Genomic DNA, 52,820 nt, shown 5'->3' with positions numbered 1-52,820 from the left:
CTGCTCCAATATAACCAATAACCTCAGTAACTGGTACAGTTTCACCAGCCTGACGCGTAATCTTCAAAAGAACACCAGAATCTTCTGCTTCAAGTTCCATGTTCGTCTTATCTGACATGATTTCAAGAAGAATATCTCCCTCATTAACCACATCACCCTCTTGTTTCTTCCACTCGATGATTTCGCCTTCCTGCATATCAACACCAAGCTTAGGCATAATAATCTCAAAAGCCATAATTTATGATACTAAGAACGCTAAAATGCGACAGAATTTTAGGAGTTTTACGTTAGTGTGCTTGCACACCAGTAAAACTATCTAAATTCCGAAGCATTTCGTTCGAGTTCAAATTGACTCAAACGCTTTAACGCCCTCTCCTTTCTACTTTAAATTATAATTTCCGATACTCCCACAGTTAAAACAAGAAACACATTTTACTAGCGAGAAATATCACTTAACCGTCGCTAGAAAGTTAGTTTCCTTTATTGGCCATCTTGATAATAGCAGCCTTAATCTTTTCAACATCTGGAAGAACCGCTTGTTCCAAGACACGCGCATAAGGTACAGGCACATCTTCACTTGCCAAACGTACAATTGGATGGTCAAGGTAATCAAACGCCTCACTTTCTGTAACCATAGCAGCAATCTCACCGATGAATCCACCAGTCTTATAAGCATCATTGACCAACATAAGTTTACCAGTCTTCTTAACTGACTCGAAAATCAATTCCTTATCAAGTGGGATAAGCGTACGTGGGTCAACAACCTCAACATTGATACCTTGTTCAGCCACTTCTTCAGCAGCCTTAAGAACACGTTCCAACATACGACCATATGTGACAATAGTAAGGTCAGTTCCTTCACGCTTAATTTCACCTTTTCCAAGTGGAATGTAGAAATCAGGATCTTGTGTTACTTCCTCTTTTTTACCGTAAAGTGCTTTTGGTTCCATGAAAATAACAATGTTATTATCTTGAATAGCAGATTTCAAAAGACCTTTAGCATCGTTAGCATTACCTGGAGCAACCACTTTAATCCCTGGAATGTGAGTCAACCATGACTCAAGAGATTGTGAGTGCTGTGCCGCAGAACCAATCCCTGAACCAGAGGCTACACGAAAGGTTACAGGAGTCTTCAAACCACCACCAAACATGTAGTTGTTTTTTGCACCATTATTAACGATAGCATCAAGGGCAATCGTGATGAAGTCCATGAAAGTCAAGTCAACGATTGGACGAAGACCTGTAATGGCAGACCCAACAGCTGCACCAGCGATAGCCGCCTCTGAAATTGGTGTATCTTTAACACGTTTTTCACCAAACTCTGCCAACATACCAACTGATGTACCGAAGTCACCACCATAGATACCAACATCTTCACCCATAAGGAAGATATTTTCGTCTTTACGCATTTCCTCGCTCATAGCAAGGTTTACTGCCTCACGCAAGGCCATCAATTTTGTTTCACTCATACTTGTATTCCTTAACCTTTCTCTTTAGTCTACCCATACATCTTCAAAGGCAACTGAAAGTTCTGGATCTGGGCTATTTTGGGCGAACTCATAAGCTGCATCAACCTCTGCCTTAACTTGGCTTTGGATAGCATCTAACTCTTCAGCGCTTGCGATATTTTCAGCAACAAGATAGTCACGGTATTTAATAATAGGGTCGTTATTGTTCTTCCACTCGTCAACTTCTTCCTTAGTACGGTAAACACCCGCATCGGCAGTTGAGTGACCGAACCAACGGTAAGATTCTACCTCAACGATAGCAGGACCGTTACCACCACGGACATGCTCAACAGCCTTGCCCATTGTTTCATAGACTGCCAAAACATCGTTACCATCTTCACAGTAGAAACCAGGAATACCATAAGCTTCCGCACGTGTATAAAGGTGAGGTGTGTTTGTAGCTTTATGGATATCCATTGAGATACCATAACGGTTATTGATGATAAAGAAGATAACAGGTAATTTCCACGTAGCTGCCATATTGACTGACTCATGGAATGAACCTTCATTAGTTGCACCATCTCCTGAGAAGGCCACAACAATGTTTCCTGTTTCTTTGTACTGTTGAGTGAGGGCTGCACCTACGGCAAGAGCGTAACCACCACCAACAATACCGTTAGTTCCATAGTTACCTTTTTCAAAGTCAGCCAAGTGCATAGAACCACCACGGCCCTTAGAAACACCAGTAGCCTTACCGGCAAGTTCTGCCATCATTTTATTCAAATCCATGTCTTGGGCGATAGATTGTCCATGGCCACGGTGATTTGAAAAGAAGATATCGTCATAGCTCAAGTGTTGAACAGCACCAACGTTAGCTGCTTCCTCACCTACTGAAAAGTGAGTCATTCCTTGAACAAAGCCACGACGAACCAATTTATTAATACGTGAATCAAATTCACGAATACGTTCCATTTTAGTGAACATCTCAAGATGTGTCTCTTTAGAAAGTTTTACCATATCGATCTCCTCTATCGAAATTTTTCTATACATCTAGGATAGGTTAAAAAAACTTAATGAGCAAGAAATATGCTTGAAAAATGAAAAGCCTTACAACCTTATCACTTATAGGCAATTCGTATGCTCTTTTTTTAAGCGATATGGTATAATTGTATAGATTTTACCCGAATAGGAGAATATTTGATATTGAGTGACGTCATCGTTCACGGACTTACGGCATGTATAGCTTTTATTTTACAAATTGTTATCTTCAAGATGACCACCCAGAGGTCTCTTAGATACTGGATTCTTATTTTAGCAGGAATAGCAATTTTCGCCACTAGTTATTTTGGTATTTCCTTTCCAAAATCCGGTTTTATTGGACTTGTACTTCTTCTAGCTAACAAATCCTTCAAAAATCTGAGACATACCATTTTGGAGACTTTCTTTATACCTTTCACCTTTGCCTTAATGGTGAGACTGGTCATTTTCCTGATTATTCCAATCTTTTTCCCTTCTGTCCTAGATTATTATTTTGCTGGTCCATTTATACTTTTGCTTGCCTTTTTGCTATGGTTTGCTCAAAGTGCCCTTCTTCAAGTGGACTACTCTCGAATGATGCAAATTGATAAAGCGAGACCTTGGTACAAATCAACCTCTGTTGCTCTTTGTGCTCTAGCCATTATTTACTTTGCTTCCGAACTCCTTTCGACAAGCATTCACTTTACCGTTGCTTTTCTTATTATTACAGCTCTGATTCTATCTGGACAGGTTAATCTCTATAGAAAGGACCTCAGTGCGCAAACACAAGAAGCTCAAGAGGAACATTCTCAGCTTCTTCAAAAATCAAGCCAGAACATCAATACTTGGTACCAGAAAAAAACTAGCCAAGAGCTCTTTATCAAAGATGAAGCTGAAAATCTCTATGATATCATTCGTTTCCAACAAAACGAAGAGGCTCAGGAGTTAATTGATTACTTGCTGACTCCGAATCCACTAGACAAGAAGATTGATCATTTTTATCGAGATAAACTGGAAAATATTAAACTGCCTGATTTACAAGTACTCTTTGAAGCAAAATTTTTAAAGGCAAAAGAACTGAATGTTTGGGTTAGCATGGAGGTTCCAGAACCCATTACCATCTATCCTATTTATCCTCTAGACTGGGTATATGTCTTATCAACGATCTTGGATCACGTCATTGACCAAGCACAAGATAGTGAACAGAAATACCTTAGCTATGCTTATTTTAAAGACGAGGATAGTCAACACTTTGTCGTTGAAAGTTCAAGCACTAAAGAAGATTCAGCTATTACATCTGATTTCGCTGATCCTGAACTAAAACGTGTCAATAGTATCCTAGCTACTTATCCAAACGTTAACGTTGTTTCAAATACGCGTGCTGGGATCTATCGCTTACAAATTGAGATTGACATGACAAAAGGAGGTTACAATGATTACTAATATTATCAATCCTCTCTTACAAGCTGTTAGTTTCATTTCTATTTGGTACCTCTACCAGACCATGTCTAAAGTTAAGCCACTACGAGGACACATCTTACTTTTATTTCTATCCTATGTAGCTGCTGCATCTTACTTTAACTTAGTCAAAATCGTTATAGATCCACTTTTCTTCCTTGTTGCTGATTTGGCCCTTGTCAAAGAGCGTTCTTTCTATCATCGATTACTTTACGCTTTTTATCCAACTATCCTTTTTGATATGGCTACCCGACTACTTTCACTCGTCATTCTCCCTCACGTCTTCCATATCAAAGGTGATGTTACCCTCAATACTAACTTACATATCCTCACCTACATCTTAGCTCCGTTAATTATTTACCTAACGCTTAAGATCTTCGCAGTAGATCTCAATCAGATGAGTAGTCTTGACGAAGCTTGGGCTAGACGAAACTGGTTGCGAAGTACTGCCTTCCTAGCTATCTACTATGTCTTCTTTACTGTTATCCATGGTCTTAACAGTATCCTTCCAACAGCTAATGACCCTAAAAATTTATTTGAAATGGTTTTTAAGGTTAGTTCTAATAGTTCTGTGATTTTAGTTCTCTATATTGCCCTACTTCTATGGGATTTTTACAATTGGAACCAGGCTATTCACCAACAATCTATCGATAGACTTAACAAAGAACGTCATAAATTGTTGGGTACTATGACTAACTACAGCAAGTCCTTTATCCAGATTATCACCCAAAAGCAGAAATCCTTTGACCTATTCAAAAAAAATCTCAAGGATGTTTCACTGGCTTTGGAAGATGGAGATACTGCCAAAGCTACTAGTCTACTTGAGATTTATAAAACGGATAATGCTAGCATTGGTAATCCAGAGACGCAAGAAAACTTGGATAAGCTCAGCAATCCTATATTAGCTAGTTTTCTTTCAAATCGTATTTTGGAAATGAGAGCAGCACATGTCGACATTTCCATAAATATTAGTCCTCAGTTTGGTGAAGTTCCTTTATCTGATTTAGATTTGTATCAACTTCTCCAAGCTTCAGATAGAGCCATATTTAAACTCCTTCGTCCTGACATCAAGGTCAATAGTAGTTACCTGCAACTGGATCACTCACAACTCCTTGTTGTTGAATTACCTGTTTTGACTGACAAGGTTAGTAAGGATCAAGACCTTAATGAATTGGTAAAGAGCCTACCAAATGTTGACTATCGCATCGGTTTACATGCAGGTTATCTGACTCAAATTATTGAAGTCTTTGAGCCTGGTTATTAAGTGATAATGAAAAAGAGCCACTGGCTCTTTTTTTGTTGCTTTATATCTCTTCACAGTAAAACTTCCTAACATTTTTGAACGAAATAAATTCTTCGACATACAAAAAGACACCCAAAATCATATAGACTGAGTGTCTCTACAAATAGTAAACTCCGACTAGTGTGGATTAGAAGGCACCGCCTCCGCCACCTCCGCCACCACCAGAGAAGCCTCCGCCTCCAAAGCCGCCACTACCACTGTTCGAATTGATAGAGAAACTACTTACGCTATCTGAGGCAGAAACATAAGATTCTAGATAATTGACATTATTCATCATGATAAACGGTGCTGCTGAATAAGTAAACTCATCTAGAGATGGATTGCTGAGGTGGATGTTGTAACGTTTTAGGACATCACTTACTTTTTTCGCCTGTCCATAGAGTGTCGCATAAACCAAGATACGATTCCATAGGATGACAGATTCTAGCTCTGACTCTTTAAAGCTAGGAATACTCTTAATCATATTTTTAAAGCTATGCCACTGGTAATAGGTTGAAATTTGAGTTGCATCAAGACATCTCTGACGACGTCTTTTCACTAAGTACCAGAATAAAATCGTAACTCCTGCTATAGGTAGAAGACCAAGAATATAGTAAAAACCAAGTCCTGATCCAAAGGCAGCAAATAAGAACAAGGTTGAAAGAATACAAAGCACCATTGAAAGTACCAAAGCTGCTACTCCCAATAGGTTAAATGTCTTTTCTTTCGGACTAAAATCTCTATAAATGTTAGGAAGTCCAAGCGCAAATTCCTCTTTTTCTACGCCTTTTGCTACTTGATAGCCGTCATTAGTGAATTGATATTTGACACGTTTTCCTTGGGAACGTATTGCTTCACGCTCATAGCTTGTTCTAGCACTCTTAAATTGTTTTTCTAGAGCATCTTTATCAAGATAATAGCGCGAGAACATTTCCGTATCTCTAATTTCCATGCGACCATCAAACAACATATCCAAGAAAGACACTTCAAATGAAGAGAGACCTTCCTTTTCAATACGTGTCAGAATATTACTATCACCTTCTTGTCTATAGGTGAGATGACTTCTATCAATCAAATCAAGGATGGTTGCTTGCACCATATATTTGAACTTCAAAGGACCTGTTTCTTCTTTCAGTCCTGTTTTATCAAAAGACTGATTATAAACATTCTTAGCTAAGACCAAAGGTGCTAAATCTTGAGGGGCTTCATAAAGACGTGCATCTCGAGGGAAAGAAGGCGTTCTAGTGCTATAAAGAACAATGAGGTAACATAAAATACCAACAAGAACAAAGCTTAAGATTACAAGTGGCAAGGTGACATAAAATAGATGTCGAAACTTTTCTTTAGATTCCTTGATATCTCTTTCTTTTTTTAGAAAGTCTGCCTCATTCGTTTTATTTAATAAATAAGCCGGGTTATTTTCCCGTAAAGTACTGGTCATCGGCCAGTAGGCGTGTAATTCCAATTTACCTGAGGATGGTAAATTGTCTACATGAACCTGATAACCAGTAGAAGTACGCTTAACCTGTGGGTCTTTTCCGAAATAGCCGGTGTGGGCATAAAGCTCTCCCTGACTTGCATCTAGACCATCAACTGTGAAATCAACATGTCCAAATCCTTTATCCCAATCAGAGATAGGAAACCAATTTAAAACTGCAATATCTGAATATAGATTCAACAGGTGTTGGATTTGCCAAGTAACTTTGAGAACTACCCTGTCACCATCTGACCCTGAATTATAAACCTTGAGTTTCACCCCATCATTAGAGTCTGTTTTTTCTACGGTGATATCTGTCTTTTCTTTTCCATTTACGGTTGCCGAAACCTTAGGATCATCCATGATAGAATAGCCACCAATTTTCCCCAGAGTTACATACTGACCTTTATAATCACTATCAAAATCATAAGTCACTTCCTGAGTAAACGTCGAATTACCATCATCATGGATTGAAAGGTGACCTACATAGGAGGGCAGACTATACTCTACCTCATCAGCTCGGACATGTTGCAAAGACAGGGGCATAAAACAGGCTAACAAAAAAGTTAAAGCAAGGTATTTAACGAGACCTTTCAGTACTATTTTCATATTTTTGCTCCTTTTCAGATTAAAAAAGCAGGTGCACCACCAAATGACTCGATGTGCCCTGCTCTAATCTACTACTTAGGCTTGATAAACAATCTCACCGTCACAGATAGTGTATTTAACACTGCCCGTAAGCTCTTCGCCTACAAATGGTGAATTAGCTGCCTTAGACTTAAAGTCTGCTGTGACCTGACGTTTTTCTTTGTCTGCAAAGATTACGAGGTCAGCTGGTCCATTTTCAGCCAAATAACCAGCATCGAAGCCATATAAATCAGATGGGTTGCTAGTCATTACTTTCAAGAGTTCAGTCAAGCTTAAGTGACCTGCTTCAACCAAGTAGGTCAAACCAAGAGAGAGTGATGTTTCAAGACCAGTCATTCCTGATGGTGCTTTAGTCACATCAGCCACATTCTTTTCATCGGCATGGTGTGGCGCGTGGTCTGTGGCAATGACTGAGATGACTCCAGATTTCAACCCTTCGATAACGGCCTGACGGTCAGATTCCAAACGAAGTGGTGGGTTCATCTTGGCATTAGCACCTTTTGAGAGCAAGAGGTCTTCAGTCTTAGAGAAATGCTGTGGTGCCACTTCGGCAGTAACTTGCGCTCCAAGTTTTTGAGCAAATTCTACCACTTTTACAGATTCAGCCTTTGACAAGTGTTGAATATGAACGTGTGCTTGTGTATCATAAGCAATCATGACATCACGCGCAATCATACTGTACTCAGCTACACCAGTTGCCCCGCAAATATGGAATTCTTTTTTAGCAATATTTTCATTGAAACCGAGAATACCATTGAGGTCCGGATCCTCCTCGTGAAGGCTGATAAAGGTATTATTCTCTTTAGCTAGCTCCATGGCCTTTTTGACAATACCAGCATTGGTCAATGGAATACCATCATCTGAGAATCCGACAGCACCTGCTTCAAGTAAGCCCTTGAAATCAGTGATATTTTCACCATCAAAATTCTTTGTAATGGTCGCAACAGACTTAACATGGATATTTTCCTTAGCTGCTGAAGTCAAGACCTCCTCCAAGGTTTCCTTGTCTGAAATCGTTGGATTAGTATTAGCCATCATTACAACTGTTGTAAAACCACCTGCGGCAGCTGCCAAGGCACCAGTATGAATGTCTTCTTTATGGGTTTGACCTGGTTCACGGAAATGAACGTGAATGTCAACCAAACCAGGAGCTACCACAAGACCGGTCGCGTCGATGACTTGAGCATCATCAGCTTCGATATTTTCCGCAATCTTAACGACTTTTTTACCATCAACAAGAACGTCAGCTTGCTTATCCAAACCAGACTTAGGATCTACAACACGACCATTTTTAATTAGTAACATAATCTTCCAACTTTCTATTTTACTTCAACCAATCAATTGGAGATTGGCCTTGAGATTCAAGGTAGGCATTGGTTTTTGAAAAAGGCTTGCTTCCAAAAAAACCACGATAAGCCGACAAAGGACTTGGATGGGCACTCTCAATAATGGCATGCTTGGGATTTGTCACCAGTGCCTTCTTCTTACGAGCATAACCACCCCAAAGTATAAAGACAACAGGAGTATCCTTCTGATTAAGGACCTTTATAACAGCATCTGTAAAAGGTTCCCAAACCTGACCGGCATGCCCATTTGCTTGACCAGCAGGAACCGTCAGACAGGCATTAAGCAAAAGCACCCCCTGCTTAGCCCAGGATGTTAAATCATGGAAAGGTCTAGGGCCCAGATCTTCCTCTAATTCCTTGAGAATATTCTTCAAAGATGGGGGAGCAGGCAGACTATCGGGGACTGAGAAGGATAGTCCCTGTGCTTGATGAGGCCCATGATAAGGGTCCTGACCAAGGATTACCACCCGCACTTCTTCAAATGGGGTCTCCAACAAGGCATTAAAAACCTTGTCACGTGGTGGATAAACCGTTCCCTGGCTATAAACCTGGTTCATAAACTGATTTATCTTTGAAAAATAATGATCTGGCAGTTCCTCTTTCAGAAGCTTGTGCCATGTCGAATGTTCCATAAAAACCTCTTTTTAGACTGTTTTACACCCTAAATTATACCATAATTTGTAGGGAATATTCGGAAAATACTGAAAAAACACCCTGATTACTAGGCATTTTCTATAAAGTTTAAAAAATGAGTAACTCCACAAGTTTAAAGGGCTTACAAGCTTTAACTCGTTATAGTTTTATGCTATAATTTAAACTTGTATTTTAAGAGAAAAGGTAATCCTATGACTACGTATGAAAATTTAAGAGCAGCCAGACGAGGTCCCATTGTCAGTATCGCTGCCTACCTTCTTCTAACCATTGCAAAGCTTCTAGCAGGACACTTTTTAAACTCTAGCTCTTTGATAGCCGATGGTTTCAATAACTTGTCAGATATTTTAGGGAACGTGGCCCTACTCATTGGATTGCACCTAGCTAGTCAACCTGCTGATGCAGATCATAGGTTTGGTCATTGGAAGATTGAAGACTTATCAAGCCTAGTCACTTCCTTTATCATGTTCGTGGTAGGCTTCCAAGTCCTAATTCAAACAGTCCGAAAGATTTTTCTAAGAGAGGAAACTGTAGTCGATCCCCTTGGTGCAACCGTCGGAGTTCTTTCTGCTATCGTCATGTGTGGCGTTTACTTATACAATAAAGGACTTGCCAAAAAGCTGAAATCTAGCGCTTTGATTGCGGCCGCTAAGGATAATCTCTCCGATGCCGTAACTTCTATTGGAACGTCAATCGCCATTGTTGCAGCATCCTTCAACCTCACGATTATTGACTATATTACAGCCATTATCATTACCTCATTCATTCTAAAGACAGCCTATGATATCTTCATGGAAGCAACCTTTAGTTTGTCAGACGGTTTCGATGAGAGAAACCTCAAAGCCTATGAGAAAGCGATTCTTGAGATTCCAAAAGTCACTAAGGTTAAGAAGCAGCGTGGCCGTTCTTATGGTAGCAACGTCTATCTTGATATTGTGGTTGAAATGAATCCTGACCTCTCTGTTTACGAGAGTCATGCCATTACTGAACAAATTGAAGAGGTTCTCAGCAAGCGTTTCTCTGTCTATGACACTGATCTCCATGTAGAACCAGCTGCTATTCCCGAAGATGAAATTTATGGCAATGTCCTTCACAAACTCTCTCGCAATGAAAAGATTATACTGTCAAAAATTCCTGACTATGAAAATCTCTTGGCACCTGACTTCTACTTAATCGATGAAAATGGTCATCATCACACTCGTGAAGAAGTCATTGCTAATCAACAACCACTTCTCAATAACTTTGACAGCTTCAAGATGACATCTGTTAGTCAAAAAACGAAACTAATTAGTTATGAGTTGGGAGGAAATTTCCACACTAGTATCTGGCGTCGAAATGAAACCTGGTTCATGATTTACCATCAAGTGACAAGGATAAAAGATGAAAAGTAACGAGCAAGTAAGCTCGTTTTTTTCAGCTTTCAACTATATTTTGTGTAACATTCAAGCGATTCTAAAAATTACATTAAAATACTAAATGTTAGGAAAACTCTAACTTTTATATGTTATAATGAAGATGTTTGTCACTACCGAATTTAGGGTTTTGACAGGCAAATGATATTAATAGATAAAAATAGGTTCTGGCAGCTACAGAACCCCATATATATTAAAGGAGACACATTGTGAAAAAGAAAATTGTTGCCGTCCTTTTAGCAGCTTGTCTAGCCCTAGCACCGAGTTTGTCTAGTGCAGACGAATTGATGGATATTACACGCGCTGCTGGTTATACTGAAGCCACTGAGGCTTATCGCCCCAAATCAACCCTCTTAATCGATGGAAATACCGGAGATGTCCTCTGGGAAGAAAATGCTGATGAGGTGCGTGACCCAGCTTCTATGTCTAAGGCCATGACACTTTATTTGGTCTTTGAAGCTATGTCTAAAGGAGAGATTTCTGAAGATACTGTTATCACAGCTACTCCAACCGACCAAGCTATTGCCGATATTTACGAAATTTCAAACAACAAGATTGTTGCGGGTGTTGATTATACCGTTTCAGAACTCATCACTATGACAGCGGTGCCTTCCTCTAACGTTACAACCGTGATGCTAGCCAACTACTTGACCAATAATGATCCTGATAAATGGCTAGACATGATGAATGAGAAATCTAAAGAGCTAGGGATGACCAATACCAAATGGTTCAACGCTTCTGGTGCTGTTGCTGTTGCCTTCAAAGGTTACTACAGTCCTCAACGTTATGATAACAACCAAACCAACCAAACTACTGCGCGTGATTTGGCTATCATGACCTATAACTTCATCAAGAAATACCCAGAAATTCTCAAGTACACTAGCAAACCTGTTGTCACAGTTAAAAAAGGAACACCTTACGAGGAAACCTTCGAGACTTACAACTACTCTATTCCAGGTGCCAAATACGGAATTGATGGGGTTGATGGATTGAAGACAGGATCTAGCCCAGAAGGTGCTTTCAACTATATTGATACCATCAAGCGTGGTAATCAACGTATGATTGCTGTCATCATGGGTTCTGGTGATTGGTCTGACCAAACAGGTGAAGAGATTCGTCATACCTTTGGTAATGCTCTCGTTGAGAAGATGTACAAAGACTTCTCTTACAAGAAAGTTCTTAGCAAGGGTGAACAAGAAATCGACGGTAAAAAGTATAATGTCGAAAAAGACGTCTATGCCACCGTTAAAAAAGGTAAAGACCCTAAAATCTCTGTTAAAGATGATCACATTGTCATTGATAATGGTCTGAAGACAGTATCACCTAATATCAAGGCTACTTCTGTTAAGGCTACAAAAGTTAAGGGATGGTTCGATTTTGGAAGTAACCAAAAAGATAAAAAGGCTACTAAAGCAACGAATAATGGCCAACTCCCAGTTTATTTCTGGTTGCTATGCCTTATCCCAGTTGGTCTCCTCTACTTGATTTACCTTAATGAAAAAGGACGTCGTCAAAGAGTCAAAGAACGTCGACAAGCAAGACAAATCAATAAATAAAAGAAAGCGTGTCCATGACACGTTTTTTTATACTCTATTCAAGGAAGTCCCCCAAGAATACTGATAAAACCACCCAAAACTATGCTATAATAGTCAAGTATGACTTTTTTTACAAACAAATAACAAAAATAGATTAAAGTATGCTTTTAAGAGTGTCTAAACGTTGTTACTAAGGAAATTATTTTGAAAAAGAAATTGTTAGGACTCTTCCTGGTAGCTAGTTTGGCTTTAGCTCCCAGTCTGTCGTCCGCTGACCAACTGGTAGATATTGCACAAAAAGCAGGCTACAAGGAAGCCACCGAGACCTATCGACCTAAATCATCACTTTTGATTGATGCCAATACTGGGGACATCCTTTGGCAAGATAACATTGATGAAGTACGTGACCCCGCTTCCATGAGTAAGGCCATGTCTCTCTACCTGGTTTTTGATGCTTTGTCAAAGGGAGAAATCAAAGAAGACACCGTGATTACAGCCAAGCCAACCGATGAGGCTATTGCTAATATCTACGAAATCTCAAACAACAAGATTGTTTCTGGAGTTAAATACACGGTTTCGGAACTTATCACTATGACAGCTGTTCCCTCTTCAAATGCAGCAACAGTCATGCTTGCCAACTATCTCAGTAATAATGATCCTGACAAGTGGATTGATCGCATGAACGAAAAGTCTAAAGAGCTCGGCATGACAAACACTAAATGGTATAATGCCTCTGGAGCTGGGGCGGCATCTTACAAAGGCTACTACACGCCTAAACGTTATGACAATAACCACTCTAACCAGACGACAGCTCGTGATTTGTCTATCATGGCTTATAACCTTATCAAACATCACCCTGAAATCCTTAAATACACTAGCCAACAGACAGTAACTGTCAAAAAAGGAACACCATACGAGGAAACCTTTGAAAATTACAACTACTCCTTGCCTGGTGCTGATTATGGCCTCAAAGGAGTCGATGGCCTAAAAACAGGCTCAAGTCCTCGTGGAGATTACAACTACATCTCCACATGCAAACGAGAAAATCAACGTGTCATTTCAGTTATCTTGGGCGTTGGAAATTGGGAAGACGAAAGTAGCGAAAAAATCCGTCATGCCTTCGGTAACTCCCTCATTGAGAAAATGTTTAAAGACTATTCCTACAAGAAAGTCCTAAGCAAGGGCAAACAAAAGATTGATGGTAAAAAATACGATGTCCAAAAAGATGTCTATGCCACAGTCAAAAAAGGACAAGAGCCTAAGATTAGTGTTAAAGATGATTATGTCCTTGTCGATAATGGCTTAAAAACAGTGTCACCTAAGATTACAGCAAGTACTGTCAAGGCAACTAAAACTGGCTTTTTCCTCTTTTCAGGAGGTCAAAAAGAGAAACAAACAAGCAATAAGCATAACTTTATGAAACATTTTGCCTTGTTCTGCTTCCTCTTATTACCGCTTTATGTTGTCTACTTGATTTATATCAATGAGAAAAAACGTCGTCAAAAAGTCAAAGAACGCCGTCAAGCTCGACAAATCAATAACTAAAAACGTGCTCGGTTGAGCACGTTTTTAGTTGTCTCCAAGAAATGTTTTGAGATGAGACATCTCATTTCGCATTTGTTCCAATCCCTCTTGATAGATGGCTTCAAACTTTTCAGGATCCTTCTCCAATCGACCAACTTCAAGCGCATGCTCTGGACGAATGGCATAAAGATTTCCAGTTTTTTCCAAAGCCTCAATCTTTTCAATACTCTTATTGTAGTGAATATGGCGACTTGATGCTACTTGGACAAATTCAGGGTATTTGCGGTAAAAGAGCTTGTAGATTCGCTTACTCGTTTTAGATGGCTCTTTACGATAACCCTTAGGACGCGTCAGAACGACAATGAGTTTGTCAAAGCCCAAATTCTCCATAAAATCAATGGGAAGACTATCAGACAGTCCACCATCCATGTAGCGTTTACCCTTGTACTCGACAATTTCAGAAACCAAAGGTAGGGCGGAACTTGCACGAAGAGCTTCCATCTGCTCAAAGACATGATCAATCTTGATATAGTCTGGTTTGCCGGTCTCAATATCTGTAGTGACTACATAGAAGGGAACACCCGACTCCGCAAAAGCCTCCTGATCAAAAACGTCTAACTCCATAGGAACCTTATAATAAGAGAACTCCTTATTTACAAAGTTACCTGTTGTCAGCCATGACCAGAAACTCATGTAGCGACGGTCTCCCATGAATCGTTTGTTGTAGCGAAGGGCTCTTTTGGGCTGGTTAGAAAGGTAATTAACACCAAAAAGCGCTCCAGCTGATACTGATACAACACCGTCTACTTTGATTCCAGCTTCTAAAAAGGCATCTAAAACACCAGCAGTGTATAAGCCACGCATGCCTCCGCCTTCAAGGACTAAACCTACCTTCATTCTAAAATCTCCTTCTTGATTGGTTCTGCTAGGACTTGATAACCTTGTGGACTCAAGTGTAAACCATCCGTTGTGTAAGTGTCATTTAACTGTCCTTGGGCATCTGTCAGGTAATCATAAAGATCAACATAGGTCACACCAGGGAGAACAGCTAATTGTTGATTAAGTTCACGGACAGTCGCATTATTTCGAATCTTAACCTTAGAAGCATATTGTGAATTTTCACTAACCGGAAAAACACTCAGCAAATAGACCTCAGTAAAGAGGGATTCCTGACGAACTGTCATGATAATATCGGAAATACGATTGACAATATCTCGAATGGGGTAGCCCCTTCCGATGTCGTTAATACCAATCAAGAGTACCAATTTACTGGGTTCCAAATCTAAAACTTGCTCTTTAAGGTGTTCTAAAAGCCAAACCGAGTCTGTTCCAGCAATCCCACGGTTTACCAAGGGGACCTCTCGACCCAAATATTTTTTCAATGCAAAAAACTCCGTGATGGAGTCCCCTGCAAAAACAATTTGGCCTTTGTCTAACTTCTGATTTTCATTCACAAATTTGTCTAAACGCTCTTCTTGATAGGCCACAAGCTCGGGCCTAGTTGTTTCAATCATACTTCATCCTTTTTTCTTAAATATTATACGCACTACCGTGATCAAAGCTAGAAAAGTTCCAAGTCCAAGAAATAGCCAGGCAAGATTTTCAAAACCTGATTTATTGGCCAAAAGGGCACCGGAAAGTAGAAATCCCAATGTCAACAAGGCTAAAACCAGATTATTTAAAACTTTCTCAAAGACTTTAATTCGACCTGAAAAGTTGATAAAATCATGGTTTACCACAATTCGTCCGTTTAAAATCTGCTCTAAGAGCTGATGTAGGCGACGCGGAATATTTTTTCCATTGCGAATCAGATAAAAGAGTTCAATCAAGATACTCTCTTTATTCAGGGCCTGCCTAAGCATGTCAGGGCCCATATTTTCTAGGAAATAATCCTTGGCCAAAGTCATCAAATCCATATTTGGGGCCAACTCTCGGAAAATACCTTCGATTTGAAGCGAAGCCTTCTCCAAAATGGTAATTTGAGACGAGGCTTTAAGATGGTTCTTCTGGAAAATAGTCAGTAAATCCTCTAGCAAATCTGTCATGGACAGACTTCCCAAGTCAACACCAGAATAACGCCCCAGCATCTGCTCCACATCCTGACTTAGAACTGCACGGTTTAGCCCATTATCAAACTGGGTAACTGACAAGATAGCCTTAGTCATGCCGTCAACATCCTGAGCAGTAAAACTATATAGGATGTCATTTAAGGACGCACGCATCCCCACTTCCAACTCACCCATAATCCCAAAGTCAATGAAACAAATCTTGCCATCACGTACCAAGAGATTTCCAGGATGAGGGTCACCATGAAAATAGCCATCTTTGAAAACCTGCTTGATAAATGACAACATTAGTTTCTTGCCCACGTCTTCCAGATCATAACCAGCCTCAATCAGTTGGCTGTAGTCATTAAGTGGAATCCCATCGATGTACTCTTCGACTATGAGGTGTGGCGTCGTAAAGGAATCATAGACCTCCGGGACACCTAGACAAGCAACAGTCCTGTTATTTGCCTTAAAACGCTTCATGGCCTCTGCTTCATTTCTGAAATCAAGTTCCTTAATTAGGGTTTCTCGCAGATTTTCCAAAACCTCCTGAACATCGACCATAGGTATAAAATGCTTTGGAATATGGCGTGCAAGCTTAATGAGAAGCTGAATATCTTCCTTAACGACCTCATCAATACCAGGTCGCTGAATTTTTACAATTACTTCCTGACCAGACAACAATCTAGCCCTATGGGTCTGAGCTACAGAACCAGAAGCCAAGGGCTCTTCCGAAAAATCAAGAAAACTGTCAGAAAGCCCACTGGGTAATTCTCTCCTAATGGCCGTCATGACTTCCTCTTTATTCAAGGGAGGAACTGAACTCTGGAGTTTTGATAATTCTCTGATATAGGCCTCTGGCAAGAGGTCAGAGCGCGTGGATAGGATTTGACCAATTTTAACAAAACTAGGTCCCAATTGCTCAAAGGCTTGGCGTAGCTTGACAGGTGTTGTCTGTTGGTCTTGAGGAAGGTGTTTTTCACGATAAGAAAGGAGACCAACTGACGAGAAAACCTTCAACACATGTCTCAATCGTTTACTTGCCATTTTAGTCTCCTTACATTTTATTTATTTTGACTGAGCAAAGCGTCAAGTTTTTCTTCAAGACGTTTCACGTCATCCTTAGTCGCATACTCAACTGAAGATTTCTTAGCATCAAGTTTATTCAAAAATTCTTGAGCTTCTTCCTTACTTTGACGTTTGAGCTCTTGTTCTAGTTCCTTACCTTCTTCAACAGTCAAACGCCCCTTTTCAACTAACTCTTTGACAAAACTATCAGCTTTATCAACTGTCATAGCAGTCAAGCCAATACCAGCTAAGAGAACTTTTTTCAAATCATTCATTATCGTTACCTCCATCTAAGTAGGAAAAGCAAAGAAATAGACTAGCTACTTCTTCAGAAAATATAAGAACGTTTTCACACTTTTATTCTACCACTTTTTCAGAAAATGTGTTAATTAGCATAAATTAAAATATATAGTATTCAGATACTTAATAAATAGATATATTCACTAAAACACTTATTTATCAAGTTTGTACTAAAATACTAAATAAGAATCTCAAGCTTTTGCTGAGATTCTTAACGATTTTCTATTTGTAAAGGGCTGCACCATTACTTTCGATAACAGACTTATACCAATCAAATGATTTTTTCTTATAACGAGCCAAGCTACCACTACCATCATCATTACGATCAACGTAGATGAAGCCATATCGTTTACTGAGTTCAGCCGTTGAAGCTGAGACCAAGTCAATTGGTCCCCAAGTCGTATAGCCCCAAAGCTCCACACCATCTTGAAGAGCTTCACCGACTTGAATCAAGTGTTTTTGAAGGTAATCAATACGATAATCATCTTCAACTGTTGGACCATCAGGACCATCAACAAGGACATCCTTGGCACCCAAACCATTTTCGACAATAAACAATGGCAATTGATAACGATCATAGAAGTCATTCAAAACTAGACGAAGAGCGATTGGATCGATAGCCCAACCCCACTCAGATTTCTCAAGGTAGGGATTTTCAACACCACCCATAATATTTCCTTTACCAATTGTATAGTCTTCTGGATTATGTGCGGTTGCCACAGACATATAATAAGAGAATGAAATAAAATCAACGGTATTCTTCAAGATTTCTTCATCTCCAGAAGCGAATTGTATTTCAATACCATTATCTTTTAAATAGCGTTTAATATAGTTTGGATATTTCCCACGGGCATGGATATCTGAGAAGAGATAGTTTTGATTTTCAAACTCGTGAACAGCCAACTGATCCAAAGGATTAGCTGTCATCCCATAAGCAGGCATAGCAAGAACCATACACCCAATCTTAAAATCAGGGTTGATGTCATGTCCGATCTTGGTTGCTGAAGCTGATGCGACTAACTCATGGTGAACTGCTTGGTAAAGATCCTGTTTAGAGAGCTCTTCCATCGGAGTTGCAATCCCACCTGACATGAACGGTGCGTGTAAAACAGAGTTCACTTCATTAAAGGTCAACCAATATTTGACCTTATCTTTATAACGTGTGAAGACTGTACGAACATAATTCTCATAAAAACCAATTAATTTACGATTAGTCCATCCATTGTACTCACGCGCCAAGTTGAGTGGTGTTTCATAATGGGACAAGGTTACAAGCGGTTCGATGCCATACTTGGCCAATTCATCAAAAACCTTATCGTAGAAGGCTAGACCTGCTTCATTTGGCTCGGTATCATCACCATTTGGAAAGATACGAGTCCATGCAATTGACATGCGGAAGACCTTAAAGCCCATCTCTGCAAAAAGTGCTATGTCTTCTTTATAACGATGATAGAAATCTATACCTTCTAGTTTTAGATTATCTGGTGTTGGTTGGTCAGTAATCAAAGGATTCAAGGCCCCGGGTTCAAAGGGAACACCGCCTTTTGGCGTTACATCCTGTACGGACAAGCCTTTGCCATCTAGGTTGTAAGCACCCTCAAACTGGTTGGCAGCTGTTGCACCACCCCAGAGAAAATCTTTTGGAAATGTATATGTCATCTTTTATCTCCTTGCATTGTTCAATTTACTCATAGTATAACACTTAGAAAACGATTACACTTATACTATCTTATTGAAATCTGATACTATAACACGAAAAAAAACAGACCGAAGTCTGTTTGAATTAGTCATTACTTTCAAGAGCATTTGCTGCTTTGGCTTCCTCTCGCCTAACAACATTATCTTTAACAATCTGATATAGGGTTGCGGCTACTGGCACAGAAACCAACATACCCAAGATACCACCCAAGGCAGAACCTATGGTGATTGCGAAGATAACCCAAATACCAGGAAGTCCGGTAGATCCACCGACCACATAAGGATAGATGAGATTCCCTTCAAACTGCTGCAAAATAACCACGTAGGCAACAAACAAAAGCGCCAAGGTCACAGAGTGCGTCATAATCAAGATGGTACCAATCGTCACACCAATATAAGCCCCCACAACTGGAATCATTGCTGAAAAACCAATCAGGATAGAGATAGTCGCTGCGTAAGGGAAATTAAAGATACTCATCCCAATATAACACAAGGTCCCCAAAATACAAGCCTCAAGCGACTGATAGACGAAGAAATTGCGGAATCGATTATTGAGAATAGCAACTACATAGTGGAAAGTCTTACCATAACGTCCTAAATAGACGTCTACCAAACGATTGACCTGATTCCCAAGCTTCTCTTTTCCAGCTAAGACATAACAAGAAAAGACAATACTGATAAAAAGATTAATCAAGGTTGATGGCAGACTCGTTAAAGAAGTCAAGAAGCTCGTCAAACCATTCATGATTTGTTGAAGCAACTGAGCACTATAGCTATTGATTAGCTCTCTAACCTGTGTCACACCACCAAAATCTTGAATAATTTTTTGCAAGGATTTGTTTTTAAGCAACCAATTAATCAAGTTATTAATAGCTGAGCGGTCTTGACTAATTAAGGTGTTGATACTGTCAATCAAATCAGGAAGGACAGTGAATACTACCCAAGTAAAGACCAAGCCAATGGTTCCCAATGCCGAGAGCAGAGCAATAGGACGCTTGATTTTAGCGATAAAACCAAATGGAATAAACTTGACCAGTAGCTTCTCATAAAAAGACATCAGGATATTTACCACAAAGGCAATCCCTGCTCCAACCAGGAAGGGCTGACTAGCAACGTAAATGGTGTTACAAATTGAAACAACTGTTTCCCAGTAAGTATAGATCAAGAAACAACTGAAAAAGAGGACAGCCAACCAAATGAACTGATTTTTTGTAAATTTCATAGGCACTCCATAATTTAAAATACCCTTCCATTATACACTAAGAAAGGGTTTCTTACTATCTTTGATCATAGAAAGCCGCTAAAATTCCACCAACTCTTGATCAGCTATTGGATCTATCAGCTTGACAAAGTGAAAGCTCGATCCATCGTAATCAAAAACTAAGATGGCACAATTGCCTGGACAAGACTGAAAGGCCCGCTCTGGCTCAACGGCATGAAGAAAAGTCATCAAGGCTCCAGCGTGACTAACAGCTAAAATAGATTGGTCAGGATGCTTATCTACTATCTCCTTAGCACTCGCAACAACACGCGCAACGAACTGATCCTGACTTTCCCCACCAAACTGGGCATAGTGGTCACCAAAATGCCCCACAACAGGTGTCTTGGGATGAAGATACTCTGGCTGACCTTCAAAAATACCAAAATGCATTTCTTTTAGCCCCTTAACACGTTGATAATCAGTACGCCCAGTCGCCAATTCAATGGTATCAGAAGCTCTTTCAGTTGTCGTACAATAATACTGATCAAAAGTCATATCATGTTTTTCAAAATAAGCACGGACCTGACGAGCTTGGTCCCGACCTTTTTCGGTCAATGGAGAATCACACCAACCTTGAATCCGATTGAGTGTGTTAAAAAGTGTCTGTCCATGTCGCATTAAATAGAGTCGTGTCATTCTTCGCCTCCAAAGATATACTCTTCTTCTACAGGATTATATACTGAAACCAGTTCAAATTGCCCTTGATCATAGGTAAAATGTAAGATGCAACAATTTTTAAGACCACGAATATCTGGGGCGGGATTTAAAACACGTCTACAAAACTGCAAAATAGATGGTCCATGACTAACTAGCAAGGACTTAGAACCATCGGCCACACTCTCCATGATGGCCCTAATAGTTAACTCCATACGATCCCGAACCTGGGTCGTACTCTCGCCACCAAATTGAACAAAGTAATCACCAAAGCCTTGTCCATCAGGTAAGGTTTTAGGAGTAAGATACTCTGGCTGGCCCTCAAAAGCTCCAAAATCCTGTCCCTTAAGACCTTTAAGTCTTTCATAGTCTGTTCGTCCAGTCACAATTTCTAGGGTATCACTAGCTCTCTCAGAGGTTGACGTAAAGACATGATCAAAAATTGGCTCCTGCTTGGCTAGATACTGACCAGCCTTTTTAGCCTGTTCGATCCCGACTTCCGTTAAAGGGGCATCGCAGACCCCCTGAAGCCTATGCTGAACATTAAACCGTGTTTGTCCATGCCTCATTAAATAAAATTCTTTCATAATGTTACCTCTAAACCAGAAATCGGATCAATCACCTGAAGAAGCTCCAATTGACCTTGGTTATAATCATAAACACAAACATTACAATTTCCAAAGCCCACTCCTTCAGGAAAGGCCAAGTCCATGAAAATGATCAATCCCCATAAAGCCGCTCCATGACTAACAAATAGAAGATTCTCATCACCCTCTTTAGTATGCTCTTCTGCTTTCTCTATAACAGTCTTTAAAACCCTCTGGCCAACCTGACGGATATCTTCCCCTCCATATGGAACCAAAAGATCTTCGAAAGATCGTGTGCCAGGTCGATGTTTTGGCAAGAGGTGCTCAGGTTGTGCCTCAAAAGAGCCAAAATTCATTTCTTTAATTCCTTTAAGCTGAGTTACAGTATACTCGGGCGCCACAATCTTTGCCGTGTCAGTTGCTCTCTCTTGCGTAGATGAATAGACAGCGTCAAAAGAAATACCTTTCTTAGCAAAGTACTGCTTAGCTTCTTCCGCCTGCCAGATCCCATTTTCAGTCAGGGGAGAGTCACACCATCCCTGAACACGCTTTTGTGTATTAAATAATGTCTCACCATGTCGCATTAAATATAACTTCATTACTTTTACCACCCTTTTTTAAGATAAACCTAAATAATCTTCTAAGATAGTCAAGACCCCTTGATTCTTATGGTGCGGTGCTATTTGGTCTGCCACTTGTAAAATAGCTGGACTGGCATTTTCCATAGCATAAGAGCGGCCAGCCATTTGCAGGAGCTCAAGATCATTGTCACCATCACCGAAGGCCATGACATTGGACTCAGACAAGTCCCAGTGGTTAAGAAGCTGCTTGAGTCCCCAAGCCTTGTGCATGCCTTTTTGAATGAAGTCAATAGCACCAAAACCACTGGGAACAGCAACTAGATTGCCATCAAAATCACGATTAAAAGCCTGTGACACACGATTAGCCTCTTCAGGACTCAGCAACATGGTAATCTTGATGAAATCATCATCTAAATCCTCCAGCCCATTCAAACGTTGAATGGATGCTTCCATGGCGGCTTGCTCTTCTTCTGTTATCATCTCAGCAAAATTAACCCTAGTCCCTTTTAACATATAGGAGCCTTGAGCACCATTAAATATAGTCGGCCTATCTAACAAATCATAATTAAAATAGCTTAGCAAGTTTTCAACATCATTTGATGCCATGAACTCCTGACACAGAAGCTTGCCATAGCTAACCACCTGACCACCATTTTCAGCTACAAAATGCAGGCGATTAAAAGTCTCCGCAAACATGGGTTTAAGACGGCTCATACTATTACCTGATGCAACGACAAAGTGCATATCACGCGCATCCATAGCATCTAAAATCTGACTAAAACGCTCCTTGTCATAGCTCCCTTTATCGTCTAAAAATGTTCCATCCATATCTGTTGCAATCACCTTAATGGTCATAAAGCACCTCCTTGACTAACTCACTCTTATTATAACCCTTTTAGAAAACGCTTACCAGTACCATACTAAGAAAAACTGATACTATTCTTGGATATTTAATGGTCTTAGGATTGTTTTGTAAGCCTAGATTGTTTATAATGATAGTATGAAATTGAAGAATATTTTAAGAATACTATTTTCTCTTCTAATGATTGGTGCCATCGTTGGGGGACTGCTCTACCTCACCATCTACTTCAACAACCGAGATATTAAGAAGCTTTCTATGCCATCAAATAAGGGCGGATTGAACTTTACCATAAAAAATAAAGAGCTCTTAGATCAGTCTGTCCTACTTGAAAAAGGCACTATTAAAAATGTAGACATGCAGATTCTATCCTTCAAGAAGGATGGAAAATACATCCTACAAAAAGGAAGAACCGAAGATGATAATCCTGAACTCACAGAGCAAAGTATTAAGTACGAAGCTAAGCGACGAGATGCTCTTGCTCTCATTAACGCAGGTTTTTGGTCTTACGAAGGACTAGATCGTCCCTTCGCTCAAAAGGAAATCGAATTGGGCAAAACAGGCCTTCTATATGGAGATGATCAAAATAATATCACTGCCGGTACCTACCCAAATATAGACACAGCTAAAATGTTTACCCACATGGGAAGCAATGGTTGGGATACAGGTGCCTTTGGTATTCTCATTAAGGATAAGAAGGTAGATAAAACCTGGGAGAAAGGTGATCCTGACCAACCAAATGCACGTTCCATTTATGTAGAAACCTATGATGGTATTATCCGTATTATCCAAACCTATGGTCACAACTCCCTCAATAAGGGCTTAAATCACCAAGACGTATACAACCTTTTAAAAAATTTAGGCTACTCGAATATTCGCCTTGCCTTCCTCCTAGATGGTGGAGGAACGACTCGTATGTATACACGATCTGATAATGGTACGGAAAAGGTTGCTGGGGCCTTTGTCGACAATAGAACCTACATTGAGTACCTCTATCTCACCAAGCGAGATAGCAATGCTACTGATCCAAATGTATGGCGAGATCCTGAGCTCGTAAAAGCAGGTAAGTCCAAGTCAATCACTTATGACGACTATATTAAAGCAATCTATTCAAACGGAAAAGTTGCAGGAACCCAATACCAGTTTGAAATCTCCAAATAATGCAAAAATCCTCACTAAAATGAGGATTTTTTATCTTATTTCAAATTGTTCAATGCGGTAAGTAGATAGTGACCATCACGAATACCTTTACCGACACGCTTGGTATTTTCAAGCAAATCTTGGTAATCAGTATCTGAAAGATTGTCAATGGTAGCCTTCAAATCATGAAGCGACTCTACTGCAATCCCACAGCCATTCTCAAGCACAAAGTGAGACAAGGCTGACTGTTTCCAAACAACAAGCGGGAATCCTGATGCCAAGTAAAGTGACGCCTTATGAGAGTTGTTATAGCGAAGGTACTCGCCAAAGACACCACTACATGTCTCAGCACTATCACCATCCCAGACAAGCCCAAAACCACCCTCAAGGGCTGCAGGAAGCTCATCAGGTAGGAATGAGCCAAAGTAAGCCTCATTCTCAAGAGCTCTGCTCTCGTCGAAGCCAACACCATAAAGGTTATAAGCAGGTTTCGCAGGAAGTGAGTAAAGATAACCAGCTTTTTCTTGTGCCAGATTACCAGCCACAATAATTGGCTGATTCTTACTTAGACCTGTCTTCTCTTGGAAATTTGGAATCAAATAGTCGAAAATGCCAAGGCTAACAATCTTATCTTCCGCAATCCCTTTATCCACCAAAACAGATTTCATAATTGGATTGTGGGCGATGATGCCATCAGCTGCACCAAGAAGACCTGATTCTTGAATCTGAATACGAATCTTATGCTTTAAAGGGAAATTTTCAACATTGACATAACGAAGAGCTTCTAAATCGTGGATAATAAAATTAACTTTTACCCCTTTTTTCTGCGCTTTCTTGACATGATGTGTTGTAAAAAAGCTATGGTGAAGCATCGGGAATTGAATAAGCAATTCATCTCCTTGTTGCAATTGATCCAAAGCCTGACCAAAAGCCTTTGATTTATGAAGCTGTGCTTTAACAGTGCTCATCTCGTACCAATTGTCAACTGAAAGAACCAAGGCTTGATAGCCCTCTCTCTTTACAATTTCTTCAACGTCATTACGAGCCTTATTTCCTGCATTTTTAACATTGTTATCGTGTAAAAATTCTTCTTTTAAATAGTATTTCATCTCTTATTTCTCATTTTTCAAAAGCTGATTTTTCAGGATAGCGTTCTTTCAAGATTTCCTTAAAACGAATGATATACTCTTCTTTAAAGTCAATGTCATCATTGACACAAAGCAGTTTTTTACGTTTATCTTTAAAGATACTCACTAACCTGTCAACTTGATTTAGATCTATCGACTCTCCAAAATTCTTTGACATAGGGTAAAACTGATTACTTTCAATTTGCCAATGTTGACAGATATATTGATTAACATCTACTCCATAATCTCTAATTTGATTACGTGATGTTTTATCTAAAGTTTCCCCTTCAATTTCCCATAAATGTGCCAAAGTGCTTTTCTTCATTGGAACAGGTAAATGTTGATTCACGTATCCCGTCGGACCCCAAGGCAAGAGTAACAAGTTTTTCAAAACTAGGGAACCATAACGGAAATTAAAGAATTTCCAAGGCGAGGATTTCAAAGCCTTCTTATTAGGAAAATGACGATAGATTAATTCAACATTATTGTGATAAGTATTAGTAAACGGTGACCAAGGAACTAAAGCATCGTATACTGCTAAAAGCTTGGGTTGACCATTTTTATAAAAATCTGAAGGGTGACTATCTCTAATCAAGTACATATCATCATTGAAATACAAATAGTTCTCCGACAATCCTTCAATACGATGAAGATTAAGCTCAATAGCTGCTGAATTATAGGTAGGTAGGTATTCATTAGGCATAAATTCCTTATGAGTGACCAATTTGAGTTTTGGATGATCCAAATTCAACCAGTCTGGCTTTTGCCCATTGGTAATCAAATAAACATTATTTACCCAAGGAGCATGCTTTTCAATCATTCGGAACCAGTAATTAAAAATGCCATAATCACGATAACGTTGCTCACCATCAATTTCTTGGTTTAAATCTGAGACATGACCAGTCACAGCCTGTTTTTCACGGATAAACTCTGGATCACTACCATCTACCCAAAGAACAACGATATCAATTTTTTCTTGTGTCATTTAGTAAATTCTTTCTCGACGACTTCTAGAGCACGCTCAATAACCACGTGCATGTCGTAGTATTTATAGTCTGCCAAACGTCCACAGAAGATAACCTTGTCATTTTTCTCTGCTTCTTCTTGGTACTTAGAAAACATGGCGTTGTTCTTTTCATCATTGATTGGGTAGTATGGTTCATCTCCACGTTTCCAGTCAGCTGGGTATTCACGTGTGATAACTGTCTTAGGTTGTGTACCATACTCGAAGTGCTTATGTTCGATGATTCGAGTATAAGGAATCTCACGCTCTGTGTAGTTGACCACGGCATTTCCTTGATGATTTTCCTCATCTAAGACTTCGTGTTCAAAACGAAGACTGCGATACTCCAACTCACCATGTTTGTAATCAAAATACTGGTCAATCATCCCTGTAAAGACAACTTTATCAGCTGAAGCTTCAAGCTCTTCACGATTGGCAAAGAAGTCAACCCCAAGTTCTACTTCAACATCGCCTAGCATGTTTTCAATGATAACGTTGTAACCACCGATTGGAATTCCTTGGTAACGGTCATTAAAGTAGTTGTTATCAAAGGTCAAACGAACAGGAAGACGTTTAATGATAAATGGTGGAAGGTCTGTGGCAGAACGTCCCCATTGTTTTTCAGTATATCCCTTAATCAACTTTTCGTAGATATCTGGACCAATCAACTTGATAGCTTGTTCTTCAAGATTTTTAGGCTCAACGTCTTTCATATCAGCCGTTTGCTCAGCAATCTTGTCCTTAACTTCTTGCGGAGTCTTAGTGCCCCACATAGCATAAAATGTATTCATGTTAAATGGAAGGTTGTAAAGACTGCCCTTGTAGTTAGCAATTGGTGAGTTGATATAGTTATTAAACTCAGCAAATTGGTTGACATAATCCCAAACTTTTTTATTTGAGGTATGGAAAATGTGAGCACCATACTTGTGAACGTTGATACCTTCAACATCTTCACAGTAAATATTGCCACCGATGTGATCACGCTTGTCAATCACTTTTACTTTTTTGCCACGTTTTGTAGCTTCATGTGCGAAGATTGCTCCAGACAAACCAGCACCAACGATAAGATAATCGTACATTATAAACTCCTTTTTATAATTTAACTATTCGATTGATATAAGGGATTTTCATGAATATCATACTTATTAGAAAACTAATCACTAATGTGAAAACAGGGAAAAATAAGTGTGCACCTTCTATGTTAAACCCTATCAACTTTTGCCATATTTGCATAACATAGGTATGTATAATAAATACCCCCATCGTTTGGACTGATAACAAGTAGATCATTCTATGTTTAGAAGCATCAATGGTTAGCGTCAATAAGGTAAGAAATAGTCCTAAACTAATTACTTTTACCAAAAGATTGTCATAAAAATATTCAGCAAAAAGATTATGATAAGTAGTTTTTGCTATGAAAAATAATATTATCGGTGAAATCAATAACAAAAGTATGCTAACTATTTTCATCCATCCCTTAAAGATTGATTTTAAATTATCTATATTGAATTGTGCTACAAAACCACCTAAAATGTAGTAAAAGAACCAAGTCCATAATCTAAACGTCTGTATAACATAAATTTGCACTGGCATTTGAAGCAAAAAATTAATCAATTCAAAAATCAAACCAATAATTGTTAATACAGATAGAAAGTATAAATAACTTCTTTTTGAATGTAAATACTTCTTCAATATCGGCAAGCATAAATAAATAAGTATTAGTGAGCCGAAAAACCAAAATTGGAAGAAATAACCCTTTTGTATCAAAGAAGCCAAAATTTTTTTAATTGGATTAATTGTGAAGTCTCTTTTAAGAAACCAAATGATAACGGTCCATGAAGACACTGTTATTAGAACCCATTTTATTTTATGTAGTATATAGGGATATGTTATCTTGCTCTTACCCAATAATAAATAACCATTTACCATAAAAAACAAGGGAATTGAATAAGTACCTAGATAATATAAATAAGATGAGTAATTCCATCGCCCTGTTTCCTTAAACCCTGGCATCGTAGTATGAAGCAAAACAACTCCTATACAAGCAATTACTTTTATCAAGTCTAAGTTTATATTCCGTGTTTTCTTCATTTCTAATTTTTTCCTATTATTTGTTTTAATTCTTTAACATCTACCACTTTCAAAACTAGAATAGCAAGAAGGTAAATGAGGCCACCAAGCACTGCATACACAAGAACATTTAAAGTAGGTGGAAAATGCAAGAATGGTTTTGCACTTAGCAACAAGCCATACATCATAGCAGATGCGCATACAATTTTTGCCATAGACTCAAGAATCGGTACTTCTTTGAGGTAAGGAAGGCTGAAGTACAATTGAATGAACCATACCAAAGCCTCTGTTAAAACTGATACAATTGAGGCCCCAACAAAGCCAAATGGAGGAATTAACAAGAGATTAAGTCCAACACTGACAACAGCCGGAATAGTCGTAGAGAGCATAAACTCACGATGTTTATTGTGTGGAATCAAAATCTGGATTCCCATAATATTTGTCCAACCAATAAAGAACATCCTAAAGACCATGATGGCAATGGCAATATTAGCTGCTTGGAAGTCCTTTCCTAGGAAAAAACTAACAAAGTCTTTATTGACAACCAAGAGACCAGCAATAATTGGGAAAATGACGAGATTATAAATCAAGAAAGAGAATTCATGCATCTTGTTAACAGCCTTATAGTCTCCACTAGACAAAAGACCAGATACCCTTGGAAGCATTACACTTCCCAATGAAGTCACCAACGTCAACAAAATATTAATTATTTTCAAAGCCTGATCATAAATCCCTACATCATTTGTCGATGACAAGGCACCCAACATGGTACGATCCAAAGTCACGTATAGTGAAATGGCAACCTGAGGGAGAAACAGCAAAATAACAGGTTTAAGATGTTTCTTAGCATAGGATAAATCAAATTGTGGTTCTCCAATGTAAGGTCTCGCTGGTAACCACATACTTAATTGCCCAAGCAATTCAAAGAAGGTCAATAGGAAAACATAGAGATACAAATCACCAGGTGTTTTCACAAATAGGAAGATAGAAATAACTCCTAAAACCTTTACTGTTGTATTCCTTGCGGTAATACGACGAAAATCCTCCAAACCTTGGAATAACCAAGAAATGTCCATTCCTTTCGATATCAAACTTAGACCTAAGATATAAGCCACCATATTTTGCATACCAGGAAAGAACAAACATAATGATGTATACAAGACTAGAGACAATATAGTCGCAATCAATTGGAGAGTATAAATACCCCAGAAATTTTTACGAATATCCTTTCGATGCCCTGAAATCTCCTTAGTACCATAGTTAGCAACTCCCAAAGTAGCCAAAAGAATAAAGTAGGTCACAATCGAATTAAAGTAACCATAAGTACCTAAATCCTTTGAACTGAAAATACGAGTAACATAAGGTGTCGTAATAATTGGTAAAACAATGACCAGTAATTGATAGGAAAGATTGTAGGCGTAATTTTTTAAAACTTTCATAAGTATATGACTCTGTTTAGACTTTCTAAATGATATACCTCTGCTTCAATTACAAAAAATCTTTATCAGTCTTCATCACAAAGAGTCGACTAATCAATAGGATAAGAGGTGAGTAACGAAGAACCAGCATTTGGGGGTCAAACATGCCATGAATGATCATAACCCCCAAGCAGGCAAGAATGATATCTTTTCGGTTAGTTACAAAATAATTCATGACACGCGTTAATGCAAATAACATGAATGCACTAACAGCCAATCCATCAATTACGAGTAACTGCACAAACGAGCTATCAATAAAGTTATAGTTGCTTGAAAAATTACCGAAGATGTCCAGGGTGGTAAATGAAATTGGTCGACCTAATAAGGAAACTCCGAAGTTTCGGAATCCTTGAACACTCAGTCTTAGACGATTATGTGTAAATTGGTCAACAAGATGGAATAAATCACCAGTTGAATAGAAACAGAAATAGAGGGTTATAGCCAATGCAATAATAAAACCATATTTGGCAAGATTCGCTGTTATAACATTACTATCTATGAAATCAAACTTAAAGACCTTAAGACTGAATAACGCATAAGTCAAAATCAAGAGACTTAGATAAAGTGGACTTGAGGTTGAGGTCTGTTGGTACATATAAAACGTAGCAAACAGCAAAGCTAACAACTCCAGATAAGAAACTTTCTTTCCTCTGAACATTAAGTAACTACATAGGGCAAAAAACATACGCTGAGAGGCAAAGGACACATAGTTGAATCCTAAACTATAACGATAACCACTATCAGCACTCATCAACATATTTGAAATAATACCCATCTTACTAGCTAGAATAGTTACAAACAGCACTAAAAATGTGGCGAAGGAGAAAGTCCCTAATAACTTCTTGAACTCTATATCCCTAGCTGAAAAAACTAACAGCAAAACGTTAATATCAGGAAGACCATCTCGATTTTTTGACACAATTAACATGATCAAGGTAAATAATAGGAAAATTATTAATTCCTTCAAGTGGTATCTGAAATAATTAATGGTATCAGGAAGATTAATGAGTTCCTTTATCGTAATCATACCTATTGTAAAATAGAGCAAGATACGATAGAGTGACAAAAAACCATCCACTCTTACAAAATAAGTTGTAGTTACCAGAGATGCAAATAATACCCAAATAAAAAGAGTAAATAAATAGATTTTCTCTGAGATAAAGCGACTGCTATTCACAAGTACTTTCCATACCTTTCAATTATTCTTATAAATGTTGTAATACCATCTGTATTTTTTTAAGATAAATCAGAACAACATACATTCGACATTTCAACAACAGTTTTATGAGTGGATTCAATGCAGAAGAATCATTCTTTATAAAATCCTCTATCTCTTGTCTTTCACATGTATCTTTAACAAGCTTAACTTTTCTATTTACAGATAAATTCTGTTTCGTTATATTGTAGATGTTACTCATCAGTATTCTTGATTTTACAGTATTAACGAAGTTTGAACTATCCAAATTCCAGTCAGAAAGTAGATTATCAACCATCTTCAATTCTTGAAGCTGATATTGAAGACGTTTAGGGTTATAGCCCGACATGGCGGAACCTTTTCTACCAATGACATAAACGTAGTAGGAATCTTGAGAAAGATAAATCTTGTTGACTTTACGATAAACATCAAGATTAAAGCGAACATCTTCACCTAACTCATACTGCTCAAAAGAAAGGTTATTTTCAAGAAGAAATTCTCTGCGATATATCTTATTCCAAATTGTGTAAAGCATATCCGATAAGAATAAGTCAATAAATATCTTGATAAAACCATCCTTGTCGTAACTCCCTTTAAACGGAAGTGACTTTTCAGTACGCTGCTTCTCAGTTAAATCTTCCTCAAAAGAATTGTAATAACTAAAAACAGCCAAATCCAAATCTGAGACTAGCTTATCTGCAAAATCAGCAAAGAGATTACCAACAAGATAATCGTCACTATCAACGAAGTAGATAAACTCTCCCCTGGCTTTGGACAAGCCAAAATTACGTGCCGCACCAACACCATGGTTTTCAATATGATAGACTGAGATATTTGAGTACTCGCTAGCATAAGTATCGCAAATACTACCACTACTATCAGTAGATCCATTGTCTATCACTATAATTTCCAAGTCATCATAATTTTGAGAAATAATACTTTTCAAACAACGATCAATGTATTTCTCAACATTATAAACTGGAATAATAACAGAGTATTTCAAATTTGACTCCTAAAATAATTTCAAAAAACGTTTTGTATACTGAAGGCTAGTTTTAACAATTTTAGTCTAAACAGTACATATTTTAACTTATTTGGTTGGTCTTTCATTTGAGAAAGAGAAACACTATTCTTAAGCAATTCTTGTTTCACTTCGTTAGTAATTTCTATATATTTTTTATCTAATTTAGATTTATACAAACTTGCTAGTATATGAACCAATCCGTTTACATAATAAAGTTGAGATATTTGCAACTCTTCTTTATTTAATTGTGAACGGACAAAGTCAGAATAGAAAAGTTCTTTGTAGAATCCAAACATATTACTAAATTTCTTTTCATTCCATGACTGAGTAATAGAATCAGGATTATCGATTAGATAGTGATAATACTTTTGATTGGTTGCATAGACCTTTTTAGCTGATAGAAAGAGTTTGTAATTAGTGCCAAGATCCTCATAGTATTTACCAATAGGAAACTGAATGTCATTATCAGTAAATAAAGACTTTCTATAGATTTTATCATTAGCAAAACCAGTAATATAACTATGCTTAAGCATTTGCACAAAAGCAGCTTTACCCTCAAAAACTTGAGTCACTAATGAATCCGAAACTATAGCATCTTCTTCACCTTTCACGAACTCACGATTAAAAGAGATAATATCAAACTTCTGGGATTCCACCACTTCTGCTAACGATATAAAGGTGTCTGGTTCAATCCAATCATCTGAATCAGGGAAATAGACATATTCTCCCTCAGCATGAGAAATACCAGTGTTACGAGCTGCAGATAGTCCACCATTCTTCTTATGAATAACTGATATAAACTCATATGCTTTAGCATAGTCATCACAAATTTGAGGAGAATTATCGGTACTTCCATCATCTACAAGTAAGATGTCATAGTTCTTCCACTCTTGAATAAGGATACTCTCAATACAACGTTTTAAATATTTTTCAACATTATAAACTGGAATGACAACAGTTAAAAGTGGTTTCATAGATTATTTACCTAATTTTTTATGTTAAGTCTTCTCCACCCTTATTCAACCAAGTAACGGTATTAAAATAACGGTGGTAAGTTTTTAAATCGATACCAACATGCCCTTGCTTCTCAGCCGATTTAAAGTGGACCAATGAAGGTAAGTCACTATAATTCTTTGAAGAGAAAATGACCTTACTCTTGTATGGAAGCTCTTCAAACTCTTTCATCAACTCATACGTGCAGGCATCATTATCATTGAACTTGAAATACAAATTATCCCAATGCATTCTCTTCAAACGGCGTTCCCTTTTTTGAGTAGCTTCTTCTTCATCTGCATAATGCAAAAAATGAAGTTCAATATCATCAAGAAGTGCAAGAGGATAAGCATTATCAAAGTCTTTGATATATTTTGATTCCTTAACAAATTTCAAGGGGATGTCTCCGCTCAAATAGTGTTTTAAATTCTTGAGCATCTTGATGTAATCAGGCGAAAAGACAAACATCCCGACAAATGGTGTTTGATAAGGCAAGCCCAACTCCTGATAAACTTTCCCAGCCCAACAATTATCACAAATAATCGTGAAATTTTTATTCTTGAGTCTTCGTCTAGGAATAAAATTAATAATTGGATAAACGATACGTTTTAATTTATTTTTTAGTGTTTCGCTGTTCATAATAGTACTTCTTAGTACTTCTTATATAACTCCGAGAAATTACGAATATAACTTTGTAATGAAAAGAGTTCTTTTTGGCGTTTGACAGATGCCTTACCAAATTGCTCTCTCTTCTCAGTGTTATCAGCCAATTCTTGAATAGCCTTAGACAATTCTGCAGGCTTATTTGGTGTGGCAAGAAGACCATTTTCACCTTCCTTAACCATTTCACACACACCACCATGACGGTAGCCGGCTAAGGGTTTGCCACAAGCCATTGATTCGAGGACTACAGTTGGTAGAGGATCTGGATTGGTACTTGGCAGGACAAAGATATCAAACATATTATAGAGCTGTGTTGTCTTGCTATAATAATCGATACGTTTAATCTGTCCAGCTACTGGTGAGTCTGATATAGCTTTCTCCAACTCATCAACTCGCCATTCTTCACCTTCAAAAGCACTCCCTGCCAGAAAGGCTACTGCTTTTGGATTAGCCTTTAAGATTGGAGTCACAGCTTCTAAGAAGTCGCCTTGACCTTTCCATGCATTCACTCGACCAACCATTCCGATAACCAAAGCATCTTGTGCAATACCAAACTGATCACGGACTGCACTAGCATCCATTTCATGATAGACGGCATTGTCAACACCATTATAGATGACTTGAACTTGGTCATTTTTTACAAAGCGAGACTGCTTGACGTGGTTAGCCACAGCATTTGAAACTGTCACAATCGTATCCGCATAACGCCCCATCAAAAAGTTGATAAAATCAGAGATTGCTTTTGGTTTAACGATAATTTCATGCACATGCCAAATCAAAGGTAATTTCAACTTACGTTTGAGATAGATCCCCTCAAGTACCGCAGTCGTATTGTTGTGAATGAGAGTAATGCCATTATCCTTAGCATATTTGGCAATTTGCTTTGAATAACGATTATAAGAGCCAAAATACTCAAGAATTCCCTTAGGATTAAAATATTTACGACGTAAGATTGGATAATCGATAACTTTTACCTTAGCCCCAACCTTTTCCAATGCACTCACTAAGACACCATCGTTGGGCAAGATGACATGAGCTTCAAAGGTGTCTTTATCCAACCCTTTAATAAGCTCCAACAAAACCTTGTCAGCACCATACATTTCGGCACCAGCGTGAAGATATAAAATTTTCTGCATTTCTATCCTTTAAATACTTTCTCGTAGTCTGTAACAATTTTTTCCCAAGTAAAAGCTTCAGCAATACGTTTACTTGATTTTTGGTTGAGGTCTTCGATAGCTTGTTCATCCAATTGCTCAGCTTGATCGATGACACTTGCCAATTGGTCTTTCTTCCAATAGAGAGCACCATCTTCACCGACTTCACGGTTAAAGCCTACATCCAACAAGAGGTTGAGCTTAGTAGACTCAAGAGCCTCAAGAAGGGATGGATTAGTACCACCTACTTCATGACCATGGAAGTAAGCAAAGGCATTCTCACGAATGTATTTGAGCAATTCTTGGTCATAGACAGTTCCGACAAACTTCACTCGAGGATCCTTGTCAAAACCAGTTTCCTGACGCAACTTGTCGTAGAACTTGTTTTCTTCAACATTGGTAATGAGTACAAAGTCCTTGTCAGATTTAGATACCATAAAGCCACGAATCATAGCCTCATAGTTATTTTCAGGCACAAAGCGTCCTACAACTAGGTAATAATTGTTTTCAATGACACCCTTTTCAAAATACCATGTGCGAACCTTATCATCAACCTTAGTCAATCGAGATTTAGTTGTGTCTGTCCCGTAGGCAATATAAGTTGTTTGAGGACGATACTTCGCATAATCCTTTTGAATATAAGATTCAATGTTTTTACTATCACAAATCAAAAGATCTGCATGTTTTACCATGAGTTGCTCAGAAATTTTCCAATATTTACGAACTGGAAGACTCCATTTCGCACGAAGCCATTCATGACCGTCTGGGTTAACCATAAGGGTACCACCGATAGCCTTGATTTTCTTTTTAATACCTGAGATAAATGGACCAATTCGACAGGCCAAAACATAAAAGATCGGTGCTTGGTCATTGTTTTCCTTAGCAATTTCAATGGCCTTATTGAGAGCTGCGATGTCATAAGCGATGGCACGTGCAGGCCCAATATTTGGGACATCGATATTGTAGCATTTAGCACCGTTATGTTCGAAATTGTCTGCTGTAATACCTGATTTAGCAGAGTTTTCACGCATACAAGCTACATAATATTGAATATCTTTGTCTTGTTGGAACTCTGTTAACTTCTCAACAAAGGTCTCAAATCCACCATATTTTGCTGGAATTCCCTTAGAACCAACGATATAAACTGTTTTTGTCATTTAATCACCATTAAAAGAAATGGAGAAAGCCATCACTTTGCTCCATCCTTCATTACTACTACTTTAATTGTTTTCAATAAGATTTTGATATCGCGCCAGATTGTCCATCCGTCCATATAAGCAACGTCTAGTTTTACAACTTCATCAAAATCCGTAATTTCACTTCGACCGCTTACTTGCCAAAGACCAGTAATACCTGGTTTAAAGCTGAGGCGACGTTTTTGTTCAGGTGTATAAGATTCGTACTCATCCAAGGTTGGTGGACGTGTTCCTACTAAGCTCATATCACCTTTTAGAACATTCCAAAATTGCGGAAGTTCATCAAGACTCGTTTTACGAATGAAATGTCCGATTTTAGTAATACGTGGATCATTGTCCATCTTAAACATACCACCAGACATTTGATTCTGTGCCATCAAATTCTTCTTGATTTCTTCAGCATCTACTCTCATAGAACGGAATTTATAAAACTTGAAAATACGTCCATTCTCACCCACACGGTCTTGAGCAAAAATGACTGGCCCACCATCTTTACGAATAAGTGGATAAAGGAAGATTCCAACAATACCGCAGAGCACCAAACCAACTAGGGCTCCACAGATATCGAGGAAACGTTTCGCCAAGATATCTCCATAGCTATAAAAATGCGTTGAAAAGGTAACAACTTTGAAAGGACCCAATTGTTGAATACGTTTTTCACCCTGACTCATAAATTCAAGAGCATTCAAATTAATAGAAACTGGAATTCCCATGAGCTCAAAAGGTGATGCATAATCCCAAATCTTATACTGCTCACTTGGCAGGTTAATCAAAACTTGGTCCACTACAGAGTGTGTCGCATATTCAATCAAATTTTCAGGTTTAACACACTTGATAAATGGATCAGTGAAATAAGGATTATCCAAGACACAAACTGCTGTAATCCTACCGTCCATATTGTCTTTCATACGAGACAAAACATTTTCAAGACGCGCCTGATCAGAAATCAAGAGAATATTCTTGTTACTTTTACGACGTGTATAAATTGATGAACGGAAATACTTAAGAACAGTATTTGTAACGTATAATAGAATACCTGAAATCAGGGTAACATAGAGAAGTCCGCGACGTGAGATAGAAAAACTTCCATCTGCAAAAAACGAGAGGAAAGTTGCAATTAGAGCAAATACGAAACAATATTTGACAGTTGCAATGAGTTCATCCAAGTAGCCTCTATACTTAAGATTTTCATAATAACTACTGATATAGTAAGACACTACATGTACGACACCTAAAAGGACAATGCTTCCTTGGGTAATCTCTGTATAAGGTATTTTACTAGCTACCATGGCTGCGAAAACAACCACAACCAACTGTATAATACCAATTTCAATGCGACGAATTTCTTGTTTTTCTTTCACTCTAAACCCCTTTTTAATCTGTTAAGGTATAAGGAGCCGCATCATCCCCATTAATGCTATCCTTTTCTACGACGATGTGCTCTTGAATGACCTTCTTTTTGGTCTGATTTTTTTCCGTACTCGCCATATGATCCGTAAGAACCATATGATCCATATTTATCAACTGTCATGTCAACTTTATTAAGGACGACACCTAAGAACTGAGAACCACTTTGTTCCAATTGTTCAACGGCCTTAGCTACGAAACGACGTTTGATTTTTCCAGCTGCTGTAACCAAAAGACTGGCATCAGCCTGATGGGCAATAATAACCGCATCAATGACCAAACCAATTGGTGGCGTATCGATAATGACATAATCATAACGACTACGAGCAACTTCCATCAAATGTCTAAAATTGTCATTTTGCAAAAGACTTGTTGGATTAGGTGGTACAGGACCAGATGCAATGACATCCAAACCAGAAATATCAGTTTGGCAAATAGTTTCATTCAGATCAGCATTTCCTGATAGGAAATTTGAAAGGCCTTTATAAGGCTCATTTGACTTAAATGTACCTGACAAAACAGAGTTACGAGTATCAGCATCAATGAGAAGTGTTCGAAGCCCAACACTAGCAAATGAAATCGCCAAGTTAACAGATGTCGTTGATTTTCCTTCACCAGCTTCAACAGAGCTAATCGCAATCACTTTCATCTGTGCACCAGAAAATTGAATATTTGTGCGAATGGCATTGTAATACTCTTCTGTTTGTTTGGCAAAGTTTACTTTAGATTTTACTAACTTTAATAGAGGCATTTCTTCTCCTTAAATTTTATCTGTATCAGGGACAATTCCAAGAAGTGTCATTCCAAGGGCATCTTCTACATCTTCTGGACGGCGAATACGATCATCTAGGATTTCACGTACCAATACACCAACAACTGCAAGGAATCCTCCAAGCACTGCTCCAAGAAGCACGTTACGTTTGATATTGGGTGAAGATGGTGACTCTGGCAACTTAGCTTCTTCAAGCGTTGTAACATCTTCAACTTTTGTCACGTTTTTGATTTTTTCTGAAGCAACTTCACGAACCTTATTGGCAAGTGTTTGCGCATCTTGACCAGTTTTAGCATTAACAGAAATTGAGATAAGACGAGTATCAGTAGGAATATTAACTGAAATCATTTTAGCAAGTTCTGCTTCTGTCATATTCAATTTTTCATCTTTGATAACTTCTGACAAGACATCATTTGATGTAATAATTTCTTTGTAGTCTTTTGTCAAAAATGTACCGGCCTGCAAATCTTGAGCAGAAAGGTTTTTGCCATCATTCGCTTGGTTAACCACATAGATACGTGTCGATGACGTATATGTGGGTTGAATGAGGAAATAAGTTCCCAAGAAGGCAAAGACAGCGACATAAAAGGCTGTAAATAGAATAAATACCTTTTTAGTCCAAAGTTTGTGCAATAATGCAAGCACGTCGATTTCAACACGCTTCGTGTTTTCCTGAGTCATAGTTTCTCCTATATGTATTGATTTTCAAGTAGTGTTTGTGGATTTTCGATAAAAAGGTTACGAGCACGTCGCGTTCCGTAAGTCTTTTCGATAATAGCGTAGGCATCTTTCATAAATGGTGGTCTTGGACCAAGATTATGCATGTCACTAGCAACCATATGAACCAAATTTTTTTCCAAGAAATAACGAACACGTTTCTTTCTTACTTTATCTTTATCGCCAAAGAGCTTTGGTTTGAGGACATGTGAACTATTGACTTGAGTATAGCAGCCCATATTGATGATTTCTCGAACACGATCAGCATTTTCTTCGAGGGCATCATAGCGCTCAATGTGAGCAACAATTGGTGTCACCCCTGCGCGTAAAACATTGCTAAGCCCACTATGAATTTCTTTCCAAGATGTGTGAGCACTAAACTCAATCAAAGCAAATTGAGTGCTGTGCATGCGTGGAATGAGATTCTTTTCAAGCTTCTCCACAATGTCTGAGGTGTAATAAAGTTCACCACCATAACAAATAGTTAAGTCTGGATAAAGTGCTTCTGCTTCTTCTTTTACCTTAGAAAAGTTAGCAAAGATTTTATCCTCTGGGGTTTCAAACATTCCCTTACGACGATGGGATGTTGAAACAATCGTACGCACTCCTTGCGCATAGCTTTCGCCAATGAGGTCAAGACTTTCTTCTAAAGTTTTAGGACCATCATCAACATCAAAAACAATATGTGAGTGAACGTCAATCACTTATTTTTCCTCCATCAAATTTTTGATAGCTTGAGAGGCGCTTTCCACACTTGAATCATCCAGTTTCATCATGTAGAGACTAGAATTTGGCATAGCATAAGAGGTCAATTGTCCAGTTGAACCTGTACCTGTTACTGCTTGAGAAGTCACCGTAAATTTAGAACCTGAATCAAGTTGTGTATTGGCCAGAGCATTAATGGTATCTAAAGACATATTCGTTTGAACAGAGTCTTGAAGATTGTTAACAATTGAAGTAAAGTTTGATACAGAATTTAGTGAAGCTAACTTGTTTACAATCGCAGAAATCACTTTCTCTTGGTTCTTACCACGGTCATTGTCTCCTCCATCCAAACTATAACGCTCACGAACAAAGCCAAGGGCTTGTTCAGAATTCATTTGGATATCTCCAACTGGGAAATCAAACTTCCCGTGAAGACTCGTGAAGGCTTGATCATTATGAACTGTCACACCACCAAGTTGGTCAATCAACTTAAGGAAAGATGTGAAGTTAATACGTGCATAGTAATCAATCTTAATGCCATAAAGATTTTCCAGAGTTTTTTCAGATGTTTCAACGCCATAAATACCTGCGTGGGTTAATTTATCATACTGGTCTGCCCCTCCATCAGGAATCTTAACGTACGCATCACGTGGAGTGGTCGTCAAGAGAATCTTATGTGTGTTCATGTTAACGGTCATAATGATATTGACATCTGAACGTGACACTGTTGAAATTGAACCGTAGGTATCAATACCACTAATATAAATATTGAAGACTTTTGAATCTACTTGTTTTGCAGAATTGTTATTCTTCTTTTTAATTTTATAAGTATAGATTGTTTTTAGATTTGAAGCATAGTTACTATCGACAGAATCTAGTAGGCTAGCATAAGAGCCACTCAAGACCATAGCTTTAGATTTGCCAGACTTAAGATTGTCATATGCTTCTTGATATGAAGCAACATCATCAACTTTAACATCAACCTTTTTGTCTTTCTTTAGAGCAGACATCAAGGTGTCGATATTGTTCTTATCAACCTTAGTTGGTGCTTGTACGCTAGTAAGCTGACTCACATCTTTGATGTCACTATCCTTAGGAACTACTATGCTCATTTCTACTTCAGAAAATGCAGCCGTCTGATTCATACGGTTAGTGATATCAATCATTTGTTTAAAACCAAAAATACCAACCAGAGAAACTAGCGAGAAGATAACCAATACAACCGTTGTCACTAGTGGTGATTTCTTAGTCTTCTGAAGGAAGATGCTAATAGCAAGAACTACCAACAAACCAATGGTGATAATGATGTTCAAAAACCTAAATGATAGGAAATTATAATTGAACATTGTGAATAATAAGATCAATGCTAAAATAGCATACAGAATGGTCAACCCAACGTTGACCATCCCCCACGATCTATTACTCGTACGTTTTTGCTTACGATTCGTACGCGAACTCATATAAATTGCTCCTAAAAATTAAAATTAGACATTTCCCATTATCATTATAACATTACTATAACTTCATTTCAATTGTCATTCTTTTTAAAAAAGAAGAAACCGTTTTTCATTATGATATCTAGCATTTAATTTCTATCATTTTTTATAATATTGTAAACTTATTTTCACATTTTTAGTGGTTGAACCTTAAATTGTCGGATATTTACCTATTTATTACAAGTCTTTTTCTTCCAAATATTTTTATTTTTTTCTAGTAGTTTGAAAATTTTTAACCTATTGATTCTTCGAGTAGATCTTAGTTACAACACAAAAGGACGACCTAATGGCGTCCTTTTACAGATTAGTCTGCAATTAGTGTTTCAAGACCAACTTTCATCATGTCAGTGAAAGTGTTTTGACGTTCCTCAGCTGTAGTGTCTTCATCTGGATTGACCAAACTATCAGAAATAGTCATGATGGCAAGAGCATCTACTTGGTGTTGAGCTGCAAGGTAATAAAGTGCTGCTGCTTCCATTTCAACAGCCTTCACTCCCCATTTACCAAGCTCAATGTTTTTTTCGAAATAATTTGAATAGAAAACATCAGAAGACAAAACATTACCAACATGTGTTGTCATACCGAGATCTTTGGCAATGTGGTAAGCCTTATCCAAGAGATTAAAACTTGCAATTTGTGGGAAATCGTATTGTGGCCAATCATTACGGATAATGTTAGAGTTTGTCGCTGCGGCTTGTGCTAGAACTAACTCACGAACGTGAACATCCTCGTTCAATGAACCAGCAGTACCCACACGAATCAATTTTTTAACACCATAGTCAACGATAAGCTCACGCGCATAAATAGAGATTGAAGGCATCCCCATTCCTGTTCCCATTACTGAGACACGTTCACCTTTGTATGTTCCTGTGTAACCAAACATGTTACGAACCTCATTGAAACATACAGCATCCTCAAGGAAATTCTCAGCAATGAATTTCGCACGCAATGGATCCCCAGGAAGAAGAATTTTATCAGCAATCTCTCCTTGCTTAGCAGCAATATGAATAGACATAATATAAGATACCAAGGGCGTTAAAGAGGCAAAGTAAAAATAGGAAACTAGCGACGCATTGTAAATGCTAGACAGTTTATCTTTTTTACACAGTTCTCCGCCCGTATTCAATTCAATGAATACAGTTAGCCCATCCTTTCTATTTTTTGATGGTAAAGGAGCAGACAGAAAACAAATGAAGATTATCTATTTTCCGAGCTTTCCGCTCGTGTTCAAATCAGAACACACGCTCTACCTTTCTTTAATTTTTATTTTTAAATATTTTTCTACTATTATATAGTGGATAAATAACTACTTTAAAAGTGGATTAAGCTTGAGTCAATGAATCAAGAAAATCGTATAACATTTTGTTCATTTCAGAATAATCGTTGGCACGCAATTGTTCAGGTGTTTGAACAAAAGGCAACTCTTTATTTTGCTTACGTAAATGCTCTTCACCGTCAGCAGCTATAAGCAAATCAATTGCTTCAGGATCAAACTCCAAGTGTGCTTGAAAGGCATAGTGTTTAGGACTGAAGCGAACAATTTGTCGTGGACAACCTTGACTAGTAGCAAGAACAACTGCATTATCAGTCAATCCAGGCATATCACCATGCCAGTGGCCAGTGTTTAGGGTTTTGCCAAAACCTTTGACATGCTCATCCGCTAAACCTGCCTCAGTTAACGTTACAGGGAAAACACCAATCTCACGTTCTGGACTATGTTCATACTCACCACCATAGGCTACAGATAAAAGTTGAGCACCTAGGCAAACCCCAACAATATAGATATCAGCAGCAATTGCTTTTTGCATAAATGCAATCTCAGCTTCTGGGTCATAATAAGGAAAGGCCTGACGATCTTCATCAGGTGACTGAGGGCCACCCATCACAATTAGAAAATCAATACCTTCAACGGTTTCAGGAAGAACCTCTTCCTCATATACCTTGGTTGATGTGATATTATGCCCACGGTCTTGAGCCCATTTTAAATAGGCTCCTGGGACTTCAAACGTTTCGTGTAAGATAAAATGAATATTCATTGTTTTTTCTTCCATCTATTTTTTAATATCCTCGATAGTAGACTCGCTAAGATTAGTGTACTGCTACCAGCCCTCCTTGACCAGTAAAACCTAGAACTAAGGCTATCCCAGTTAGAGGAGCATCCAAAGTTATTCCTAAAAATACGGTTGCACCGAGTAACATTCCTAGAGTAGGATTGAGGGATAAGCCAAAAATCTCAAGACAGCTTGTCAATAGGAAACCCGATCCGGCACCTAAGGTAAAGGAAGGGGTTAGGGTTCCCCCATAAGAGCCTGCCCATAAAAGTAAACATACCATAAGACCTTTGACGACAAGGATAAGAGGTAGGTATGCTGAAACCCCATCTGAAAATAACCATTGTGCTAGAACCTGACCATTTCCCATGATTAAAGGATAGAAAGCTGCAATCCCACCTAATACTACATAAGATAGTGGCATGGTCCACAGAATACGTTTATCAGTAATACGACTTTTGCTAGCCTTTTTGGCTAAGAAGCTAAACATCATCGCCAGCGGAGTTATCACTAATACAAGAACAATAACCTGAATCAGACTAGCAGGGTCTGAGCTAACTTTACCGACTTGATACATTGCCTCCTTACCAACGATTGGTCGAGCACAATAAGCTGACAAGTAAGTTGTCACAAGAATGATAACAATGTTTTTTGATTTCCAAGCAACACCTAAGGTTTCCAGAACAAACAGTGTACTGGCAAAGGGGACTTGGTAAACCGCAGCTAAGCCAGCGCCTGCCCCGCAAGCAATTAGCAATTGTCTATCAACAATATCCAAGTGCAAGGCTTTGGAGAGATTACCACCAAATAGAGCGCCTAATTCTCGAGGCGCTCCTTCTTTACCAATTGAGGAACCAGCTCCAACGATTGCAACCTGCATCAAAGCATGTAGACTTTGGCCAAGAAAATTTGGACTCTTCTTACCAACGAGTTGCTTAGCCTTACTAATAGAAAGGAGGGACACTCGTCGCTGAAGGAAATACCAAAATAAACTAGCCAAAACACCTACTACAAGCAATACTGCAAATCGTCGAAAGGGGCTTACAGAGTCAAACTGTGACAATAAATCCGATTTATCATTACCAAATACAAGAATCTGTATAAACTCCAAAAGGTAATGACAAAGAATGCCTACCAAACCTGAAGCAATACCGGTTCCAAAAACAGCTAAACTTAACCTAATCGACTTGGGGAGCCAAGTCAAACTCTTTCTTTCTTGATTACCCATATATTAGAGTATGACTAAAATTGCTTTAACCAACTTTTCCTACTGTCTTTAGAGTAGGTTCAATCCCTTCTTTGTTTTTATTTCATAGTAAGGCAATCTCGTGTTGAATTAGAAAAACTAAAACTAGCATTCATTCTTTTACCTTTTTAACTATATTCTAGTCTTAATGATTTTGTTCTTTGTTATAAGTAGTTTATCTCTGAATGACCTAAAGTTGTTCTTAACAAAGCAAGTGGCAAACTATAAATTGTTTTATTATATTGCGACACCATTTCATTGTAGTATAATTTTTGATTAGCAACAAGTACTTCTGACTCTTTAATCTCAGCAATCAAATCCTTTATACTTTGATCAGCGGTAATATTTGTATCTCTTTCGATTTCCTCAATAATTTTATTCTTCGTTTCCTCTAGTTTAGTAGAGTATTCATGTTTAGAAAAATTACCAGACTCACCGTAAGACTTCCGCTTAGATTCTGAATGATTAGCTTTGTTTTCATCGTTAGTCAAATTGTTGACAGACTTTTTTTCCTCTAACAATTCTGAAACATTTTTTCTAACAGACATTTTTAACTCATGGTCTACAATCTTATCAGTCAGTTCTCGCAGTTGTAAAATCAATTTTTCCACATACTGTTCTTTAATTTCAATTGCACTGTATGATGATTTAATTGACTCTTTTAAGTTAACAACTTTATGGTATTGAAATAGAAACACTATTATGATATAGCTTAAAACTGCAAATACGATAGATGCTCCTTGAAATGGTTCATAGTCTATCTCACTACCACTTGTATCTATAGCAGAAAATATAACCAACCAAACCATGGTCAGGAAAGCAATTATAAAAACTCCACGAACGATACGAAATAATGGATTATTCATTAAGTTTGACATCAATTATTCCTTTTTAGAGTTCAGCCAAAATAGCTTTTAGCAATCCTTTGAAGTCTCCTTTGACGCGCTCAGTCACTTCCACCACTTCTTCGTGGTTCAATTCTTCTTGGAAACCAGCTGCATGGTTAGTAATGCATGAGATACCAAGAACTTTCAAACCAGAGTGAGCTGCGATAATAACCTCAGGAACTGTTGACATCCCAACAGCATCTGCACCAAGTGTCTTATAAGCACGGATTTCAGCTGGAGTTTCATAAGTTGGACCTGTCACACCGATATAAACACCATCATCCAATTTGATACCAAGTTTGTCAGCCACTTTATGAGCGGTTTCACGGTATTCAGGTGTGTAAGCTTTAGACATATCAGGGAAACGTGGTCCAAAATCATCCAAGTTTTCACCAATCAATGGGTTTTGACCAGTCATGTTAATGTGGTCAGTGATGGCCATCAAAGTACCTGGACCAAAACCGATACCACCTGCCGCATTGGTTACAACAACTCCTTCACATCCAAGAGCTTTCATAACACGTACAGGGAAAGTAACGACTTCAAGCGGATTTCCTTCATAAAAATGGAAACGCCCTTGAAGAGCCAAAACCTTACGTCCAGACAAAGTTCCGTAAACAAGTTTTCCAGCATGACCGACAACCGTTGATTGTCCCCAGTTTGGAATATCCGCATAGTCAATGACAACTGCGTCTTCAACTTCTTCAGCCAACTCACCAAGTCCAGAACCCAAGATTAAACCGAACTCAGGATTTTCAATTCCTTTGCTTTCCAAAAATGCTTGAGTGACTCTAATTTTTTCAAGTAGCGACATGTTATTTCTCCCTTAATTTTATTTCATTCTTAAAAAGTGACCAATTTTTGAAAAAGTTCTTGCATTTCGAATGGTTATATCAGGATAAAAAGGCGTTTTCAATAACTTCTTATGATAAGCGGTTTGACTATAAGTTGATTTATCAAATTTTACCCAGTAGACCCCAAGTTGACCAAAATGAAGTATTTCATCTTTCAACTCTAAAGAGTTAATAATCTTCTTCATTTCATTTTTATCAAGTCTTTCAGTGAAAAAGAGAACGTCTTTTCTATAGAAATCCTCAGACCACCACTTTGGCAAAGAAGCTAGGTCATTCTGATAATCTTCAAGAGTAAAAAGAGAAAATACCTTTATAAAAGGATAGTTCTTATCTAAAAAACGTTCCAAAATCACAAGGAGCTCTTCTTTTCTCAAAGATGAATTGAAGAAAAAATTTCCACTATTAATATAGGAAGAGACATTTGTCATACCGAGATTTTCTAACTCACGACAGAAGTCTCCCATGACTACCTTATGACGGCCACCAACATTTACCCCACGAACCAAGAATGCATATCGTTTCATCTTAGACAAGTTTATCCAAGAAACTTTCTCCAATCATGGCTTTGTCTACACCAAAGTTTTCAGCGATTGTTGCTGAGATATCAGAGAAATAACCTACTGGAATAAGTCCATTTCCTTTGAATGATGGACTGTAAGCCAAGAATGGAATATATTCGCGAGTATGGTCCGTACCTGCATAAGTTGGATCATTTCCATGGTCAGCAGTAATCATCAAGAGATCATCTTCACGCATAGCAGCAATGATTTCAGGCAAACGTTGGTCAAATTCGTGCAAGCAATCACGATATCCATGTGGGTCACGACGATGTCCATAAAGGGCATCAAAGTCTACCAAGTTTGTGAATGAGAAACCATGTTTGAAGTCTTCAGAAGTCATAGCTTTAATCAAATTATCAATACCATGGCTATTTGATTTGTTGTGTCCCATATCGTGGTTGATACCAGCTCCATTGAAAATATCATTGATTTTACCAACGGCATAAGTATCGATACCAGCTTCATTCAATTTATCCAAAACAGTTGGTGCAAATGGTGAAACAGCCAAATCACGACGGTTAGACGTACGAGTGAAGTTTCCAGGTTCACCAACGTAAGGACGAGCAATGATACGCCCTAGAAGAGCTGGACGCTCAAGAGTAATTGAACGTGCATATTCACAAATACGATACAACTCATCCAAAGGAATAACGTCTTCGTGTGCGGCAATTTGAAGAACTGGGTCAGCTGAAGTGTAAATAATCAATTCACCAGTTTCCATTTGACGAGGTCCAAAGTCTTCAATAACAGCCGTACCTGAGTATGGTTTATTAGCTTCACGAATGACTTTACGTCCTGAGAATTCTTCAATTTTAGTGAGAATTTCTTCTGGGAATCCGTTCCAGAAAGTATCAAAAGGTTCAGTAATATTGAGACCCATGATTTCCCAGTGACCAGTCATCGTATCTTTACCAAGAGAAACTTCCTGCAATTTTGTTGCATAACCAGTTGGGTTGCTCTCTGCTGGTACTGTTTTCAAAGGTGTTTCACGAGGAATATTTCCTAGACCAAGCTTAGCCATATTTGGCACATTCAATCCTACAGATTTAGAGATGTGACCAAGGGTATCTGAAGCACCGTCTGGCACACCTGCATTGACAAAGTCATTGGCATCTGGAGCAGCACCAATTCCTACTGAATCAAGAACGACTAAATGCATTCTGTTAAATTTGGACATAACAACACCACAAAGAGCTAAAATCTTTTCGAAATTACCTCTTGCCTTTCTATATTATTTAATAGTTTGAAAATAATTAATTAGTTTTACTCATTAAAAGTGAGGGGAATAAAAATCGGACTAGGCCTTAACTTCAACGACCTTAACACCGTCTTTTCCTGCAACGATGACTTTGTTAACCATGCCATTGAACAATCCATGATCGACAACCCCTGTCATAGCTTTTAGTTCTTCACCAAGAGCTACTGGATTTTCAATCTTACCTAAATCAAGATCGATGATATAGTTCTTCATATCTGTAACAAAGCGGTCACCTTGTTCCGTAAGTCGGAATGATGGCTTATAGCCCTTAGACTCAAAGACACGGTACAGACGGTCAGCACCATATTGAACCACTTCAACTGGTAGTTTGAAAGCACCTAATTGATCAACCATTTTAGACTCATCAACCACCCAGATATATTCTTTTGTAGGTGTAGCGACGATTTTTTCCATCAAAAGGGCGCCACCGCCACCTTTAATCCCGTTGAGTTGAGGGTCTACTTCGTCGGCTCCATCAACAGTAACATCAATACTGTCAATGTCATCCACTGCCTTCAAAGGAATGCCTAAGCCTTCAGCTTGTTTAGTGGTTTGACTTGATGTCGTTACACCAACAACACTAAGACCTTCTTCCTTAATACGACGGCCAATTTCCTCTACAAAGAAGTAGGCTGTTGACCCTGTACCGAGTCCAACAACCATTCCATCTTCAACATATTTGGCAGCGGTTACACCAGCGATTTTCTTAAGTTCTTCCATGCTCGTCTCCTTGCATCTTTCTAAAATAGTCGTTCAAAATAATTATAACATGTTTCACCAGTAAATAGAAATGATATGAGGGAGGAAAAACGAGCAAAAATAAAAACTAGATCCTAAATAGAATCTAGTTTTGATGGGGAACTAATTTAATAGCACCACTTAATCTTCTTTACGACGTTTGAAGAATCCTACAAAGGCTACAAAAATCATTGAAAGAAGTCCAATAAATCCAGCATTGCTAGTGTGCTCACCAGTTTGTGGCAACTCAGCTTGAGGCACTACAGGAACTTCAGTATCTGGAGTTGGTGTAGTTGGTGGTGTCACTGGAGTTGGAGGAGTAACAGGTGTTGGTGGAGTAGTCGGTGGAGTTGGTGGTACCACGTGAGACTCTCTCTCAACGACATAGTTCTTGTGCCAGACAACACTTGGTTTTTCAGGAGTTTTAGGTTCTACTGGTTTAGCAGGAACTTCAACTACTTTTGGTGTTGGTGGCGTTGGTGCCGTTGGACCTGTTGGTGGTGTTGGTTCAACCGGTTTTTCTGGAACTTCAACCACTTTTGGTGTTGGTGGCGTTGGTGCCGTTGGACCTGTTGGTGGTGTTGGTTCTTGTGGTTTACCAGGAACTTCAACTACCTCTGGAGTTGGTGGCGTTGGTGCCACTGGCTCTTTTGGAGGTGTTGGTGGTGTTGGTTCTTGTGGATTGATACCAACTGTTTTAACGACTGGTTTAATCGGTGCTGTTGGTGGTGTTGGTGCCTTAGGTTCTTCAGGTTTTTCACCCGGATTCTTAGGCAAACCAAGGTTAGAGTTGATTGCGAACCAGTAAACTGTTGGTGCACCTTCAGCATTTGCACCTTCAGCAGTAAATACCAAGTGACCATTAGTCATCTTGATACCTGCACCTCCATAGTAGAGGTAAGGTGAATCAGCGTTATCCCAACCTGTCAATTCTGATGTTGTCTCACCATTAAAGACTGCACCATGATCAATGTATTGGTTATCATTGACTGATGTTACTTCTTTAGTGGCAGCATCATAAGTAACTGATGATTTTGGAATAGCGATGAATTGGTTATCACCAATATTTACATATTCTTGGTGGCGTGTTGATTGGTATTTTTTCTTAGGTGTGAATGTAATCAAACCTGTTTCAGCAGAAACACTGTATGAACCAATAATATCATCTTTATCACCAAACGTATAATCTTGGTTACCAAGAGCGTGGCCATTACCACTACCTGAAGCATTAAGAGTTGTTACATCAGTTGGAATTTCACGTGAGACAACCCATTCTGAACCATTCCAGTCAGTGATAGGAACCACTACCTTAAGTGGGTTCTCATCTGAAATGTTAACTGTAGCTCCACCAAAATCTGCGTAACCAGATTTTGTAACAACTTCACCGTTTTGGATTGCCAAAGTAGAACCATCTGCGTAAGGATTGTAAGTACCGCGAACAGTATTACCATTAACGTCTTTCGCTTCTACTGTAAGTGGACGTGGGCGCTCAGATGTTTCAACATAAGCTGCACCGTTCCAGTGGTTAAGTGAGTTAAGTGCTACGATAGCATTACGCTCACTAAGGTTGAACATTTTACCATCTTTATCGTAAAACTCAACATCTACAGCTACTTTAACTGGTTTATCTTGATCAGTTGATGCTCCAACTGTCATAGTTACTGTTGGATCCTTACTGATTTTCGCGATACCTTTTCCGTCGTTTGATGGAAGGCTAACGATTTCGTAACGGTAAACAACACGTTTGATTGCTGATGCTTCATTCTCAACAAGCATGCTTGATTGGTTCAAGCCATCATAAGTAACAACAAATTTGTCACCTTCTTTAACTTGAATCCACTCGTCTTCAGTGTTTGTCCAAGGACTGTTTGAGACAATGTCAGATGCTTGTAACTTGTTAGAATCATATTGGAAAACATTACTTGTGTTAAGACGCTCTTGTGCTTCTTTTGTCAAGTAGTTGCTTACACCTTCAACTTTGTGTGTCGCATCGTTTTCACGTTGGAAAGTCAATTCTTGAACAACTTCAGCATCTTTAAGGTTACGATATACAGGATCATTCATGTATTTATCGTAAGCTGTTTTAGCATCTTGGTATTGTTTAAGTGCTGTTTGGTAAACAGCTAATTTGTTTTGATACTCAAGGTACTCTTGGTCATATTTAGCTTTTTGCTCATTGTAGACAACCAAGGCAGCTTCGTATTTAGCTTTAGCATCTGCATTGTATTTTTCAATAGCTTGTTTTGTTTCAAGATCTGCTTCATAAGCTGTTTTCTTAGCGTTATAAAGTTCAAGATTCTTGTCATATGCTGCTTTTTCTACATCATATTTAGCTTTTGCTTCATTGTATGCTGCTAGCTCAGTTTGATATTTAGCTTCAGCTTCAGCGTTACGTTTCTCAGTAACAACTTTTTCAGCTACTTTATTATCATAGTTAGCTTTTTCAGCGTTGTATTTGGCTTTATCGCTATTGTACTGAGCAAGAGCTGCTTCATAATCAGCTTTTGCTTGGTTATATGTTGCCAATTCTGCTTGGTATTTAGCTGCAGAAAGCGCATTTTCTTTATCAGCGGCTTCTTTTTCTGCTACCTTAGCATCATAAGTAACTTTCTTAGTCTTGTACTCTGAAAGAGCTGAGTCATAAGCTTGCTTAGCAATTTGGTATTGCTCTGAAGCTTTATCATAAGCTGTTTTTTCAGTATCATATTTAGCCTGAGCTTCAGCATTTGTTTTATCAGCAAGTGCTTTCTCAGCTAATTTGGCATCATAGTTTGCTTTTGCTTTATCATAGTCAGCTTTATCTGACTTGTATTGTTCTTTAGCCGCTTTATAATCAGAAACGACTGTATTGATTTTCTCTGCTTGTGCTTTATTATCTGCAGCAGCTGCTTCAACAGTTTCTTTGGTTTGAGCAGGTTCTTCCTTAACCTCAACCCCTTCGTTAGTTGCAGCTGTTTTTGCAGCTTCTAAGCTTGTATTTGTTACTTCACTCGTTGTAACAGTTGTGTTGCCTTCTTCAGTAACGTTAACAACTTTCTTTTCAGTTGAATCTGCTACGGCTGAAGTGTTTTCTTCAACAGCATCTGTTGCTTCAACTGCTGGTGTTGCTGAATCTGTAGTTGTTGCTACCTCATCAGCGCTTGCATTTGAAGCTCCTACTGCAAGAACTGCAGTCCCCAAAAGAACAGAAGCCGCACCAAGGCTAGACTTTCTGAGTGAATAACGTTGTAATTCCTTTTTCCCCATTTAAATTACGTCCTTCTATATTTAGTTATGTTCATATTCTAACAAAAGAAAGAACCATGTCAATTTGAGATATCTCATAAAAACACGCATTCCTTTAAATTCGATTAGATTCTTAAATTCAAATACTTTTTAATATCAAAATATTTGATAGACAAAATCCTATTATTAATAGTGTTTACGATACAAATAGGCGGTTTAATTTTATAATATCTAGTCCAATTCGCTTTAATGTTTTTTTATTGAAAAGATTATGAAAAACAATCAACTATAAGCTTTCATTTTACTTTTCATAGTAATATTTAGCTTTTGGATAGCTATTTCACCTAAATCATGTCCTCTCGTTTGCCCTATTAGTTTTAACATTCAAACTTATTTATGCCGATAATATGCAAAGAATAAGTAACAAAAAAAAGACTAGACTGTCTTGCATAGCAAAACAACCTAATCTTTCATTTTATCTTATTAATGTTTACGTTTGCGAGCTGACCATAGACCTGAAAGGGCCATTGAAAGCAGGCCTAGACCTGTTACAGATGCTAATTTTTGGTTAGAGTCACCTGTTTCTGGCAATACGGCGCTATTAGTTCTTTCTGTTTCTTGCTTAGCAACTATAGAAGAAGTTGGTGTAACGCTTGGTCCTGTAGGTGTTCCAGGAGTTTTTGGTTTTTGAGGAGTTGGTGGCGTCGTTGGTACTGGACGTGTTACGCGCTCAACAAGATAATTTTTATGCCATTTTACCTTAGGAGCTACAAGTTCTTTAGGTGAAACAGGTTTATTAGGAACATTAACTGTGACCATAGTTGGTGGTGTTGGAGCTGTTGGCTCTGTTGGTGGAGTTGGTTTTGTTGGCTCACCAGGTACCTCTACAACTACAGGTGTAGGTGGAGTCGGAGCCTTAGGTTCTACTGGAGCCGTAATCTTACGTGGCTCTACTGGCACTTCAACTAAAGCTGGAGTTGGTGGCGTTGGTGCTTTTGGTTCTGTTG

47 protein-coding genes and 1 pseudogene are annotated in these 52,820 nt (G+C 38.4%); 6 read left to right on the top strand and 42 right to left on the bottom strand.

The features are described from left to right. The 3 genes from HMPREF3112_RS11645 to HMPREF3112_RS05210 form a co-directional block, all read right to left on the bottom strand. A partial coding sequence (locus HMPREF3112_RS11645; protein WP_305366751.1) for a biotin/lipoyl-containing protein occupies nt 1-235 on the bottom strand: 235 nt, incomplete at its 3' end. Nucleotides 236-470: 235 nt separating this feature from the next. Next, nucleotides 471-1,469 carry an alpha-ketoacid dehydrogenase subunit beta gene (locus HMPREF3112_RS05215; protein ID WP_013990622.1) on the bottom strand — a complete coding sequence of 333 codons (999 nt, stop codon included), beginning with the start codon at nt 1,467-1,469 and terminating at the stop codon, nt 471-473. A 24-nt stretch (nt 1,470-1,493) separates the two neighbouring features. Continuing rightward, nucleotides 1,494-2,465: a thiamine pyrophosphate-dependent dehydrogenase E1 component subunit alpha gene (locus HMPREF3112_RS05210; RefSeq protein ID WP_002884921.1), complete on the bottom strand. Its 972-nt coding sequence runs from the start codon at nt 2,463-2,465 to the stop codon at nt 1,494-1,496. 186 nt (nt 2,466-2,651) lie between these two features. On the opposite strand from HMPREF3112_RS05210, the gene HMPREF3112_RS05205 reads away from it, so the two are divergent. Together HMPREF3112_RS05205 and HMPREF3112_RS05200 are read left to right on the top strand one after the other, a co-directional pair. Next, a complete protein-coding gene (locus HMPREF3112_RS05205) occupies nt 2,652-3,908 on the top strand; it encodes an ATP-binding protein (protein ID WP_070438518.1) in 1,257 nt (418 codons plus the stop codon). Beyond that, nucleotides 3,898-5,187, top strand: a complete 1,290-nt coding sequence (locus HMPREF3112_RS05200; protein WP_002884888.1) for a hypothetical protein — start codon at nt 3,898-3,900, stop codon at nt 5,185-5,187. Before HMPREF3112_RS05205 ends, HMPREF3112_RS05200 begins: the two co-directional genes overlap by 11 nt. A gap of 166 nt (nt 5,188-5,353) precedes the next feature. Here the strand turns inward: HMPREF3112_RS05200 and HMPREF3112_RS05195 are convergent, their stop codons facing one another. The 3 genes from HMPREF3112_RS05195 to HMPREF3112_RS05185 form a co-directional block, all read right to left on the bottom strand. Next, nucleotides 5,354-7,291 carry a DUF2207 domain-containing protein gene (locus HMPREF3112_RS05195; RefSeq protein WP_070438515.1) on the bottom strand — a complete coding sequence of 646 codons (1,938 nt, stop codon included), beginning with the start codon at nt 7,289-7,291 and terminating at the stop codon, nt 5,354-5,356. A 75-nt stretch (nt 7,292-7,366) separates the two neighbouring features. Further along, nucleotides 7,367-8,635: a dihydroorotase gene (locus tag HMPREF3112_RS05190; protein WP_070438512.1), complete on the bottom strand. Its 1,269-nt coding sequence runs from the start codon at nt 8,633-8,635 to the stop codon at nt 7,367-7,369. Nucleotides 8,636-8,654: 19 nt separating this feature from the next. Next, complete coding sequence (locus HMPREF3112_RS05185) at nt 8,655-9,308, bottom strand: uracil-DNA glycosylase (RefSeq protein WP_070438509.1); 654 nt, start codon at nt 9,306-9,308, stop codon at nt 8,655-8,657. 213 nt (nt 9,309-9,521) lie between these two features. Here HMPREF3112_RS05185 and HMPREF3112_RS05180 point away from each other — a divergent pair, with 213 nt between their 5' ends. From HMPREF3112_RS05180 to HMPREF3112_RS05170, 3 genes are all read left to right on the top strand, one after another. Continuing rightward, nucleotides 9,522-10,718 (top strand): cation diffusion facilitator family transporter, encoded by a 1,197-nt coding sequence (locus HMPREF3112_RS05180; protein ID WP_070438506.1) that lies wholly within the window; start codon nt 9,522-9,524, stop codon nt 10,716-10,718. Between the two features lie 230 nt (nt 10,719-10,948). Further along, nucleotides 10,949-12,295, top strand: a complete 1,347-nt coding sequence (locus HMPREF3112_RS05175) for a D-alanyl-D-alanine carboxypeptidase (protein ID WP_048675889.1) — start codon at nt 10,949-10,951, stop codon at nt 12,293-12,295. A 183-nt stretch (nt 12,296-12,478) separates the two neighbouring features. Next, nucleotides 12,479-13,819: a D-alanyl-D-alanine carboxypeptidase family protein gene (locus tag HMPREF3112_RS05170; protein WP_070438503.1), complete on the top strand. Its 1,341-nt coding sequence runs from the start codon at nt 12,479-12,481 to the stop codon at nt 13,817-13,819. 24 nt (nt 13,820-13,843) lie between these two features. Here HMPREF3112_RS05170 and HMPREF3112_RS05165 read toward each other — a convergent pair whose 3' ends face one another. The 10 genes from HMPREF3112_RS05165 to HMPREF3112_RS05120 form a co-directional block, all read right to left on the bottom strand. After that, the gene (locus tag HMPREF3112_RS05165; RefSeq protein WP_070438500.1) at nt 13,844-14,695 is read right to left on the bottom strand and encodes a patatin-like phospholipase family protein; all 852 of its coding nucleotides are present in this window, start codon (nt 14,693-14,695) and stop codon (nt 13,844-13,846) included. Further along, complete coding sequence (locus HMPREF3112_RS05160) at nt 14,692-15,312, bottom strand: SGNH/GDSL hydrolase family protein (protein WP_038675977.1); 621 nt, start codon at nt 15,310-15,312, stop codon at nt 14,692-14,694. The genes HMPREF3112_RS05165 and HMPREF3112_RS05160 overlap by 4 nt, the downstream gene beginning before the upstream one ends. A 3-nt stretch (nt 15,313-15,315) precedes the next feature. Continuing rightward, nucleotides 15,316-16,893: an ABC1 kinase family protein gene (locus HMPREF3112_RS05155; protein WP_070438497.1), complete on the bottom strand. Its 1,578-nt coding sequence runs from the start codon at nt 16,891-16,893 to the stop codon at nt 15,316-15,318. A 17-nt stretch (nt 16,894-16,910) separates the two neighbouring features. Beyond that, a complete protein-coding gene (locus tag HMPREF3112_RS05150; RefSeq protein ID WP_004182567.1) occupies nt 16,911-17,189 on the bottom strand; it encodes a phasin family protein in 279 nt (92 codons plus the stop codon). 247 nt (nt 17,190-17,436) lie between these two features. Next, the gene (locus HMPREF3112_RS05145) at nt 17,437-18,873 is read right to left on the bottom strand and encodes a glycoside hydrolase family 1 protein (RefSeq protein ID WP_070438494.1); all 1,437 of its coding nucleotides are present in this window, start codon (nt 18,871-18,873) and stop codon (nt 17,437-17,439) included. A 124-nt stretch (nt 18,874-18,997) separates the two neighbouring features. Then, the gene (locus HMPREF3112_RS05140) at nt 18,998-20,134 is read right to left on the bottom strand and encodes an AI-2E family transporter (RefSeq protein WP_048675903.1); all 1,137 of its coding nucleotides are present in this window, start codon (nt 20,132-20,134) and stop codon (nt 18,998-19,000) included. Between the two features lie 78 nt (nt 20,135-20,212). Then, on the bottom strand, nt 20,213-20,809 hold the full coding sequence (locus HMPREF3112_RS05135) for a histidine phosphatase family protein (protein ID WP_038675968.1): 597 nt from the start codon (nt 20,807-20,809) through the stop codon (nt 20,213-20,215). Then, on the bottom strand, nt 20,806-21,414 hold the full coding sequence (locus HMPREF3112_RS05130) for a histidine phosphatase family protein (protein ID WP_038675967.1): 609 nt from the start codon (nt 21,412-21,414) through the stop codon (nt 20,806-20,808). Before HMPREF3112_RS05130 ends, HMPREF3112_RS05135 begins: the two co-directional genes overlap by 4 nt. Next, a complete protein-coding gene (locus HMPREF3112_RS05125; protein ID WP_038675965.1) occupies nt 21,411-22,013 on the bottom strand; it encodes a histidine phosphatase family protein in 603 nt (200 codons plus the stop codon). The genes HMPREF3112_RS05130 and HMPREF3112_RS05125 overlap by 4 nt, the downstream gene beginning before the upstream one ends. A gap of 18 nt (nt 22,014-22,031) precedes the next feature. Beyond that, nucleotides 22,032-22,850 (bottom strand): Cof-type HAD-IIB family hydrolase, encoded by an 819-nt coding sequence (locus tag HMPREF3112_RS05120; protein ID WP_048675907.1) that lies wholly within the window; start codon nt 22,848-22,850, stop codon nt 22,032-22,034. 145 nt (nt 22,851-22,995) lie between these two features. On the opposite strand from HMPREF3112_RS05120, the gene HMPREF3112_RS05115 reads away from it, so the two are divergent. Continuing rightward, on the top strand, nt 22,996-24,015 hold the full coding sequence (locus HMPREF3112_RS05115; RefSeq protein ID WP_176744474.1) for a phosphodiester glycosidase family protein: 1,020 nt from the start codon (nt 22,996-22,998) through the stop codon (nt 24,013-24,015). Between the two features lie 35 nt (nt 24,016-24,050). On the opposite strand, the gene HMPREF3112_RS05110 is transcribed toward HMPREF3112_RS05115, so the two are convergent. The 26 genes and pseudogenes from HMPREF3112_RS05110 to HMPREF3112_RS11640 all read right to left on the bottom strand — a co-directional run. Further along, complete coding sequence (locus HMPREF3112_RS05110) at nt 24,051-25,103, bottom strand: glycosyltransferase (protein WP_048675912.1); 1,053 nt, start codon at nt 25,101-25,103, stop codon at nt 24,051-24,053. A 10-nt stretch (nt 25,104-25,113) separates the two neighbouring features. Then, nucleotides 25,114-26,106 carry a stealth family protein gene (locus HMPREF3112_RS05105; protein WP_048675915.1) on the bottom strand — a complete coding sequence of 331 codons (993 nt, stop codon included), beginning with the start codon at nt 26,104-26,106 and terminating at the stop codon, nt 25,114-25,116. Continuing rightward, nucleotides 26,103-27,203, bottom strand: a complete 1,101-nt coding sequence (gene glf, locus HMPREF3112_RS05100) for a UDP-galactopyranose mutase (RefSeq protein ID WP_037611226.1) — start codon at nt 27,201-27,203, stop codon at nt 26,103-26,105. The genes HMPREF3112_RS05105 and glf overlap by 4 nt, the downstream gene beginning before the upstream one ends. Nucleotides 27,204-27,216: 13 nt before the next feature. Further along, a complete protein-coding gene (locus tag HMPREF3112_RS05095) occupies nt 27,217-28,215 on the bottom strand; it encodes an acyltransferase (protein ID WP_048675918.1) in 999 nt (332 codons plus the stop codon). Nucleotides 28,216-28,217: 2 nt separating this feature from the next. Next, complete coding sequence (locus tag HMPREF3112_RS05090; protein ID WP_002884884.1) at nt 28,218-29,633, bottom strand: flippase; 1,416 nt, start codon at nt 29,631-29,633, stop codon at nt 28,218-28,220. A gap of 49 nt (nt 29,634-29,682) precedes the next feature. Beyond that, a complete protein-coding gene (locus tag HMPREF3112_RS05085; RefSeq protein ID WP_048675921.1) occupies nt 29,683-30,849 on the bottom strand; it encodes a hypothetical protein in 1,167 nt (388 codons plus the stop codon). Between the two features lie 28 nt (nt 30,850-30,877). Next, nucleotides 30,878-31,870: a glycosyltransferase family 2 protein gene (locus HMPREF3112_RS05080; RefSeq protein WP_022496046.1), complete on the bottom strand. Its 993-nt coding sequence runs from the start codon at nt 31,868-31,870 to the stop codon at nt 30,878-30,880. Between the two features lie 20 nt (nt 31,871-31,890). Continuing rightward, nucleotides 31,891-32,865 carry a glycosyltransferase gene (locus HMPREF3112_RS05075; RefSeq protein WP_022496047.1) on the bottom strand — a complete coding sequence of 325 codons (975 nt, stop codon included), beginning with the start codon at nt 32,863-32,865 and terminating at the stop codon, nt 31,891-31,893. A gap of 19 nt (nt 32,866-32,884) precedes the next feature. Continuing rightward, nucleotides 32,885-33,523: a DUF1919 domain-containing protein gene (locus HMPREF3112_RS05070; RefSeq protein ID WP_038675949.1), complete on the bottom strand. Its 639-nt coding sequence runs from the start codon at nt 33,521-33,523 to the stop codon at nt 32,885-32,887. Nucleotides 33,524-33,534: 11 nt separating this feature from the next. Continuing rightward, complete coding sequence (locus HMPREF3112_RS05065) at nt 33,535-34,683, bottom strand: glycosyltransferase family 4 protein (RefSeq protein WP_048675926.1); 1,149 nt, start codon at nt 34,681-34,683, stop codon at nt 33,535-33,537. A gap of 2 nt (nt 34,684-34,685) precedes the next feature. Then, on the bottom strand, nt 34,686-35,858 hold the full coding sequence (gene cps2T / locus HMPREF3112_RS05060; protein ID WP_048675929.1) for a beta 1-4 rhamnosyltransferase Cps2T: 1,173 nt from the start codon (nt 35,856-35,858) through the stop codon (nt 34,686-34,688). Between the two features lie 32 nt (nt 35,859-35,890). Beyond that, a complete protein-coding gene (locus HMPREF3112_RS05055; protein WP_048675932.1) occupies nt 35,891-37,258 on the bottom strand; it encodes a sugar transferase in 1,368 nt (455 codons plus the stop codon). A gap of 56 nt (nt 37,259-37,314) precedes the next feature. Then, nucleotides 37,315-38,055 (bottom strand): tyrosine-protein kinase, encoded by a 741-nt coding sequence (locus HMPREF3112_RS05050; protein ID WP_048675935.1) that lies wholly within the window; start codon nt 38,053-38,055, stop codon nt 37,315-37,317. A gap of 9 nt (nt 38,056-38,064) precedes the next feature. Next, complete coding sequence (locus tag HMPREF3112_RS05045; protein ID WP_002884894.1) at nt 38,065-38,757, bottom strand: capsular polysaccharide biosynthesis protein; 693 nt, start codon at nt 38,755-38,757, stop codon at nt 38,065-38,067. A gap of 8 nt (nt 38,758-38,765) precedes the next feature. Then, nucleotides 38,766-39,497 (bottom strand): capsular polysaccharide biosynthesis protein Cps4B, encoded by a 732-nt coding sequence (cps4B, locus tag HMPREF3112_RS05040; RefSeq protein ID WP_070438491.1) that lies wholly within the window; start codon nt 39,495-39,497, stop codon nt 38,766-38,768. Then, a complete protein-coding gene (locus HMPREF3112_RS05035; protein ID WP_070438488.1) occupies nt 39,498-40,958 on the bottom strand; it encodes an LCP family glycopolymer transferase CpsA in 1,461 nt (486 codons plus the stop codon). Between the two features lie 340 nt (nt 40,959-41,298). Next, the gene (gene deoD, locus HMPREF3112_RS05030) at nt 41,299-42,009 is read right to left on the bottom strand and encodes a purine-nucleoside phosphorylase (protein WP_048675940.1); all 711 of its coding nucleotides are present in this window, start codon (nt 42,007-42,009) and stop codon (nt 41,299-41,301) included. 307 nt (nt 42,010-42,316) lie between these two features. Beyond that, nucleotides 42,317-43,030: a type 1 glutamine amidotransferase gene (locus HMPREF3112_RS05025; RefSeq protein ID WP_070438485.1), complete on the bottom strand. Its 714-nt coding sequence runs from the start codon at nt 43,028-43,030 to the stop codon at nt 42,317-42,319. Then, nucleotides 43,027-44,273, bottom strand: a pseudogene (locus HMPREF3112_RS05020) (chloride channel protein). Before HMPREF3112_RS05020 ends, HMPREF3112_RS05025 begins: the two are co-directional and overlap by 4 nt. Nucleotides 44,274-44,455: 182 nt before the next feature. Beyond that, nucleotides 44,456-45,169 (bottom strand): LemA family protein, encoded by a 714-nt coding sequence (locus tag HMPREF3112_RS05015; RefSeq protein ID WP_002884976.1) that lies wholly within the window; start codon nt 45,167-45,169, stop codon nt 44,456-44,458. 13 nt (nt 45,170-45,182) lie between these two features. Beyond that, the gene (locus HMPREF3112_RS05010; RefSeq protein ID WP_048675946.1) at nt 45,183-45,992 is read right to left on the bottom strand and encodes a purine-nucleoside phosphorylase; all 810 of its coding nucleotides are present in this window, start codon (nt 45,990-45,992) and stop codon (nt 45,183-45,185) included. Between the two features lie 18 nt (nt 45,993-46,010). Then, nucleotides 46,011-46,556, bottom strand: a complete 546-nt coding sequence (locus HMPREF3112_RS05005; RefSeq protein ID WP_048675949.1) for a DUF1697 domain-containing protein — start codon at nt 46,554-46,556, stop codon at nt 46,011-46,013. Nucleotide 46,557: 1 nt separating this feature from the next. Then, nucleotides 46,558-47,769: a phosphopentomutase gene (locus HMPREF3112_RS05000; RefSeq protein ID WP_070438483.1), complete on the bottom strand. Its 1,212-nt coding sequence runs from the start codon at nt 47,767-47,769 to the stop codon at nt 46,558-46,560. 120 nt (nt 47,770-47,889) lie between these two features. After that, nucleotides 47,890-48,570 (bottom strand): ribose-5-phosphate isomerase RpiA, encoded by a 681-nt coding sequence (rpiA, locus tag HMPREF3112_RS04995; RefSeq protein WP_002884973.1) that lies wholly within the window; start codon nt 48,568-48,570, stop codon nt 47,890-47,892. A gap of 159 nt (nt 48,571-48,729) precedes the next feature. Further along, nucleotides 48,730-51,834 carry an LPXTG cell wall anchor domain-containing protein gene (locus HMPREF3112_RS04990; RefSeq protein ID WP_070438480.1) on the bottom strand — a complete coding sequence of 1,035 codons (3,105 nt, stop codon included), beginning with the start codon at nt 51,832-51,834 and terminating at the stop codon, nt 48,730-48,732. A 462-nt stretch (nt 51,835-52,296) separates the two neighbouring features. Next, nucleotides 52,297-52,820, bottom strand: a 524-nt coding sequence (locus tag HMPREF3112_RS11640; protein WP_256262662.1) for an LPXTG cell wall anchor domain-containing protein, incomplete at its 5' end; no start/stop codon positions are given.

It is taken from the genome of Streptococcus sp. HMSC10E12 (assembly GCF_001807855.1).
GTDB lineage: Bacteria > Bacillota > Bacilli > Lactobacillales > Streptococcaceae > Streptococcus > Streptococcus salivarius.
The sequence above is the reverse complement of the archived record's forward strand: the minus strand, read 5'-3'. Positions and strand labels throughout refer to the sequence as shown.

Excerpts from the sequence above, each read along its gene's own strand:
- HMPREF3112_RS05010 (WP_048675946.1), bottom strand. The coding sequence starts at position 45,992 with ATGTCGCTACTTGAAAAAATTAGAGTCACTCAAGCATTTTTGGAAAGC.
- HMPREF3112_RS05145 (WP_070438494.1), bottom strand. The coding sequence starts at position 18,873 with ATGACATATACATTTCCAAAAGATTTTCTCTGGGGTGGTGCAACAGCT.
- HMPREF3112_RS05115 (WP_176744474.1), top strand. The coding sequence starts at position 22,996 with ATGAAATTGAAGAATATTTTAAGAATACTATTTTCTCTTCTAATGATT.
- HMPREF3112_RS05135 (WP_038675968.1), bottom strand. The coding sequence starts at position 20,809 with ATGACACGACTCTATTTAATGCGACATGGACAGACACTTTTTAACACA.
- HMPREF3112_RS05095 (WP_048675918.1), bottom strand. The coding sequence starts at position 28,215 with ATGAAGAAAACACGGAATATAAACTTAGACTTGATAAAAGTAATTGCT.
- HMPREF3112_RS05070 (WP_038675949.1), bottom strand. The coding sequence starts at position 33,523 with ATGAACAGCGAAACACTAAAAAATAAATTAAAACGTATCGTTTATCCA.
- HMPREF3112_RS05140 (WP_048675903.1), bottom strand. The coding sequence starts at position 20,134 with ATGAAATTTACAAAAAATCAGTTCATTTGGTTGGCTGTCCTCTTTTTC.
- HMPREF3112_RS05000 (WP_070438483.1), bottom strand. The coding sequence starts at position 47,769 with ATGTCCAAATTTAACAGAATGCATTTAGTCGTTCTTGATTCAGTAGGA.
- HMPREF3112_RS05210 (WP_002884921.1), bottom strand. The coding sequence starts at position 2,465 with ATGGTAAAACTTTCTAAAGAGACACATCTTGAGATGTTCACTAAAATG.
- HMPREF3112_RS05200 (WP_002884888.1), top strand. The coding sequence starts at position 3,898 with ATGATTACTAATATTATCAATCCTCTCTTACAAGCTGTTAGTTTCATT.
- HMPREF3112_RS05150 (WP_004182567.1), bottom strand. The coding sequence starts at position 17,189 with ATGAATGATTTGAAAAAAGTTCTCTTAGCTGGTATTGGCTTGACTGCT.
- HMPREF3112_RS05075 (WP_022496047.1), bottom strand. The coding sequence starts at position 32,865 with ATGAAACCACTTTTAACTGTTGTCATTCCAGTTTATAATGTTGAAAAA.
- HMPREF3112_RS05130 (WP_038675967.1), bottom strand. The coding sequence starts at position 21,414 with ATGAAAGAATTTTATTTAATGAGGCATGGACAAACACGGTTTAATGTT.
- glf (WP_037611226.1), bottom strand. The coding sequence starts at position 27,203 with ATGTACGATTATCTTATCGTTGGTGCTGGTTTGTCTGGAGCAATCTTC.
- HMPREF3112_RS04990 (WP_070438480.1), bottom strand. The coding sequence starts at position 51,834 with ATGGGGAAAAAGGAATTACAACGTTATTCACTCAGAAAGTCTAGCCTT.
- deoD (WP_048675940.1), bottom strand. The coding sequence starts at position 42,009 with ATGTCTATTCATATTGCTGCTAAGCAAGGAGAGATTGCTGATAAAATT.
- HMPREF3112_RS05050 (WP_048675935.1), bottom strand. The coding sequence starts at position 38,055 with ATGCCTCTATTAAAGTTAGTAAAATCTAAAGTAAACTTTGCCAAACAA.
- HMPREF3112_RS05005 (WP_048675949.1), bottom strand. The coding sequence starts at position 46,556 with ATGAAACGATATGCATTCTTGGTTCGTGGGGTAAATGTTGGTGGCCGT.
- HMPREF3112_RS05165 (WP_070438500.1), bottom strand. The coding sequence starts at position 14,695 with ATGAAGGTAGGTTTAGTCCTTGAAGGCGGAGGCATGCGTGGCTTATAC.
- HMPREF3112_RS05195 (WP_070438515.1), bottom strand. The coding sequence starts at position 7,291 with ATGAAAATAGTACTGAAAGGTCTCGTTAAATACCTTGCTTTAACTTTT.
- HMPREF3112_RS05015 (WP_002884976.1), bottom strand. The coding sequence starts at position 45,169 with ATGTCAAACTTAATGAATAATCCATTATTTCGTATCGTTCGTGGAGTT.
- HMPREF3112_RS05065 (WP_048675926.1), bottom strand. The coding sequence starts at position 34,683 with ATGCAGAAAATTTTATATCTTCACGCTGGTGCCGAAATGTATGGTGCT.
- HMPREF3112_RS05105 (WP_048675915.1), bottom strand. The coding sequence starts at position 26,106 with ATGACACAAGAAAAAATTGATATCGTTGTTCTTTGGGTAGATGGTAGT.
- HMPREF3112_RS05180 (WP_070438506.1), top strand. The coding sequence starts at position 9,522 with ATGACTACGTATGAAAATTTAAGAGCAGCCAGACGAGGTCCCATTGTC.
- HMPREF3112_RS05155 (WP_070438497.1), bottom strand. The coding sequence starts at position 16,893 with ATGGCAAGTAAACGATTGAGACATGTGTTGAAGGTTTTCTCGTCAGTT.
- HMPREF3112_RS05120 (WP_048675907.1), bottom strand. The coding sequence starts at position 22,850 with ATGACCATTAAGGTGATTGCAACAGATATGGATGGAACATTTTTAGAC.
- HMPREF3112_RS05160 (WP_038675977.1), bottom strand. The coding sequence starts at position 15,312 with ATGATTGAAACAACTAGGCCCGAGCTTGTGGCCTATCAAGAAGAGCGT.
- rpiA (WP_002884973.1), bottom strand. The coding sequence starts at position 48,570 with ATGGAAGAACTTAAGAAAATCGCTGGTGTAACCGCTGCCAAATATGTT.
- HMPREF3112_RS05185 (WP_070438509.1), bottom strand. The coding sequence starts at position 9,308 with ATGGAACATTCGACATGGCACAAGCTTCTGAAAGAGGAACTGCCAGAT.
- cps2T (WP_048675929.1), bottom strand. The coding sequence starts at position 35,858 with ATGACAAAAACAGTTTATATCGTTGGTTCTAAGGGAATTCCAGCAAAA.
- HMPREF3112_RS05090 (WP_002884884.1), bottom strand. The coding sequence starts at position 29,633 with ATGAAAGTTTTAAAAAATTACGCCTACAATCTTTCCTATCAATTACTG.
- HMPREF3112_RS05025 (WP_070438485.1), bottom strand. The coding sequence starts at position 43,030 with ATGAATATTCATTTTATCTTACACGAAACGTTTGAAGTCCCAGGAGCC.
- HMPREF3112_RS05190 (WP_070438512.1), bottom strand. The coding sequence starts at position 8,635 with ATGTTACTAATTAAAAATGGTCGTGTTGTAGATCCTAAGTCTGGTTTG.
- HMPREF3112_RS05215 (WP_013990622.1), bottom strand. The coding sequence starts at position 1,469 with ATGAGTGAAACAAAATTGATGGCCTTGCGTGAGGCAGTAAACCTTGCT.
- HMPREF3112_RS05110 (WP_048675912.1), bottom strand. The coding sequence starts at position 25,103 with ATGAAATACTATTTAAAAGAAGAATTTTTACACGATAACAATGTTAAA.
- HMPREF3112_RS05035 (WP_070438488.1), bottom strand. The coding sequence starts at position 40,958 with ATGAGTTCGCGTACGAATCGTAAGCAAAAACGTACGAGTAATAGATCG.
- HMPREF3112_RS05045 (WP_002884894.1), bottom strand. The coding sequence starts at position 38,757 with ATGACTCAGGAAAACACGAAGCGTGTTGAAATCGACGTGCTTGCATTA.
- HMPREF3112_RS05125 (WP_038675965.1), bottom strand. The coding sequence starts at position 22,013 with ATGAAGTTATATTTAATGCGACATGGTGAGACATTATTTAATACACAA.